This is a genomic window from Streptomyces sp. NPDC001100 (assembly GCF_053598575.1).
Window position 1 is genome coordinate 363,329 of record NZ_JBSFKO010000002.1, and the last position, 54,914, is coordinate 418,242.

The window sequence follows — 54,914 nt, forward strand, 5'->3', positions numbered from 1 at the left end:
AAGGCCCAGTTGCTGCTGGACACGCGGGGGGCCACGCCGACCGGGGCCGCACACCGGCTCTGAGCACGAAAACGACTGGTCACACGGCCACGTCAACCTGCTAATCTCCCCTCACTCGTCGCACAGCTGTCTCATATCCGTGCGCGCGCATCTCCGCTTCACCTTTCTCGTCTTCGTATCCCGTGGGGGGATTTCTGTCATGAGCCAGTCAGCCATGCCACCGCAGCCACAGCCGCAGCCCGAGGCGCAGGCCCAGCCGCAGCAGCCCGCGCCGCCGCAGCCGGTCGACGGCAACCCGTACGCCCAGCAGTCCGGCGCGGTACCGCCGCCGCCCCCGGCTCCGTACGCCCCGCCCGTTCCCCCGAAGAACAACATCGCGCTCGGCCTGGTGACCGCCGTCGTCGCCGCGCTGGTCGCCGCCGGCATCTACGGCGTCGTCATCGGCACCACCAAGCACGAGATCGGCTGGGCGGCGGTCGGCGTCGGCTTCGTGATCGGCCTGGCTGCGGGCAAGCTCGGCGGGCGCAACCCCGTACTGCCCGTGGTCAGCGCCGTCCTGGCCCTGGGCGCGGTCTACCTCGGCCAGCTGGTCGGCGAGGCGATGATCGGCGCGGACGAGCTGGGCGTGAACTTCAGCAAGGTGTTCTTCGACCACTTCGACGTCGTCCAGGACGCCTGGAAGGCCGACGCCGACCCGCTCACCTTCGTCTTCTTCGCCATCGCCGCGTTCGCCGCGTTCTCGGGCGCCAAGAAGGCTGCACTCTGACACCGGCGCGCGGGTTGTGCAGGGGGCGCTTGGGGCGGGGTGTGCGTCGGGGGCTGGTGGCGTGCGACTCGCGGCGCCGGTACCGTACGGAAGCAGGTGGAGTCGACCGCAGCGGGCACTGCGGCAGGCTCGTGAAGGATGATGGAGTGCCCGTCCCTGGTCTTTGCAGGGACGGCCGCTCACCTTCCGCCAACGAGGTGGAGCCCACCGCAGCGGTCACTGCGGCAGGCTCCTGAAAAGTGAACGGAGTGTCCACCCCTAGTTCATATAGGGGTGGCCGCTCACTTTCCGCCGTGAATCCACAAGATCCACCTCCTCCGTTGCTTCACCATCCGAAGACGGATCCGGTCCCAGCGGGTGGGCTTGCGGTGACGACCCATGGGTGCGCCCCCTTCCACGACGCCACCCATTGACCTGGTAGGCGGCTCGTCGGAACTCGGGCCGGGCCCCGAGAGCCCGGGTCCGGAACGATGTCCCTGGAAGGGGGCGACCCAAAAGAACTGGGCCCGCCGATCAAGGACCGTAGCCGCCCGACACGGCCATACCGCGGGTAATCACCCCGAACGCAACCGTGCGCCCCCTAAGTCCCAACACGCGCCCCACCAGGCCCACTTGGGCACACGAAAGGGCCCGGACCACTCAGGTCCGGGCCCTTAAGAGCGTCGCATGCCTACCGCTTGTGCTGCGAGTCAGCCACCGTCACCTCGACGCGCTGGAACTCCTTCAGCTCGCTGTAACCGGTGGTCGCCATGGCCCGCCGCAGCGCCCCGAAGATGTTCATCGAGCCGTCGGGAATGTGGGACGGACCCGTGAGGATCTCCTCGATCGTGCCGACCGTGCCGAGGTCGACCTTCTTGCCGCGCGGGAGTTCCTCGTTGACCGCTTCCATGCCCCAGTGGTGGCCCTTGCCGGGGCCGTCCGTGGCACGGGCCAGCGGGGAGCCCATCATGACCGCGTCGGCGCCACAGGCGATCGCCTTGGGGAGGTCGCCGGACCAGCCGACACCGCCGTCGGCGATGACGTGGACGTACCGGCCGCCGGACTCGTCCATGTAGTCGCGGCGGGCCGCCGCCACGTCCGCGACCGCGGTCGCCATCGGGACCTGGATGCCCAGGACGTTGCGCGTGGTGTGCGCGGCACCGCCGCCGAAGCCGACGAGGACACCGGCCGCGCCGGTGCGCATCAGGTGCAGGGCCGCGGTGTAGGTGGCGCAGCCGCCGACGATGACCGGGACGTCGAGTTCGTAGATGAACTGCTTCAGGTTCAGCGGCTCGTGCGAACCCGAGACGTGCTCCGCCGAGACCGTCGTACCGCGGATGACGAAGATGTCCACGCCCGCGTCGACGACGGCCTTGGAGAACTGGGCCGTGCGCTGCGGGGAGAGCGCGGCGGCGGTGACCACGCCCGAGTCGCGCACCTCCTTGATGCGCTGCCCGATCAGCTCCTCCTTGATGGGAGCCGCGTAGATCTCCTGGAGGCGGCGGGTCGCGGCGTCCACGTCCAGGCCGGTGATCTCGTCGAGGAGCGGCTGCGGGTCCTCGTACCGGGTCCAGAGCCCTTCGAGGTTCAGTACGCCGAGGCCGCCGAGCTCGCCGATGCGGATCGCGGTGGCCGGGGAGACGACGGAGTCCATGGGGGCGGCCAGGAACGGCAGTTCGAAGCGGTAGGCGTCGATCTGCCAGGCGATCGAGACCTCCTTCGGGTCCCGCGTACGGCGGCTGGGGACGACGGCGATGTCGTCGAAGGCGTACGCCCGGCGGCCGCGCTTGCCGCGCCCGATCTCGATCTCAGTCACGTGTGTGGCCTTTCCTTCTGCGTCTCAGCGTCTTCCAGTATCGCCGACGGGCACGACAAGGGCGGCCCCGGATGCTCCGGAGCCGCCCTCGGGAAGCCTGGCGACTACTGGCCGACTACTTGCTGCGGCTGTAGTTCGGTGCCTCGACCGTCATCTGGATGTCGTGCGGGTGGCTCTCCTTGAGGCCCGCGGACGTGATCCGGACGAAGCGGCCCTTGGTCTCCATCTCCGCGATGGTGGCCGCGCCCACATAGCCCATGGTCTGGCGCAGACCGCCGACGAGCTGGTGCAGCACGTTGGCCAGCGGGCCGCGGTAGGGCACCTGGCCCTCGATGCCCTCGGGGACGAGCTTGTCGTCGGAGGCGACCTCGGCCTGGAAGTAGCGGTCCTTCGAGTACGACCGGCCCTGGCCGCGGGACTGCATCGCGCCGAGCGAGCCCATGCCGCGGTACGACTTGAACTGCTTGCCGTTGATGAACTGCAGCTCGCCCGGGGACTCCTCACAGCCCGCGAGGAGGCTGCCGAGCATCACCGTGTCGGCGCCGGCGGCGAGCGCCTTGCCGATGTCGCCGGAGTACTGCAGGCCGCCGTCGCCGATGAGCGGGACGCCGGCCGCGCGGGCCGCGAGGGAGGCCTCGTAGATCGCGGTGACCTGCGGGACACCGATGCCGGCGACGACGCGGGTGGTGCAGATCGAGCCGGGGCCGACGCCGACCTTGATGCCGTCGACACCGGCGTCGACCAGGGCCTGGGCGCCGTCGCGGGTCGCTACGTTGCCGCCGATCACGTCGACGCCGACGCTCGACTTGATCTTCGACATCCAGCTGAGGGCGTTGCTGTTGTGACCGTGCGAGGTGTCGACGACCAGGAAGTCGACGCCCGCCTCGGCAAGGGCCTGGGCGCGGTCCAGTGCCTCGGGGCTGGCGCCCACGGCGGCGCCGACGATGAGGCGGCCCTCGGCGTCCTTGGCGGCGTGCGGGTACTGCTCGGCCTTGACGAAGTCCTTGACCGTGATGAGGCCCTTGAGGATGCCCGCCTCGTCGACCAGGGGAAGCTTCTCGATCTTGTGGCGGCGCAGCAGCTGCATGGCGTCCGCGCCGGTGATCCCGACCTTGCCGGTGACCAGGGGCATCGGGGTCATGACCTCGCGCACCTGACGGGAGCGGTCGGTCTCGAAGGCCATGTCGCGGTTGGTGACGATGCCGAGCAGCTTCTTGTTGCCGTCGGTCACCGGGACGCCACTGATGCGGAACTTGGCGCACAGGGCGTCGGCCTCGGCGAGCGTGGCGTCCGGGTGCACGGTGATCGGGTCGGTGACCATGCCGGACTCGGAGCGCTTCACGAGGTCGACCTGGTTGACCTGGTCCTCGACGGACAGGTTGCGGTGCAGGACGCCGACGCCGCCCTGGCGGGCCATCGCGATGGCCATCCTGGACTCTGTCACCTTGTCCATCGCCGCGGAGAGCAGCGGGATGTTGACCCGGACGTTGCGCGAGATGCGGGACGAGGTGTCGACCGCGTTCGGGAGCACCTCGGATGCACCCGGCAGCAGCAGCACGTCGTCGTAGGTCAGCCCCAGTGTCGCGAATTTGGCGGGCACTCCGTCGACGTTGGCAGTCATGACACCTTCCCCAATGGCCTTGATCGGTGCGGATGTCCATGCTAACGGGAAGCAGGGTCCCCGAATTCCATGATTCGACGGCTACGTCCCACACCGGGCTTCGTATGTTCGTACGGCACCGGGCGCCCGGCTGTTCAAGAAAGGCGTTGCCCGTACCGGCGTTACTGCTCGGCCAGTGCCCGCAAACGGCTCAGCGCACGGTGCTGTGCGACCCGGACGGCACCGGGTGACATTCCCAACATCTGGCCGGTCTCCTCGGCCGTGAGGCCTACGGCGATGCGCAGCAGGAGCAGTTCGCGCTGGTTCTCCGGGAGGTTGGCCATGAGTTTCTTGGCCCATTCGGCGTCGCTGCTGAGCAGGGCGCGCTCCTCGGGTCCGAGGGAGTCGTCCGGCCGCTCGGGCATCTCGTCGGAGGGGACCGCCGTGGAACCCGGGTGGCGCATCGCGGCGCGCTGGAGGTCGGCGACCTTGTGCGCGGCGATGGCGAAGACGAAGGCCTCGAAGGGGCGGCCGGTGTCCTTGTAGCGGGGCAGTGCGAGGAGGACGGCCACGCAGACCTCCTGGGCGAGGTCCTCCACGAAGTGCCGCGCGTCGCCCGGGAGTCGGGACAGCCGGGTGCGGCAGTAGCGCAGGGCCAGTGGGTGTACGTGGGCGAGCAGGTCGTGGGTCGCCTGCTCGTCTCCGTCGACCGCGCGAAGGACGAGCCCACCAATCGCCCCTTGGGCACTGGCCCCCTCGTCGTCACGCATCGGTCCATGGTGCCTTGCGGCCGTGTGGTCCGTGGCACCGCGTCCGTTGTTGTGCACCGAAGCGTTATGAGCAGGTGCGCCGGAACTCATCTCCTGCGCCCTCCCCTCCCGCTCGACCGACTCGTCCCCGAGGAACTCCACACCTCAAGGATGCGGCATCCGCGGCGAAACGAGCAGCGGGCACCCGGCGGGCCCCGTCACCCTCCCCGCCCGCCCTCAGGCAGGCGGGGACTCCCGTACCCCCGCTACGACCCACCGACCTGGCCCTAACGGACCAGACCCCAGCGGAAACCGAGCGCCACGGCGTGCGCCCGGTCCGAGGCGCCGAGTTTCTTGAAGAGCCGCCGGGCGTGGGTCTTGACGGTGTCCTCGGAGAGGAAGAGCTCACGGCCGATCTCCGCGTTGGAGCGGCCGTGGCTCATGCCTTCGAGGACCTGGATCTCGCGTGCGGTGAGCGTCGGCGCGGCGCCCATCTCGGCGGACCGCAGCCGGCGCGGGGCCAGTCGCCAGGTCGGGTCGGCGAGGGCCTGGGTGACCGTGGCCCGCAGTTCGGCGCGTGAGGCGTCCTTGTGCAGATAGCCGCGGGCGCCGGCCGCGACCGCGAGGGCCACGCCGTCCAGGTCTTCGGCGACGGTGAGCATGATGATGCGGGCGCCCGGGTCGGCGGAGAGCAGCCGCCGCACGGTCTCGACACCGCCGAGTCCGGGCATGCGGACGTCCATCAGAATGAGGTCCGAGCGGTCGGCGCCCCAGCGGCGGAGGACTTCCTCCCCGTTGGCCGCGGTCGTCACGCGCTCGACACCGGGTACGGTCGCGACCGCCCGGCGGAGCGCCTCTCGGGCAAGCGGGGAGTCGTCACAGACGAGGACGGATGTCATGGCCGCCCTCCGCAGCTGATGCGCGTCACCTTGAGCCTCCAGGCTGGTACGAAATCGTCACCTGTGCGGTCGACCGTCTCGGACGCCTGCCCGAGCACTTGTGTTTGCAACCGCCTCGCACTCTCAACGACGGTCACTCGAAAGAGTTACGGGGCCGTGTGTCGTCTTCGGCACTCTACGTGAGGGTGCGGACACGGTGGAGGCGTGCGCGGCCGACCCTCAAGCTTTCATCACAACCGGTGCCCCATTCAGCCCCATTTCTTCCCTTTTGCTGGTGTCTGAGGCTAGATTCGCAATGAGTCATATTTTCATCTCCTTAGATCGTAGTTGTACGGTCGTGGACACCGTATCCGCCCATAACGGCTGCAAGGGGTCACGCAATGGCAGATTTCTCCCGCCTTCCCGGACCGAACGCGGACCTGTGGGACTGGCAGCTCCTGGCTGCCTGCCGAGGGGTCGACAGCTCGCTCTTCTTTCATCCCGAGGGCGAGCGCGGTGCGGCACGAAGCGCTCGTGAGAACTCGGCCAAAGAGGTCTGCATGAGGTGCCCGGTCCGCGCGCAGTGCGCGGCGCACGCGCTGGCGGTGCGCGAGCCGTACGGCGTCTGGGGCGGCCTCACCGAGGACGAGCGCGAAGAACTCATGGGGCGTGCCCGTAACCGGCTGGTGTCGGCCTCGACCGCCGGGGACATGGCTTCGAACAACTGAAGGAACGTTTCTCCAGTACACCTTCCGACAGCACTCACCCAGGGGCACGCGCACGCGTGCCCCTACTTTTCGCGGGCCGCCCGCTCCAGCCGGTCCAGCGTCGCCGCCACCGCGGGCACCTGCGCCAGGTCGGGCAGGGTCAGCGCGACGATCTCCCGCCGCACCGCCGGTTCCAGGGTCACCGTCCGCGCGCCCCGGGGCCGTACGGACTCGATGGCGAGCTGGGGCAGTACGGCGACGCCCAGGCCCGCGCTCACCAGGCCGACGACCGCCGGATAGTCGTCGGTCGCGAAGTCGATGCGCGGGGTGAAGCCGGCGGCCTCGCAGGCCGCGACCAGCTGGCCGCGGCAGCGCGGGCAGCCGGCGATCCAGGGTTCTCCGGCGAGTTCGCCGATGGCGACGGACCCCGCGCGCGCGAGCCGGTGCCGTTCCGGGACCAGGGCGACCAGGCGGTCGCGGAGCAGGGGGCGTACCACCAGGTCGGACCAGTCCTCGGCGCCCGCCGCGGTCTCGTAGCGGAAGGCGAGTGCGATGTCGCAGTCGCCCTCGCGGAGCAGTTCGACGGAGTTCGGCGGTTCGGCCTCCTCCAGGAAGACGCGGGTGCCGGGGTGGGCGGCGCGCAGGGCGGCGAGGGCGGTGGGGACGAGGGTCGAGCTGCCGCTGGGGAAGGAGACCAGGCGGACCCGGCCGGCGCGCAGGCCCGCGATCGCGGCGACCTCCTCCTCGGCCGCCGTCAGACCGGCGAGGATGCCGGCCGCGTGCCGGACCAGGGCCTCGCCCGCCTGGGTCAGCCGCATCTCGCGGCCGGTGCGGATGAGGAGCGGGGTGCCGACGGAGGTCTCCAGAGCCTTCATCTGCTGGCTTACGGCGGGCTGGGTGCAGCCCAGTTCGCGCCCGGCCGCCGAGAAGGAGCCGGTGGCGGCGACGGCGCGCAGCACTCGGAGATGTCGGGCCTCGATCACGCACCGAGCATAAGCGGACCTTGGGGGTACGGGTGAATAATGCGGCGCGTCTTTGGGGCGCTCTCGCCTACCGTGACGTCATGAAGCTTCTCTCGCTGAATCTGGGCCGGGCCACGGCCGTGCCGTACACGGACCAGCCGGACGGCGTGACGGGGATCGACAAGCGGCCGACCGACGGGCCCGTCCGGGTGAGCGCGCCCGGCCCGAAGGGGATCGCGGGGAGCGGTCTCGCCGGGGACACGGTGTGTCATCTGCGCCACCACGGCGGCGACGACCAGGCGGTGTACGCGGTCGCGCGCGAGGATCTCGACGACTGGGAGCGGGAGTTGGGGCGCCCGCTCGGCAACGGTTCCTTCGGGGAGAACCTGACGACCCTGGGGATCGACGTGTCCGGCGCGCGGATCGGGGAGCGCTGGCGGATCGGTCCCGAGGTGGTCCTGGAGGTCACCTGCGGGCGGATTCCGTGCCTGGTCTTCCAGGCCCATCTGGGCGAGAAGCGGTGGGTGAGGCGGTTCACCCAGAAGGGCGCGCCGGGGGCCTATCTGCGGGTGATCGAGCCCGGTGAGATCCGGGCTGGGGACGCGATCGAGGTCGTGCACCGGCCCGGCCACGAGGTGACGGTGGCCCTGCAGTTCCGGGCCGTGACGACCGAGCGTGCGCTGCTGCCACGGCTGCTCCCGGCGGGCGAGGCACTGCATCCGGAGGCTCTCGCGGAGGCCCGGAAATATGTCGCGGAGCACGCGGGCTGACCTGCCGTCACGGCCTGTACGACGCCTGGTTCGACGTCTTGTTCGACACGTGTTCGTCACGGATCGGGAGGGCCTGTGCAGAGATCGGACCGGCTCGCTCCGGGTCACTAATCTTGCGCCATGACAACGGCATTGATTACGGGATCGACCGCGGGGATCGGTGCCGCGTTCGCGCGGCGGCTCGCGGCGGACGGACACAACCTCGTGCTGGTGGCGCGGAACACCGAGCGGCTCGGTGAGCAGGCGACCGAACTGCACGACCGGCACGGCATCGAGGCGGAGGTGCTGACCGCCGACCTCGCCACGGACGAGGGCATCGAGACGGTGGCCGCCCGCCTCTCCGACCGCAAGAACCCGGTCGACCTGCTGGTCAACAACGCGGGCTTCGGCAACAAGGGCCGCTACCTCGACGTACCGATGGCGGACGAGCTGAGGATGCTCAAGGTGCACTGCGAGGCGGTGCTGCGGCTGACCGGCGCGGCGGCCGAGGCGATGCGGGAGCGCGGGCGCGGCGGGGTCGTCAACGTGGCGTCGGTGGCGGCCTTCGTGCCGCGCGGGACGTACGGCGCGTCGAAGGCGTGGGTGGTGCAGTTCACGCAGGGCGCGGCCAAGGACCTGGCCGGGACCGGCGTACGGCTGATGGCGCTGGCGCCCGGCTTCGTGCGGACCGAGTTCCACGAGCGGGCCGGGATGGGCACGGACAACATCCCGAACTGGATGTGGCTGGACGCGGACAAGCTGGTCGCGGCGGCCCTCGCGGATCTGGCGCGCGGCAAGTCCCTGTCGATCCCCGACCCGCGCTATAAGGCGCTGATGGGCCTGGTGAAGATCACTCCGCAGGCGGTGCTGGGCGGGATCTCCTCGAAGACCGGGCGGAAGTACGGGCCGCAGTGACGGCAGCCGCCCGGGCGACTGTGACAACGGCACGAAGGCCCGGCTCCCCCAGAGGGGTGCCGGGCCTTCGACGTACACGTACTACGGGTTCACCGACTCGCGTCAGTGGGAGTGGCCGTGGCTGTGACCACCGGCGGCCGGCTCCTCCTCTTCCTTCTTCTCGACGACCAGGGTCTCGGTCGTGAGGAGGAGGGAGGCGATGGAGGCGGCGTTCTCCAGGGCGGAGCGGGTGACCTTGACCGGGTCGATGACGCCGGCCTTGACCAGGTCGCCGTACTCGCCGGTCGCGGCGTTGAAGCCCTGGCCGGGCTCCAGGTCGGCGACCTTGGAGGTGATGACGTAGCCCTCCAGGCCGGCGTTCTCGGCGATCCAGCGCAGCGGCTCGACGACCGCGCGGCGCACGACCGCGACACCGGTGGCCTCGTCGCCGGTCTTGCCGAGGTTGCCCTCAAGGACCTTGGCGGCGTGGACCAGAGCGGAGCCACCACCGGAGACGATGCCCTCCTCGACCGCGGCGCGGGTCGCGGAGATGGCGTCCTCCAGACGGTGCTTCTTCTCCTTCAGCTCCACCTCGGTGGCGGCACCGACCTTGATCACGCACACGCCGCCGGCCAGCTTCGCGAGGCGCTCCTGGAGCTTCTCGCGGTCCCAGTCGGAGTCGGTGTTCTCGATCTCGGCCTTGATCTGGTTGACGCGGCCCGTGACCTCGGAGGAGTCACCGGCACCGTCGACGACGGTGGTGTCGTCCTTGGTGACCGTCACGCGACGGGCGGAGCCGAGCACGTCCAGGCCGACCTGGTCGAGCTTGAGGCCGACCTCCTCGGCGATGACCTGACCGCCGGTGAGGGTGGCGAGGTCGCCGAGCATCGCCTTGCGGCGGTCGCCGAAGCCGGGGGCCTTGACCGCGACCGCGTTGAACGTGCCGCGGATCTTGTTCACGACCAGGGTCGACAGGGCCTCGCCCTCGACGTCCTCGGCGATGATCAGCAGCGGCTTGGAGGCGTTGGCCTGGATGACCTTCTCCAGCAGCGGCAGCAGGTCCTGGATGGAGCTGATCTTGCCCTGGTGGATGAGGATGTACGGGTCCTCGAGGACCGCTTCCATCCGCTCCTGGTCCGTCACGAAGTACGGCGACAGGTAGCCCTTGTCGAAGGCCATGCCCTCGGTGAAGTCCAGCTCCAGACCGAAGGTGTTGGACTCCTCGACGGTGATGACACCGTCCTTGCCGACCTTGTCCATCGCCTCGGCGATGAGCTCGCCGACCTGGCTGTCCTGCGCGGACAGACCGGCGACGGCCGCGATGTCGGCCTTGTCGTCGATGGGCCGCGCGGTGGCGAGCAGCTCGTCGGAGACGGCCTTGACGGCGGCGTCGATGCCCTTCTTCAGGGCGGCCGGGGAGGCACCCGCGGCAACGTTGCGCAGGCCCTCGCGGACGAGCGCCTGGGCGAGCACGGTGGCGGTGGTGGTGCCGTCACCCGCGATGTCGTTGGTCTTGGTCGCCACCTCCTTCACCAGCTGGGCACCGAGGTTCTCGTACGGGTCGTCGAGCTCGACCTCGCGGGCGATGGTGACACCGTCGTTGGTGATGGTGGGGGCGCCGAACTTCTTGTCGATGACGACGTTGCGGCCCTTGGGGCCGATCGTCACCTTCACCGTGTCGGCAAGCTTGTTGACGCCGCGCTCAAGGGCGCGACGGGCGTCCTCGTCGAACTTCAGGATCTTCGCCATGGGAGCGGTTCAGCCCTCTCGGAAAACGTGGGTGAAACGAACGACGCCCCTGACGCCCGGCTTCATAAGGTCGCGGGGGCCAGGGGCGTAGCTCACATACTGAATGTGAAGCGAATTACTTCTCGATGATCGCGAGCACGTCGCGGGCCGAGAGGACGAGGTACTCCTCGCCGCTGTACTTCACTTCGGTGCCGCCGTACTTGCTGTACAGCACGATGTCGCCGGTCTTCACGTCGAGCGGAAGACGCTCGCCGTTCTCGAAGCGGCCCGGGCCCACGGCCAGGACGACGCCCTCCTGGGGCTTCTCCTTGGCCGTGTCCGGGATGACCAGGCCAGAGGCCGTGGTCTGCTCGGCGTCGAGCGGCTGGACCACAATGCGGTCCTCAAGCGGCTTGATGGCAACCTTGGAGCTGGTGGTCGTCACGATCCGACCTCCCCCTTCGGAGATCTCACGGGGTTAACTGTCTGAGGTGGCGACCAGGTGGATCCGTCGTCGCGGGTGCCGGACCTGCCCGTCGCTATTGGCACTCTCCAGGGGGGAGTGCCAGACCTGAGACTATGACTGCGATTAGCACTCGGTCAAGCGGAGTGCCAATGCCCGCGGCGCTTGGGCGGAATTTGGGTGACCGTCGGCTGTGGTTGCCGTCTCTGGGGGCTGCGCCCCCGGACCCCCGCTATCGGCCTGGACGGCCTCGTCCTCAAACGGCGGACGGGCTGATGGTGCCGACCGGTGCTGGAGTAGCGACCTGTGTTGGAGGGACGGCCGGCGCTGACGGATTTCCACAGCCGTTCCGGCTAATCCGCCGTACACCCCCAATAGCCGATCTCCGCCGGCTCGCCGTCGCGATAGAGGGTCGTGCATCGGCCGGCCCCACGGCCCGGGAAGGACGCGGCGCCGCCGCGGAGCGCCGCGATCCAGCGCTCGCGGGTGGGTCTGCCCTCCGGCGCCCAGTCGCGCACCTCGTCCTCGGTCAGGGGTCGCATCATGGCGACCTCGTCCCCGGACGCCGCGTCGACGAGGTCGTGGAAGTCGAGTACGGAGGAGGTGCCGCCGGTCAGGATGTACTCCGCCCAGCCCTCGTCCTCGCACAGATCGAGGATGTCCCGCCCCGGGAACCCGTGGTCGTCCTCGGCCAGTTTCTGTTCCTGTGCCTGCCGGAACGCCGACTCAAGGTCCTTCTGGTACGGCCCCGTCGAGGTCCACTGGTCGCCACCCATCGCAAGGCCCTTTCCCCTCACCGCTGTTCGTCGTGCGCGGCAGGTTATCCGGGGCCTCTGACACTCCCGCCCGGCGCGTCAGAGGTAGTCCTCCAGTCGGCCCACCGTCAGGCCCCGCTCCTGGATCCCCCGGAGCAGTCGGGCCGTCGTGTCGGTCGGGGTGATGCGGACGATGTCGCCGGGGGTGAGGCGGTGGGCGCCTCGGGCGTAGGTGAGGGTTCCGGTGGTCGTGGAGGCGCGCCAGAGGACCAGGGCGGAGATGCCGCAGTCGGCGGCGGCCCGGCGGGTGGTGGTGTCGTACGTGCCGTCGGGGGGCCGGAGCAGCCGGGGCCGGGGACGGGCCAAGTGGCCGCAGATCTCGGTGCGTTGGGTGGAGTAGGGCAGGCCGGTGAAGTGGGCGGGCCCCGGCGGTGTGCGGAACTCCGTTACGGGGAGGCGCAGTTCGCGGACCAGGTCGGTGAACCTCGGGTCCCGGCGGGTGCTCGCCTCGTGGTCGTAGGTCAGGAAGACGACCCTGTCGCGGGTGCGGACGTGGTCCACGACGGGCGGGAGGCCGGGGCCCGCCGAGCGGGCGGGGGGTCCGGGGGACGGTTTCGGGGCGGGGGCCAGGGGGGCCGTCAGACCCCAGTGGCGGTACGGCTGTTCGCGGGACGGGCCGTGCGGGTGGACGCGCTGGGCGGCCTTCTTGCCGAGCCGTTCGATGGGGTCGACGGACTGGGCGCAGCCGGTGAGGAGGGTGGCCGCCAGGGCGACGGCCACCGGTACCGGGACCCTCACAGGTAGTCCTCCAGGCGGGCCACCGCGTAGCCCTCGGCCGTGACCTTGCCGAGGAAGCGGCGCATGTCGTCGACCATGGTGCCCTTCCAGTCCGCGCGGCCCCGGAAGTGGGTCAGGACGATGTCCCCGGGGTGCAGGTCCCGGTCGTCCTCGCGGTACTCCCAGTGGTCGACGTAGACCTCCTCGTCCCAGATCGGGGCGTACTTGATGCCGCAGGACTTGGCGGCGACGAGGGTGTCGTGGTTGTAGTTCCCGTACGGCGGCCGGAAGACCGTCGGGGCCTTGCCGAACTGCTTCTTCATGATGTCCTGCATGCCGCAGATCTCACGCTTCTGCTCGGCGTAGGACAGACCGGGCAGGTACGGGTGCGTGAGGGTGTGGTTGTTGAGCGTGTGGCCCTCGGCCTGCATCTTCTTGAAGTAGCCGTAGTCGTCCTTGACCAGGTAGTTGCTGAGGAAGGCCGTGTACGGGATCTTCAGGTCGCTCATCATCCGCAGGAACGCGGGGTCCTTGTTCTCGCCGTCGTCGATGGTGAGGAAGACGATCTTCTGCCTGGTGGGGATCGTCGTGAAGACCGGCGGGAGGTTCAACTCCTCCTGGTCGTCCACCTCGAAGCCCTTGCGCGCGGTGATCTCCGGCTTGTGCGCGGGCGCCGGCGGCGCCTGGAGCGGCACCTTCGCCAGTCCCCAGCGCTTCGCGGCGGCGACCCGGGCTGCGTAGGCGGCGCGGAGCCTGGAGGCGTAGGAGTCGAGCGCGCGGGCCGGGGGCGCGTGCAGGGGCTGCGCGCCGTGCGCCACAGGGGCGGCTTTGCCGGCGCCGGGCTGGGTGCAGCCGGAGACGAGGGCGGCGAGCGCGAGGGCGGCGAGCGCGCCACGGACGCCCGCTCTCCGACGCCGAGTCGCCTGGTTTCCGTACGCCCGATTGATGTCATTTTGTACGACTACTCGCATGACGTCGGATCTTTTCAGGCCCCGGCCCCCGATCCCGTGCCGACACCGCCAACACACCGCCACCGGAGGCACACCGTCCACCGACTGGCCCACAATGACCCGGTGAACGACCCCCATGCCCCGGTGCACGACCCCGTACTCGCCTTCGCCGCCCTGCTCACCCCGGAGGGCCGGGCCCTCCTCGACGAGGTCCGCGGCACCGACCCGGCCAAGGAACTCGCCGTCGCGACCCGGCTGCGCCGCGAGTATCCCGCCGACCTCGTCTCGGCGGCCCTCGGCCAGGCCCGGCTGCGGCAGCGGGCGGCGGTGGCGAAGTTCGCGCCCGAGGACGCCGACCGGATGTTCTTCACCCCGAACGGCTTCGAACAGTCCACCCGCACGACGGTCGCCGCCTATCGCGCGGGGCGCCTGCGCGAACTGGGCGTGACCTCCGTCGCCGACCTGTGCTGCGGGATCGGCGGCGACGCGATCGCGCTGGCGCGGGCGGGGGTGCGCGTGCTGGCCGTGGACCGCGATCCGCTGACGGCCGCCGTGGCGCGCGCCAACGCGCAGGCGCTCGGCCTGGCCGACCTGATCGAGGTGCGCGAGGCGGATGTCACGGACGTCGACACGACCGCGTACGACGCCGTGTTCGTCGACCCCGCACGCCGGGGCGGCCGGGGCCGCATCTTCGACCCCGAGGCGTACTCGCCCCCGTTGTCCTGGGCCGTCGGCGCCGCTACGGCGGCCCCGCTCGCCGCGCTGAAGATCGCGCCCGGGGTGCCGCACGAGGCGATCCCGGCGACGGCCGAGGCGGAGTGGATCTCGGACGACGGGGACGTGAAGGAGGCGGTGCTGTGGTTCGGGGCGGGGGTGCGGCCGGGTGCCGTAAGGGCAACTCTCCTCCCCGGACCGCGAGTTCTGCACGGCCGCGGACTGCCCGACCCCGAAGTCCGTTCCGTGGGACGGTACTTGTACGAACCCGACGGCGCCGTCATCCGCGCCCACCTCGTCGCCGAGGTCGCGGAGGAGGTCGGGGGCGGGCTCGTCGACGAGACCATCGCGTACGTCACGGCGGATGAGCTACGGCCCACCCCGTACGCCTCCGCCTACGAGATCACCGATCAACTCCCCTTCGGCGTCAAGAAGTTGAAGGCGCTGCTGCGGGAGCGGGAGGTGGGCGTGCTCACCGTGAAGAAGCGGGGTTCGGCCGTCGAGCCGGAGGAGTTGCGGCGCAAGGTGAAGCCTCAGGGGCCCAACTCGGCGACGGTGTTCCTGACTCGGGTGGCGGGGGCGCCGGCGATGTTGATCGGGCGGCCGGTCTAGGACTCCTCTTCCGCCCGGCGCAGCAGGAGTTGGCGTTCGCGCTCGTTGCGCGCCAGGGAGGCCGCCCGTACGAACTCCGCCTTCGCCTCCGTCGTACGGCCCAGGCGGAGGAGCAGGTCGCCGCGGACGCTCGGCAGCAAGTGGTAGTCGCGCAGGGCGGGTTCGGCGGCGAGGGTGTCGACGATCTCCAGGGCCGGGGCCGGGCCGTCCGCCATCGAGACGGCTACGGCTCGGTTCAACTCGACCACGGGAGAAGGGGATCGGGTGGCGAGGAAGCCGTAGAGGGTCGCGATCGTCGGCCAGTCGGTCTCCTCGTAGGTGTACGCGTGGGCGTGGCAGGCGGCGATGGCGGCCTGGAGGGCGTAGGGGCCGGGGGCGCCGGTGGACACGGTGTCGGCGCGGCCGAGGGCGGTGATGCCTCGGGCGATGAGCAGGCGGTTCCAGCGGCGGCGGTTCTGGTCCCTGAGGAGGACGGGGTCGCCGTTCGGGGCGGTGCGGGCGGCCGAGCGGGAGGCCTGGAACTCCAACAGGGCGGCCAGGGCGTGTACTTCGGGTTCCTTCGGCATCAGGCCGGAGAGGAGGCGGGCGAGGCGGAGCGCGTCCTCGCACAGTGCCGGGCGCAGCCAGTCGTCGCCCGCCGTCGCCGCGTAGCCCTCGTTGAAGATGAGGTAGATGACGTCGAGGACGGAGCCGAGGCGGGCCTCGCGGTCGGGGCCGTAGGGGACCTCGAAGGCGACGTTCTTGGTGGCCAGGGTGCGTTTGGCGCGGACGATGCGCTGGGCGATCGTCGGCTCGGGGACGAGGAAGGCGCGGGCGATCTCGGGGGTGGTCAGGCCGCCGAGGAGGCGCAGGGTGAGGGCGGTGCGGGCCTCCGGGGACAGGACCGGGTGGCAGGTGGTGAAGACCAGGCGGAGGAGGTCGTCGTCGATGTCGTCGGGGGCGGCGGGTTCCTCGGGCGGGGCCGTCGTCTCCAGAGTGCGGCCGATCTCCTGGAGCTTGCGGGCGTAGTTCTCCCGGCGCCGGACCAGGTCGACGGCGCGGTGCCTGGCGGTGGCCATGAGCCAGGCGCCCGGGTTGTCGGGCACACCGTCCCTCGGCCACTGCTCAAGGGCGGCGACCAGCGCGTCCTGCGCGAGCTCCTCGGCGATGCCGACGTCGCGGACGGTGCGGGCGACGGCGGCGATGATGCGGGGCGACTCGATACGGAAGACGGTCTCGATAGTGCTGTGCGGGTCCGTGGTGTTGCCGGGCGGGGTTGCGGTGGGCTGTGATTCCGGGGGCACAACCCACCATGCAACACCCCCGGCGGCCTCGGGCCAAGGAAGGCCGGACAAAGGAGGGCCGGGAGAGGCCACGGACGAGCGAGGAACGCTCAGCCCTCCGCGATCTCCCGCACCTCGCACGTCACCGTCCAGAACTCCTCGTGCACCTTCAGGAACCGCTTCGTCCACTCCAGCGCCTCGGCCATGTCCTTGCACTGCATGATCGCGTAGCCGCCGACGACCTCCTTGGACTCGGTGAACGGGCCATCGGTGACGGAGATCTTCCCGCCCTCCCAGTGAACCCGCGCACCCTGCGTGGTCGGGGTGAGACCGGCGGTGTCGAGCATCACCCCGGCCTTGGTGATCTCCTCGATCAACTCGCCCATCCGCTGCATCAGTTCGGCGCTCGGGCCCTCGGCGGGGGCGGTCTTCTCGTCGATCTGCACGAGGGAGAGATAGCGGGGCATGGTGACTCCTCGGGACTGTTGCGGTGACCGGGTCCTTCCCGGCCTCTCAACCATGCGTCGAACGAGGGGCGGCCGGATCGACACACTCGCCGGAATTCCCCGAAGAATCTTTCCGGCCCTCCGTCTTCGCAGGTCAGCGAGGGGTCCCGGACAGTGCGGTGAGACAGCGGATGCGCGAGCGGGCAACGAGGTCGCAGTGACGAACCGCCGTCCCCACACCCACTGTCCGGTCTTCCCGGTCTTCTGTACGGTCGAAGAGCCGGGGCGTCGTACGAGGGGAGCCGGCGATGGTCTCCGACACAGCGGGTGGGGCACTGGCCGAGCTGAATCTGCGGCTACGGCTTTCCGTCAAGGAGGCGGCCGGCCACAGGAACGAACCCGAGGTTCTGAAGGAGAAGGTCAGCCGAGTCGTCGAGAACCTCCTACAGCTCACCGCCGCGGCGAGGGGCGAAGCGCTCCTGACATCTCCTGTGGATGACCTGCTCCTCCACAGGGAGCGGCCGGACGGCGAGATCGTGGCTTCGGCAACGGACCCCGCCGCGTACGACGAGGCTCGGGGCCGGCTCCTCGAAGAGGCCGAGGGCCTGGTGAAGGATCTGCGTCGCCGCTACTACAGCAAGAAGACGATCAGGAAGGCTTTCGGCGGGGAGACGCAGGAGAGCACGGTTCACCGCTCCGAGAAGGCCTTTGCTCTCGGGTTCGAGATCGCCTCCTACGTCACCTTGCGGGATGCCGAGGCAGTGGGGCGCAAGGGAGCCTCCTTGGCAACGCTCCACAGCAGCAAGGAAATCCGGGCGGCTGTCAAGATCGGTCAGTATCTGCTGGGTCCGTCGCCTCTCACCGTGGCCAACGACCTCACCACGATGCTCGGTGACGCTGTACGGAACATCAACGCGGACAACCTGAAGAAGCGGGTGGACCGAGTCTTCGAGGCCGTCCGGGCCGTCAGGTCCCTGGAGTCCCCCCACCGGGGCCGAGGCATCTCGTCACCCAAACAGAGCAGGCGGCGTACCTTCGTCCCCCGTTCCTCCGTCCCACCGGCCCGAACTGTCGTCGAACCGCCGCCTCCACAACCCGATCCTCCCTCGCCCAAGTCACCACGACCAACGAAGCGCCCTTCGACCCAGCGCCTCCCCGGCATCGGCTGAGCCGGACAGAGCACGAACCCGCCTCACCCCAACGACGCCCACAACTCGCTCGCCGCAGGCTCCTTGGCAACCACCCGGTTCGGGTCGGACGGGGCCGTGACCACCGGCATGGTGATCGTCTTGACCGCGTCGGCCGACAGGCCCTTCAGGCTCTGGCCGAGGCTGATCAGTTCGCTGAGGGAGTCGAGGCCGGTGTCGGTGGTGAGGCTGTCGGTGATCGCGTCGGTGACCTCGTAGAGCTTGGTGGGGTCGGTGAGGAGGTCGTGGGAGGAGATCTGGGTCAACAGGGCCTTCACCAGCATCTGTTGGAGGCCTATTCGGCCGAGGTCGCTGCCGTCGCCTATGCCGTGCCGGGTGCGGGCGAGGGCCAGCGCCTGCTTGCCGTTGAGGTGGTGGGTGCCCTTCTTCAGGTGCAGGTGGCTGTCGTCGTCGTCGATGTCCTCCGTGGTCGTCACGGTGACTCCGCCGAGCGCGTTGACCAGTTTCGCGAAGCCCGCGAAGTCGATCTCTATGTAGTGGTCCATGCGGACGTCCGTGATCGACTCGACCGTCTTGACCGCGCAGACCGGGCCGCCCACCGAGTACGCGGTGTTGAACATCGCGTTGTACGCCACGGAGGTCGAGCCCCCCGACTTCAGCGGGCAGGACGGGCGGGTGACGAGGGTGTCGCGCGGGATGCTGACGATCGTGGCCTTCTTCCGGCCCGCGTCGATGTGCACGACCATCGCCGTGTCGGAGCGGGCGCCGGAGCTGTCGCCGCCGCCGAGCGCCTGGTTCTCCTTGCCGCTGCGCGAGTCCGAGCCGAGGACCAGGATGTTCACCGAGCCGGTCGGCACGGGCTCGGCGGACGCGGAGGCGGACGCCGAGGGTGTGGTCACCGCCTTCGCGGGGCGGTTGGCGCCGAGCGCGCTGTCGATGTCGACGCTCTTGATGTTGTTGTTGAGGTGCCAATAGGCCCAGCCCGCCGTGGCCACGCCAAGGACGAGGGCGCCCGCCAGAGTGAGGCCGGCGATCTTCAGCACCCTCGACCGCCGGCCCACTCGTCTGTCCCCGTCGGCGTTCTCGTTGTCCGTCACGGGGAGGAACGTAAGTCCGAATTATTAGGAGAAAGTTAGGGGAACGGTCGCGGGACGATTTTCTACGGAAAATCTCACGGTTCTCAGTCCCGCTTCACGCCACACTTCACTCCCCCGCCTCCCTCATCCCAAGGTCACCACCGGTACCGGGTTGCTTCCGCTCCAGGACGCGTTGAACCCGAACGTCACCGAGCCGCCGTCCGGGACCGTCCCGTTGTAGCTCGCGTTCGCGCAGGTCACGGCCGCCCCCGACTGGGTGCACGTGGCGTTCCAGGCCTGCGTGAGCTGCTGGCCCGCGCCGTACGTCCAGCTCGCGGTCCAGGACGACAGGGCGGCGCCGGTGCAGGCGATCGTCACCTGCCCGGTGAATCCGGTGTTCCACTGGCTGGTCACGCCGTACGTCGCCGAGCACGCCCCGGTCGGCGGGGGCGTGCTCGTACCGCCGAGTGCCTCCGCGATGCCGTAGTACGCCGGTTTCGGCGCGTAGTTCTCGTCGTACGGCGTCGCCGCCCCGTAGCCCGGGAAGGTGCCCGGCACCCAGGAGTCGGAGTCGGTGAAGCCCCAGACGGTGATGTTCACGCAGCGGGCGACGGCCGCGCACGCGGCGACCACGCTCTTGAAGTCGGCCTTCTGCTGGGCGAGTTTGGCGCTGTCGGCCGGGAGTGCCATGCGGACGTCGAGTTCGGTGATCGCCACGTCCACGCCCAGGTCGGCGAAGCGCTGGATGTTCTGCTGGAGGGTGGCCGGGACCTGACCGAGGATCAGGTGGGCCTGCAACCCCACCCCGTCGATCGGAACGACCGCGGTCTTAAGGGACTTGACCAGGTTGTAGAGGGCGGTGGACTTCGCGTTGACGCCTTCGACGTTGTAGTCGTTGATGTACAGCTTGGCCGCCGGGTCGGCCGCGTGGGCCCAAGTCAGCGCCTGGGCGATGTAGTTGGCGCCGAGGCCGTTGTACCAGAGCGTCGAGCGGTAGGTGCCGTCCTCGTTGAAGGGCTCGTTGACCACGTCCCAGGCGGCGATCTTCCCCTTGTAGCGGCCGACTTCGGTGCTGATGTGGTTCTGCAGCAGGCTGCTCAACTGGGCGGACGTCCACGTCCCGTTGGTCAGCCAGCTCGGGTTCTGGTTGTGCCAGACCAGGGTGTGACCGCGCACCTGCTGGTTGTGGGCCTGCGCGAAGGCGACGATCTGGTCGGCCTCGGTCCAGTTGAAGCTGCCCTGCGTGGGCTCTACGGTCCCCCACTTCATGGCGTTGCCGGGGGTGAGCGAACCGAACTGCGCGCCCGCGATGTCGCCGTAGCTGCCGGTGAGTTTGGAGCCGGTGACCGCGGTGCCGACGACTTTGCCCTTCGCGGCGGCGAGGTCGCGCAGCGGGGTGTCGGCGGCGTGCGCTGCGGGTGCCGTGAAGAGCAGGGCGGCGCCGGTGACCAGGGCCGCCAGGGACAAGCCGGTTCTCAGAGATCTCATGCGGGTGCCTCCGAAAGTTTCGGTTGTGCAACCGATTGGCTTCGGAGGAGTGTGGGGCGACCCATCCCACTCGTCAATACGTCACCTTCCGGCCACCGGCGTCACCCGGCGGCCGGCGGAGCCGTACTGCTGCGCACCACCAGGCTCGTCGCCAGCTCCACCCGTCGTGCCGCCGAGGACTCCGGCTCGCGCGCGAGGTCGAGCACCAGCTTCGCCGCCGCCTCGGCCATCTCGGTGAGGGGCTGCCGTACGGTCGTCAGCGGCGGGCCGACCCAGCGGGCGACCGGGAGGTCGTCGAAGCCGACCACGCTCAGGTCCTCCGGGATGCGCAGCCCCAGTTCGCGCGCGGCCTCGTACAGACCGAGCGCCTGGAGGTCGTTGCCGGCGAAGACGGCGGTCGGCCGGTCCGGGCGGCGCAGCAGTTCCAGCCCCAGCCGGTAGCCGGCCTCGTGATGGAAGTCGCCGGTGGTGATCAGCGAGCCGTCGACCGGCAGCCCGGCCGTCTCCAGCGCGGCCCGGTAGCCGTCCACGCGGGCGCGGCTGCACATCATCCGGGAGGGTCCGCTGATCGCGCCGATCCGGGTGTGGCCCAGCTCGACCAGGTGCCGGGTGGCGGCGAGCCCGCCCTGCCAGTTGGTCGCGCCGATCGACGGCACGTCGGCGCCCGGGTCGCCGGCCGGGTCCATCACCACGAACGGGATGGAACGGCTGGTCAGCAGCGCCCGCTGGGACTCGTCGAGCCCGGAGAGGACGAGGACCACGCCGTGCGGGCGGCGGGCGGCGACCTGGTCGGCCCAGGTGCGGCCGGGCGTCAGCCGCCCCGCGCTCTCGCTCAGCACCACGCTCAGCCCGGCGTCCCGCGCCACGTTCTCCACACCCCGGATGACCTCCAGCGCCCAGGCGCTCTCCAGCTCGTGGAAGACCAGGTCGATCAGCGGGGAGCGGGTCGCCTCGGCGCGGCGGCGCCGGTAGCCGTAGACGCGGAGCAGGTCCTCGACACGGGTGCGGGTCGCAGGGGCGACATCGGCACGGCCGTTGAGGACCTTCGAAACAGTCGGAGCCGAGACTCCGGCCTCGCGGGCGATCTCGGCGAGCGTCGCGGTCTGCGTCGGTCGACCTGTCCTCTGGGTTTCAGCGGATTCCGGGGCTGTCATGGCGGCGATCGTATCCCTGCGCGACCTCTTGACGAACCCCTTCTCTCGCCTTACGTTCCCGGAACATTCGTAGAACTGATCGAAACATTCGCACGAGAGGTGCTGTCCATGGAGCCCAACACGTCCAACGGCGGGCGTACGTTCAGCAGACGCTGGGTGCTCGGCGCCGGTGCCACCACCCTGCTCACCACCGGACTCACGGCCTGCGGCTCCAGTGACAGCACCGGCAGCGGCAGCACGGTCACCGCCTTCACCTACGGCGACGACGCGGCGAAGGTGCAGGTCAAGGCCGTCACCCGGTTCAACGCGTCGGCGGCGGCCAAGAAGGCCAAGGGGAAGATCAAACTGGAGAAGGTGCCCGGCACCGACTACCCGGCCAAGCTGCGCACCGCGATGGGCTCGCCGAACGCGCCCGACGTCTTCTTCAACTGGGGCGGCGGCTCCATCAAGGCGTACCAGGAAGCCAACCAGCTCGTCGACCTCACCGACACCATCAAGTCCGACCCGGTCCTCAAGAACGGCTTCCTGCCCTCGGTGCTCGCGGCCGGCGCGCTCAAGGGCAAGAACTACGGCATACCGATGCGCGGCATGCAGCCCGTGATCCTCTTCTACAACAAGTCGGTCTTCGCCGCGCAGAAGCTCCAACCACCCACCACCTGGACCGAGTTGCTCGACATCAACAAGAAGCTGAAGGCCGCGAACATCACGCCGTTCGCGCTCGGCGGCGCCGACATCTGGCCCGAGCTGATGTGGCTGGAGTACCTGGTAGACCGGATCGGCGGCCCAGACGTCTTCGACCGGATCAAGAACGGCGACGCCTCCGGCTGGGGCGACCCGGCCGTCCTCAAGGCCGCCGAGACGGTCAAGCAGCTCATCGACGACGGCGCCTTCGGCAAGGGCTTCAGCTCCGTGTCGTACGTCAACGGCGGGGCGCCCGCGGTCTTCGCCAAGGGCAAGGCGGCGATGCATCTGATGGGCTCGTGGGAGTACTCGACGCAGCTCGGCAAGTTCCCGGACTTCGCCAAGACGAACCTGGGGTGGGCCGCGTTCCCGAAGTACGAGGGCGGGGCGGGCGACATCCGCAACGTCGTCGGAAACCCCACCAACTACTGGTCGGTGAACGCCCGTACGGGCAACAAGGACGCGGCGATCGCGTTCCTGCGGGACTGCGCGTCGGAGGCGTACGCGAAGGACCTCGTCGCCAACGGGGACATCCCGACCACGTCCAACGCGGAGAAGCTGCTCGACTCCTCCCCCAACCCCGAGTTCGCCAAGTTCCAGTACCAACTGGTGCAGCAGGCACCCGCGTTCACGCTGAGCTGGGACCAGGCGGTGGATCCGGATGTGTCCACGCCGATGCTCACGGAGATCAACAAGCTGTTCGTGGGGAAGAGTTCGCCGGCGCAGTTCGTGTCCGCGCTCAAGGGGTTGAAGTGACGGAGCGCTCCGCTGGTGGGGCGGTTCGTCGACTGTCGGCCCGTCGTGGCTGGTCGCGCCCCGCGGCGGAGCCGCACATGGACACAGCCCCGCGACCCTACAGGGGCGCTTCACCTCACGGCATCTGGGCTGTGCCCGGGGTTTTGTTCTTCATGTTCTTCGCTGTCGCCCCCATGGCCCTCGCCGTCTATCTCTCCTTCACCACCTGGAACGGGCTCGGCGACCCGAAGCCCGTCGGGCTCGCCAACTGGCAGAAGTTGCTGCACGACGACCGGCTCACCCAGTCCCTCACCGTCACCGTCCTGTTGACGGTGACGAGCTGGGCGTTCCAGACGGTCGTGTCCCTGCTGCTGGGTGTCTGGGCGGCAGGACGCCAGCGCAACCGGGCGATCCTTTCCGCGATCTTCTTCGTACCGTTCCTGCTGTCGTCCACGGCCATCGCGCTGCTCTTCTACGCTTTGCTCGACCCGAACTTCGGTGTCATCCACCAGGACACGCTCGGCTCGACCAGTGGTGCGTTCCTCGCGATCGTGTTCGTCGGGGGCTGGCAGTTCATCCCCTTCCACACGCTGATCTACCAGGGCGGGGCCCGCCAGATACCCGAAGTCCTCTATCAGGCGGCGGCAATTGACGGCGCCGGACGCTACCGCCAGTTCTTCTCGATCACGCTGCCCCAGCTCCGCAACACCGCGACGACCTCCAGCGTGCTGATGATCGTCGGCTCGCTCACCTACTTCGAGACCGTCCTGATCCTCACCCAGGGCGGCCCCGGCACGGACACGGCGATCCTGCCGTACCTGATGTACGAGGCCGGCTTCAAGAGCTACGACTTCGGCTACGCGAGCGCGATCGCGACCTTCCTGGTCGTGACCGCCACCGCGCTGTCCCTCGTCCTGGTCCGGCTCACCGGTTTCGGCGCCATGCGCAGTACCCGCGAAGGGATGTGACGGAGTGTCACACGACACCTTGCCGCGTCCGGCGAAGACGGAGGAGAGGCCCGTGGAGGAGCCGCGGCCCCGACGGCGCCGGCACTGGAGCAGGCGCCCCAACCCCCTCGCCGGACTTGGTTCCCTCATCTGGCTCGCGGTCGTCATCGTCCCCATCTACGCGATGATCTCGGCCTCGCTGACCCGCCAGGACAAGGCCCTGGGCAACAACGCCCTGAAGCCGCCCACCGATCCGACCCTCGCCAACTACAACACCGTCCTGCACAACGGCTTCGGCCACTTCCTCGCCAACACGGCACTGGTGGCGGCAGCGGTCGTAGGAATCGTGCTCGTGCTGTGCGTGCCGCTCGCCTACGTCGCCGTACGCACCCGCACGGTCTGGTCGGGCGCGGCCTTCCGCCTGTTCCTGCTGGGAGTCGCCATCCCGGCCCAGGCGGTGGTGGTCCCCCTGTACCTGATGATCGCCAAACTCAACCTCTACGACAGCCTGTTGGCGGTCATCCTCCCCACCGCCGCCTTCGCGATGCCGGTCTCCGTGCTGATCCTGACCGGCACCCTGCGGGACATCTCGGAGGACCTGTACGAGGCGATGGCGCTCGACGGCGCCTCGGCGACCCGGGTGCTGTTCCAGCTGGTCGTCCCGCTGACCAAGGGCGGGATCAGCACCGTCGTCATCTACACGGCGCTCCAGGCCTGGAACGGCTTCCTCTTCCCGCTGATCTTCACCCAGTCCGACGGGCCCCGGGTCCTCACCCTCGGACTCTTCAACTACGTCAGCCAGTTCGGCGTGAACATCCCCGCGCTGCTCGCCTCGGTCGTTCTCTCCGGCATCCCGATCTTCGCCGTCTACCTGGTGGCCCGGCGTGCCCTGGTCGGCGGTCTGATGGGGGTGGGCGGCAAGTGAATCTCCCCAACTCACCTTTCCCGACAGGAGTTTCATGACCACCGCCCCCTGGCGCGACCCCGCCCTGCCGGCCGCCGCCCGCGTCGACGACCTGCTCGCCCGGATGACCCTGGAGGAGAAGACCGCCCAGCTGTACGGGGTGTGGGTGGGCGCCGACACGGACGGCGACGGAGTCGCCCCGCTCCAGCGGGAGATGACCTCCGACTACGACTGGGACGAGCTGATCACGCACGGCCTGGGACAGCTCACCCGTTCCTTCGGTACGGCGCCGGTGGACCCGGAGTTGGGCGCGCAGGCGCTCGCCCGCGCGCAGCGCCGGATCGCGGCGGCCGGACGGTTCGGCATTCCGGCCGTCGCCCACGAGGAGTGCCTCGCCGGGTTCACCGCCTGGGGTGCGACCGCGTACCCGGTGCCGCTGGCCTGGGGCGCGAGCTTCGATCCGGCGCTGGTCGAGGAGATGGCCCGGCACATCGGCGCGGACCTGCGCGCGGCCGGCGTCCACCAGGGACTCGCCCCGGTCCTGGACGTCGTACGGGATCCGCGGTGGGGGCGGGTGGAGGAGACGATCGGGGAGGACCCGTATCTGGTGGGGACCATCGGTGCCGCCTATGTGCGGGGACTTGAGTCGGCCGGGGTGGTCGCGACGCTGAAGCACTTCGCGGGGTACGCGGCCTCGGTGGGGGCGCGGAATCTGGCGCCGGTGCGGGCCGGGGTGCGGGAGTTCGCGGACGTGGTGCTGCCGCCGTTCGAGATGGCGCTGCGGGAGGGCGGCGCGCGGTCGGTGATGGCGGCGTACAACGAGACGGACGGCGTACCGGCGTCGGCGGACCCGGCGCTGCTCACCCAACTCCTGCGGGAGGACTGGCAGTTCACGGGGACGGTGGTCGCCGACTACTTCGGCATCGGTTTCCTGGAGACGCTGCACCGGGTGGCGGGCAGCCCGGCCGAGGCGGCTCACGCGGCGCTGGCGGCGGGGATCGACGTGGAGCTGCCGACGCTGAAGTGCTACGGGAAGCCGTTGGTGGAGGCGGTGCGGGCGGGGGACGTACCGGAGTCGCTGATCGAGCGGGCGGCGCGCCGAGTGCTGCTGCAGAAGTGCGAGTTGGGGCTGCTGGACGAGGACTGGGCGCCGGAGCCGACCGGCCGGATCGACCTCGACTCGGCGGCGAACCGTGCGCTCGCCCGTCAACTGGCGGAGAAGTCGGTGGTGTTGCTGGACAACCCGGACGGCGTACTGCCCCTCCCGCCGGACGCCAGGATCGCGGTGGTGGGACCCAGGGCGGCGGACGCGCTGGCGATGCTCGGCTGCTACTCCTTCCCGTCCCACGTGGGCGTCCACCACCCCGAGGTGCCGATGGGCATCGACATCCCCACCGTCCTGGAGTCGCTGCGGGCCGAACTCCCGGACGCCAAGGTGACGTTCACGGAAGGGTGTGACGTGTCCGGCCCGGACACGACCGGCTTCGAGGAGGCGGTCGCGCGGACGTCCGAGGCCGATGTGTGCGTGGCGGTGCTGGGCGACCGCGCGGGCCTGTTCGGACGCGGCACGTCGGGCGAGGGCTGCGATGTGGCGGACCTCCAACTGCCGGGAGTACAGGCCGACTTGCTCGACGCGCTGGTGTCGACGGGCGTCCCGGTGGTGCTGGTGCTGCTGACCGGTCGCCCCTATGCGCTGGGCCGTTGGCACGGCCGGCTGGGCGCGGTGGTCCAGGCGTTCTTCCCGGGCGAGGAGGGCGGCCCTGCGGTGACGGGCGTCCTCTCGGGCCGCGTGAACCCGTCCGGCCGCCTCCCGGTGAGCGTCCCGCACGTGCCGGGCGGCCAGCCGTGGACGTACCTCCAGCCCCCGCTTGGCCTGGCCGGCGAGGTCAGCAGCCTCGACCCGACCCCGCTGTACGCCTTCGGCCACGGCCGCTCGTACACGACGTTCGCGTGGGAGCCCGCCGAGTCAGGGGAGTTGGAGATCGACACGGACGGCTCCCACGACCTGACGGTCACCGTCCGCAACACCGGCGACCGGGCCGGAGCGGAGGTCGTCCAGCTGTACCTCCACGATCCGGTGGCCTCGGTGACCCGCCCGGACGTCCGCCTGATCGCTTACCAGCGGCTGGAGTTGGAGCCTGGCGAGGCGACCCGGGTCACCTTCCACTTCCACGCGGACCTGTCGGCGTTCACCGACCGGTCGGGGCGCCGGGTGGTTGAACCGGGGGCGCTGGAGCTGAGGTTGGCCGCCTCCAGCGCGGAAGTACGGCATACGGCACGAGTGACGCTGACGGGACCGCGACGCGTACTGGGCACGGACCGGAGGCTGTTGTGCGGGACAGAGGTTCAGACCTTGATCACGTGAACTCCGGCACCGCACAGGTCCCGGAGGTCCTCGGGGTCGGAGGTCAGCACGGTGACGGGTGCGGGCGACGCCAGAGCGGTCGCGGCGACGATCGCGGCGAGCGCGTACGTGTGACCGTGCAGACCGGCCGCAGCGAGAAGCTTGCTCGCCCGGCGGGCGATCGCCTCGCTGGGCGGGACGACGTTGACACGCGAGACGGCGTGGTCGAACCGGGTCTGGTGAATTCTGGGTTCGCGGGCCTCGACGATGGTCACCGAGCTGACGACCACGCGGATGTCCTCGGCCTCGGCCGCGACGAGCCACTCCGTGAGTTCGGAAGTGCGGCGGACGAGCTTGGACAGGCCCTCGTAGTCGAGGACGAGCGTGCCGCTCACGCGGCGTCGGCCGAACCCGCCGAGCCACCGCGCAGGAGGGCTCGCTTGCCCTCGACCCCGCCCTGGTCCACCGGACCGTGCGCGGCTTCCGCGTCCTCGATCAGTTCACGCAGCCGGTCCCGCTCCAGTTGGCGCTGGATGAGTGCTTCCACGGAGGCGGACATGCCCCGCTTGCCGGTGCGCGCCTTGAGGGCGGCGATGGTGCCCTCGTGGAGCGACACCGACACCGGACGGACGGGGCCTTCGCCGGGCAGGGGAGAATCAGCCATGACCCCATTTCAACAAGACTCTTGTTATTCGCCCACCGACTCGAACCGCCACCGATGCACCGCCCGCATGACCAACTCCCCCTCCGGCTCCGGGAGTTCGGGCAGCTCGGTGTCGTAGTCCGCGTCCCACCAGGTGATCACGAGGACACGGTCCTGGGGGGCGCGGAGGAACTCCCGGCGCAGGGGCTCGGCGGGAAGCCGCTGGGCCCGGGCCCAGGACAGGAGCTCCTCGCCCCGTCCCTCGGCCGCCCGTGCCTCCCACATCAACGCGACCGTCACGAGTACAGGTTCTCCTTGCTGACCTCGTGCACATGGTCGTGCGAGTGGCCGGGGACGTGCGTCTCCGTGACCGGCAGCGAGGAGTCCGCCGAGAGGTCCCAGTCCGAGGGGGCCCGGTTGCGGGCCACCATTTCCGCGCCCAGTGCGGCGACCATCGCGCCGTTGTCCGTGCACAGCTTGGGGCGCGGCACGCGGAGGCGGATACCGGCCGCCTCGCAGCGCTCCGCCGCCAGGGCCCGCAGGCGGGAGTTCGCGGCGACTCCGCCGCCGATCATCAGGTGGTCGACGCCCTCGTCCTTGCAGGCCCGTACTGCCTTGCGGGTGAGGACGTCGACGACGGCCTCCTGGAAGGACGCCGACACATCGCGCACCGGCACGTCCTCGCCGGCCGCCCGCTTCGCCTCGATCCAGCGGGCCACGGACGTCTTCAGCCCGGAGAAGGAGAAGTCGTACGCCGGGTCGCGCGGCCCGGTCAGTCCGCGCGGGAACGCGATCGCCGCGGGGTCACCTTCCTTCGCGTACCGGTCGATGACCGGGCCGCCCGGGAAGCCGAGGTTCAGCACGCGGGCGATCTTGTCGAAGGCCTCGCCGGCCGCGTCGTCGATCGTCGCGCCGAGCGGTCGTACGTCCGAGGTGATGTCGGAGGAGAGGAGGAGGGAGGAGTGGCCGCCGGACACCAGCAGGGCCATCGTCGGTTCCGGGAGGGCGCCGTGTTCGAGCTGGTCGACGCAGATGTGGGAGGCGAGGTGGTTCACGCCGTAGAGCGGCTTGCCCAGCGCGTAGGCGTACGCCTTCGCCGCCGAGACGCCCACCAGCAGCGCGCCCGCGAGGCCGGGGCCCGCCGTGACCGCGATGCCGTCGAGGTCGCCCGCGCTGACGCCCGCGTCCTTCAGGGCGCGCTGGATCGTGGGGACCATCGCCTCCAGGTGGGCGCGGGAGGCCACCTCCGGTACGACGCCGCCGAAGCGGGCGTGTTCGTCGACGCTGGACGCGACCGCGTCCGCGAGCAGGGTGTGGCCGCGGACGATGCCGACGCCGGTCTCGTCGCAGGAGGTCTCGATGCCGAGGACGAGGGGTTCGTCAGTCATTGAACTCGGTTCCTTGTACGGAAGTCGGCCCCGCGGCGGAGCCGCTGTCGGGATCTGTGGTCAGGCGCATCACCAGGGCGTCGACGTTGCCCGGCTGGTAGTAGCCGCGCCGGAAGCCGATGGGCGCGAAGCCGAAGCGCTCGTAGAGCTTCTGCGCGCGGACGTTGTCGACGCGGCATTCGAGCATGACCTCGGCGCACTCGAACTCGCTCGCCGCGCTGAGGAGTTCGGTCAGGAGAGTGGCGCCGAGGCCGGTGCCCCAGTGGTCGCGGGCCACGGCGATGGTCTGGATGTCGGCCCCCGCGGCGGAGCCGCCGTCAGTGGCGGTGCCGGTGATGGCGAGGCCCGCGTAGCCGACGACCCGGACACCGCCCTCGTACTGTTCACCGGTCACCTCGGCCACCAGGTACCGGCGTGTCGCCTCGGCGCCCCGCGCGTGGGCCAGTTCGGACCAGAACATGCCCCGGGACCAGGCGTCCTCGGGGAAGAGGTCCTTCTCCAGCTCCAGCACGGGGTCGATGTCCCACCAGCGCATCTCGCGCAGCCGAGGACTCGTGGATTCGGTCACTTGGGGGTGACCACCTTGTAGTTCTTGGGGACCTGGGCGTCGGGGCGGCGCAGGTAGAGCGGCCGGGGTGCGGGGAGTTCGAGGCCGGCCGCCAGTCGCTCGGCGGCCAGGGAGGCGAGGGCGGCGGCGGACACGTGCTCGGGCTCGTGGGCGGACGGGAAGGTGTCCGGGTAGAGCAGCGCGCCCGCGCCGACGGCGGGCAGCCCGGCCACCTGGTCGGCGATGTCGGCGGGCCGGTCCACGGCCGGGTCGGTGACCCGGGTGCGGGAGTCGGCGTAGCGGGCCCAGTAGACCTCCTTGCGGCGCGCGTCGGTGGCCGCGACGAAGGGGCCGTCGAGGTCGGCGGCGTAGGCGAGGCCGTCCAGCGTGCACACACCGTGCACGGGCACGCCGAGCGCGAGCCCGAACGTGTCGGCGGTCATCAGGCCGACGCGCAGCCCGGTGTAGGGGCCGGGGCCGATGCCCACGACGATTCCGGTGACGGCGTCGAGCCTGAGCCCCGCGTCGGCGAGCACACGGTCGACGGCCGGGAGCAGCAGCTCACCGTGGCGGCGCGCGTCCACCTGACTCGACGAGGCGATGACGGCCTCGCCGTCGTGCAGGGCGACGGTGACTGCGGGGGTGGCGGTATCCAGAGCGAGCAAGAGCACGCAAACAGCCTACGGCTCCGGCGCCCCGGGCACGGCCGCCCCGGTCGGCCCGGCCCGACTGCTACCGTCACCTACAGTCACCGCACTTACTGGACATACAAGACATGGAGGTGGGCGCCGATGGCCGGCAGCAGCTCGGGAATCGTGGCCGGGCTCACCGTGGCGGCCGTCGCCACGGTCGGTTTCCTCGCCTATCAGGCCTCGGCGAGCGTCCCGGCCGGGCTGGGCAGTACGGCCCGTGCGAGCGCCCCGCCGGCGGTGGCCACCTCGAAGGCGCTCCGCGACAGGAAGAACCCCGCCGCGCTGCCCACGGGCTCCGGCAGGGGCGAGCGGGTCGTGTACTCGCTGGACGACGACCGGGTGTGGCTGGTCGCCGAGAACAACAAGGTCAACCGGACGTTCAAGGTCACCCCCGGGACGGTGGACCCGACCCTTGGCTCCTACTGGGTCACGTCCCGCTCGAACGCGGTCACCGGCACCGACGGCACCCCCATCCAGCACGTCGTCCGCTTCGCCGGCACGGGCGGGATCGCGATCGGCTTCAGCTCTGCGGTCAACGGCGCGACCCAGCAACCCGACCCCACGGTGAGGTCCGGCGGCATCCGCGAGTCGGTCGAGGACGGCACGGCGATGTGGGAGTTCGCGACGATCGGGCAGTCGGTGGTGGTGATCCGCTAGGCGCTGGGACCCGCTGATGGGGGTAGCGCCCCGCAGGGGCGCACCCCAGGGGCGCGGGGAACTGCGCGACCAGCCCCCACTGCCCCGCAGCCGAACGACTACGCGGCTTTACGCGACTCAACCGGCGGAGCCTCACGCGGTGGGGTCGAGACCGCCTTCGCCGCCTCACCCGCCGCCAGCAGCTCCCGCATGGACACCCCGGCGAACACGTACGGCTGCGGGCGGTCCTGGTTCTCTGAAGCCGACGAAGCCGACATGGACGCCTCCTGTGGACCTGGGGCAGACGTAGTTAGGTAGACCTAACTACGCACTGGATACCATGTGACCACGCGCGAGACCCGAAACGCAACATCTTGCCGACACCCTGTCGGAACCCACACGGCCCGCACCGATCGTTCAGGCGCCGAGCACGCCCAGTTCAACCGCGGCCCAGCGCTCGCCGAGCCCGGTGACGGTGACGTGCCGTACCTCGTCGGTCGTGTCTCCGACGGCGCGGTGGATGACGACGGACAGCCGGTCGTCCGTCAGCTCCTCGACCTTGCCCTCGCCCCACTCGACGACGATCACCGACTCCGGCAGCGAGACGTCGAGGTCCAGGTCCTCCATGTCGTCGAGGCCGCCGCTCAGGCGGTACGCGTCGACGTGGACCAGCGGCGGCCCGTCGCCGAGCGAGGGGTGCACGCGGGCGATGACGAACGTCGGCGAGGTGACCGCGCCGCGCACGCCGAGCCCCTCCCCCAGCCCCCGGGTCAGTGTCGTCTTGCCGGCGCCGAGCTCCCCGGTCAGCATCACGAGGTCGCCCGCGCGCAGCAGTTTGGCCAGGCGGCGTCCCAACTCCCCCATCTGCTGAGGGGAGTTGACGGTGATCGAGACGGACAGGGGCTCAGCCGCGTCGTGCGGTGCTGCTGGTGCTTCCATAGCCACTTACGGTAGCCCCTGCGGGCACGGCACCCGCGCGGGTGAGCAGGTCGGCGAGGCGGTCGGTGACCACTTCCGGGTGCTCCAGCATGACCAGGTGCCCGGCGTCCGGCACGAGCACCAGTTCGGCGTCCGGCAGCAGGTCGGCGATGGCCTCGCTGTGCTCACTGGGCGTGACGAGATCGCCGATCCCGGCCAGCACCAGCACCGGCATGTCCTTGAAGTGGGGGAGGGCCGCCGTCTTGTCGTGGTCGGTGAAGGCCGGGTAGAACTCGGCGACCACGTCGATGGGCGTGCCCTCGATCATCCGCTCGGCGAACCGCGCGACCGCCGGGTCGACGTCCCTGGACGCGAACGAGTACCGCTTGATGATCCCGGCGAACAGATCGGCGGTGGCCCGCCGTCCCCGCTCCACCAGCGCCGCCTGCTGACCGAGCGCCTTCAGCACCCCGGGCAGCACCCGCCGCACCGCGTTGACGCCGGCGACGGGCAGCCCGAAGTTGACCTCGCCGAGCCGCCCGGAGGACGTACCGACGAAGGCGGTGGCCACGACCCGGTCGCGGATCAGCTCCGGGTACTGGTCGGCCAGTGCCATCACCGTCATGCCGCCCATGGAGTGCCCGACGAGCACGATCGGCCCCTCGGGCACGGCCGCGTCGAGCACGGCCTTCAGGTCGCGGCCCAACTGGTCGATGCTGAGCGGCATGTCGTCTTCCAGCTGCGCGACACCGCGCGCGGAACGGCCGTGGCTGCGCTGGTCCCAGTGCACCGTCCGTACGACCCCGCGCAGGGCCGCCCGCTGGAAGTGCCAGGAGTCCTGGTTGAGGCAGTAGCCGTGGCTGAAGACGACGGTGACCGGGGCCGGTGCCTTGCGCCCGAAGAGCCGGCGGCGCTTCGGGGTGACGGCGACCTCGGGCCCGATGTCGTCGACCTCGTAGTACAGCTCGGTGCCGTCGTCCGCGTGGGCCGTGCCGGGGGTGCCGCGCAGCGAGCCGTACGGTCCCGTGGAGTCGAGCGCGAGCCGCGCCCGCTCGCGCATGCCGCGCCCTACCGTCATCCGCTCTATGGCGACACCCGCCGCGGCGCCCGCGGCGATCACGCCTATCGCGGCGCCCGCGATACCGGTCACCTTGCGCCAGTTGCCGGCCACCCCCGTGGCGGCGGAGGCGAGTTCGGCGACCGCCTCCGCACTGCTCTCGCTCACGTCCCGCTCCTCTTCCCGTCCCGGCCCTGCGCTGCGTCGTCCGACTCATACCCGGGGACGACCCGATCGACGACGAGGGCGACCGCGTCCTCCTCGGGGACGTCCTCATTGACGTAGACGCGGGGAACGCGCGTTCCGATGCGGGTGACGATCTCGTAGGCGATGGTGCCGGCCGCCTGTGCCCAGTCCTCGGCGGTGGGCTCGCCGCGGTCGCCGGGTCCGAAGAGGATCGCCTCCGCCCCGGGCTCCGGCTCGTCCCCTCCGAGGTCCACGACGAACTGGTCCATGGCAACCCGCCCCGCGACCGTGCGCCACTTGCCGCCGACCAGTACCGGGCCGGTGCCGGAGGCATGCCGGGGGATGCCGTCCGCGTAGCCGACGGGGATGAGGCCGAGGGTCGTCGTGCCCGGAGTGACGTAGTGATGGCCGTAGCTGACGCCGTGGCCGCCCGGCACCTGCTTCACCAGGGCGACGGACGCCTTCAGGGTCATCACCGGCCGCAGTCCGAAGTCGGCGGACGTGCCCACCTCCGGGCTGGGCGAGATGCCGTAGACGGCGATGCCGGTGCGGACGAGGTCGAAGTGGGAGTCGGGGCGGGTGAGGGTGGCGGGCGAGTTGGCGATGTGGCGGACCTCGGGCCGTACGCCCTGTGCCTCGGCGTACGCGACCATCTCGCGGAAGAGGGCGAGTTGGGCGTCGACGGAGGGGTGCCCGGGTTCGTCGGCGCAGGCGAAGTGGGACCAGAGGCCCGTGATGCGGAGGAGCCCCTCGGCCTCCGCGCGCAGGGCCTCACCGACGAGTTCGGCCCAGTCGGCGCCGGGCTGGCAGCCGTTGCGGCCGAGTCCGGTGTCGGCCTTGAGCTGCACGCGCGCGGGGAGACCGGCTTCGCGGGCGGCCGCCACGACCTCCCGCAGCGCCCACATGTCGCTGAGCGACATGTCGAGGTCGGCCTCGACGGCTTCGCGCCACGGCCCGCCGGGCGTCCAGAGCCAGCACATGATCCGCACCCCGGCCGGCAGCCCGGCGCGGGCCCGCAGGTCGAGGGCCTCCTCGGGGGTGGCCGTACCGAGCCAGGTCGCTCCCGCCCCGACGGCCGCGCGGGCGCAGGGCACGGCGCCGTGGCCGTACGCGTCGGACTTCACGACGGCCATCAGGGCGGCCCCCGGCGCGAGGGCGCGCAGGGTCCGCACATTGGCCCGCAGGGAACCGAGGTCGATCTCGGCGCGGGCGCGCAGGGGCGCGGTCGGCGCAGGTGCTGTCTCGTTCATGACGCCCCCAGTGTCTCAGAGGGGACCGACAAGCCCGCAGGCCCGCCTAGTTTCCGGGGCGATGTCCCCACACGTAGACGCGGTCGCCCTTCTTGAGGACACCCCACAGCTTGCGGGCGTCGGCCAGGCGCAGGTTGACGCAGCCCCAGGAGCCGGTGGTGGTGTAGATGCTGCCGTAGACGGCGTGGAAGGCGATGCCGCCGTCGAAGAACTGGGCATACGGCATGGGGCTGTTGTAGAGCGTCGACCAGTGGTTCTTGTGCTTCCAGTAGATCTTGTGCCAGCCGCCCCGGGTGACGTGCCCGGTGCGTCCGCTGCGCATCGGCACCGGTCCGAAGACGACCTTCTTGCCCTTCTGCACCCAGGTGAGCTGCCGGTCGAGATCGACACAGGCGACGCGGTAGGAGCGGACGGGGCACTTCCGGGCCGCGTTCGGGTTCTTCTTGGCGGCGAGGAGCTGCATGCGCGCCCAGGTCACGGGTCCGGCGAAGCCGATCGCGGGCTTGATGCCCTGCTTCTTCTGGAAGGCCTTGATGGCCTTGCAGTCGGCTGCCGACTGCCTGCCGTCGACCTTGAGCTTCAACCACCGCTCCACGCCCCGCTGGTAGGGCCCGGTCTGCTTGCTGCAGGAGACCTTCGCCACGGCGTCCCCGATCGGCACGTACTCGACGAGCGCGTACGTCCCCGCCGCCGCGTCCCTGGGCTCGACCCGGTCCTCCTCCGCGGTCGGCGTGTACACCTTCGGTGCGAGGGCCTGGTCGGGCGTGTCGATCTGCCAGGGCTGATACGGCCCCGGGGGCACGCCCGGCACGAGTTCGGTCTCGCCGGGCCCGGGTGCCGGCACCGGGCCGTCGGCCCAGGCGGTACCGGTCCCTACAGGAAGGACGATCACCGCGGTGAGCAGCACCGCGATGCTTCTGTGCGCGATTCGTGTACTGATCATGCGATCAGAGAAACGCGGCACCCCGGCGGTGAGCGGGTGCCGCGCGGAGGGGTCACCCTTATTGGCGAGCGTTCGGTGTACCGGCCCGGCCGGCGTTCTCAGTCACGCACGTCCCGCCACGCCGTCCGCACCGCCTCCGCCACGTCGTGCGCCCCCACCGGCGCCCCGTCCGCCGCCAGCCGCCCCGCAAGACCGTGCAGATACGCCCCCACGCCGCCCGCGTCGAACGCCGGCAGCCCCGCCGCCAGCAGCGAGCCCGCGAGCCCCGACAGCACGTCCCCGCTGCCCGCCGTGGCCAGCCAGCCGGTGCCCGTCGGATTGACCCGCACCGCCCCGCCCCCGGAGTCGGCGACCAACGTCGTCGAGCCCTTGAGGAGCACCGTCGCCCCGTACCGCCGCGCCAGCTCCCGCACCGACGTGAGCCGGGCCGCCTCGACCTCCGCGCGCGGGACCCCGAGGAGCGCGGCGGCCTCCCCCGCGTGGGGGGTCATCAGCGTCGGTGCCGTACGTGCCCGTACCGCGTCCGGGTCGGCCAGCCGCAGCCCGTCCGCGTCGATGAGCACCGGGACGTCGGCCGCCACCACCTCCGCCACGGTCGCCGCGTCGTCGCCCGCCCCCGGCCCGACGACCCACGCCTGCACCCGCCCCGCCTTGCTCGGCCCGCGGTCCGACACCAGGGTCTCCGGGTACCTCGCGATGACCGCGTCGGCGGCCGGACCGACGTACCGTACGGCCCCCGCCCCGCCCCGCAGCGCCCCGGCGACGGCGAGCACGGCCGCGCCCGGGTAGCGCCCGGACCCGGCGGCGATGCCCACGACCCCACGCCGGTACTTGTCGCTCTCGGCGTCCGGCACGGGCAGCAGGGCCGCCACGTCCGCGTGCTGGAGGGCCTCCAGCTCGGGTTCGGGGGGCAGTTCGGCGCCGAGGCCGATGTCGACGAGCCGTACGGAACCGGCGTACTCACGCGCGGGGTCGATCAGCAGCCCCGGCTTGTGGGTGCCGAAGGTGACGGTGAGGTCGGCCCGGACCGCCGCGCCCCGCACCTCGCCGGTGTCTGCCTCGACGCCGCTCGGGAGATCCACGGCGACGACGACACCCCGGGAGTCCCCGGCGAGGGTCGCGAGCCGCGCGGCGTCCGGCCGCAGTCCGCCCCGGCCGCCGATCCCGACGATGCCGTCGAGGACGAGATCGGCGCGCAGGAGCGGTTCGTCGGCGGCGTCCGGCGAGACGGTACGACCGCCCGCGCGGAGCAGTGCCGCGAGTCCGCGCGCGTGGGTGCGGTCGGGCGCGAGCAGCACCGCCGTGACGGCCGCCCCGCGCCGGGCCAGCCGCGCCCCGGCGTAGAGCGCGTCGCCGCCGTTGTCCCCGCTGCCGACCAGCAGCGCGACCCGGCTGCCGTAGACCCGGCCCGTCAACTGGGCGCAGGCGACGGCCAGTCCGGCCGCGGCGCGCTGCATCAGCGCACCCTCGGGAAGCCTTGCCATCAGCCGCCGTTCGGCGGCCCTTACCGTCTCCACGCTGTACGCAGTACGCATGCGGTCGAGTCTGCCCCGGGAGGGGCACGGCGCGCACCCGGGCGGACCGGGCTGCCCATCGCCTCTCCCCGTCACCCTTCCGCGATCACCACCGCCGAGGCCACCCCCGCGTCGTGGCTCAGCGACACGTGCCAGGAGCGGACGCCCAGTTCGGCCGCCCGCGCGGCGACCGTGCCCGTCACCCGCAGCCGGGGCCGCCCGCTGTCCTCGACGTAGACCTCGGCGTCCGTCCAGAGCAGCCCGGCCGGTGCCCCCAGCGCCTTCGCCAGGGCCTCCTTCGCGGCGAAGCGGGCGGCGAGGGAGGCGGTACCCCGGCGCTCCCCGCTGGGCAGCAGCAACTCGCTGTCCAGGAAGAGGCGTCGGGCCATCCCGGGCGTACGCGCCAGCGACGCCGCGAACCGGTCGATCTCGGCCACGTCGATACCAACCCCGATGATGCTCATGCCGAGCACCCTACGGCGGCGTCCGCACAGGACACGGTCGGCACCCGTCCTGCCCTTGTGGGCAGGTGGAGCGGTTGTCCGGAGCGGGTTCGTTGCCCCGGAGTACCTCGCGGGGGCGTCCGGTCAGCCTGTAGACAACGAGGATCGCGACTCCAGGCCAGAGGTGAGGACGTGCACGCCCGAGACGAAACCCGCGCGCGGGACGCCCTATCCCGGCGTGCCCCGCTGAGCGGACCCGCAGCAGACACCGCCACCCGGCCCGCGCACGCGTTGCTGTCGCTCCAGGCGAGGGCGGGCAACGCCAACGTCGCGCGGATGCTCGGCCAGGAGGGGCGCCCCGCACCGGCCGTGCAGCGGGCGCCGGTGGTCCAGCGGAGCAAGCTGCTGAACGGGCACATCTCGTTCACCAACGTGTCCCTCAAGTTCCCGGAATCGCAGGACAAGGCCACCCGGGTGCTGGAACTCCTGTCCGTCAACACGGCGATCAAGTCCTTCCTCAACGGCCGGACCTGCCACATCACGCTGGAGAAGCGGACGTCACAGGCCCCGGCGGACGTGGTCGACAAGGGGGCCGACGGCGTCTTCGTGACGATGGCGGCCTACTACCTGGAGAACTACGACATCGGCTACATCGTGGGCATGCTCTGCCACGAGTTCGGCATCCACCCGATGGCGGCCGCCGCCCCCACCATGCGCGACGAGGAGGACGCCTTCCGGAGCGTGCCCCTCCCTGTGCCGGGCCTTGAGAACAAGCCGCATCCCGACGGATTCGCGTCGATGAACACCGACGCCGCCAAGCAGGCCGACCATGTGCTCGGCGTCATCCCCGGGAGCCCGCGGTACACGATCTACCGCGACCTCACCCTGGAGATGGCCGACCTGCTGCTGCGGGACGCCCGCAACAAGAAGCCGGGCGCCGGGGAAAAGGACGTCACCGACCTCATCGACTGCTTCCTCATGGACGTGGCCTCGATCGCCGCGACGAACGACAACCGCCTGCGCGGAATGCCCGTCCTGGGCAACCGCGAGGGCCCGGCGATCCGCCAGGACATCGCGGCCGTGTACAACGCCTACAAGTCCCGCCTCGCCGACGACCTCTCGGAGGAACGGCAGCCCATCAAGCCCCTGTTCCCCCCGGAGAAGACCCCGGAGGCCGTCAAGGCCGATTTCAACACCCTTCTGGGACGCATCACCAAGGGCGCGTTCCGGGCGTGGAGCATCGACAACAGCGACTAGACGGGCGGCTGGGCGAGCGGCCGGGCAACTTGGCGACTGGACGACTGAACAGGTCAGGCGGCGTCGAGAGCCGCGGTGATCTTGCGGATCATCTCGTTCATGGCGGGCCCGGGTCCGCCCTTGAGGCTCCGAACGGCCTCCTCCACGGCGACGAGCACGGTGGCGCGGAAGTTGTCGGCCTCGGCCGGGTCCTTCTGCCGCCGGAGCAGCGCCATGGTCGCGGTCAGGGCCGGCAGCACCCGGTCGGCGAGCTCGGCCGCGGACCTGCCGTCCAGGCCCTCGATCTTCGACTTCTCGGCGAGGACGTGGCCGACCTGCCCGGTCGCGGAGGACAGTGCGATGCTGCCCCGGGTGGCGATCCGGTGCGGGGAGCCGGTGGCACCGGCGGCGACCAGCAGCGAGACGGCGCCGTACGCGGCGGTCCGCAGGGTGGCCTTGTCCTGGTCGGTGAGGGTGATTTCGACGGTCATGGTGGTGTGCTCCTCGGAGTCGCCGGAGTGGCCGGAGTCGGTGGGCCTTCCTTGTGGAGCAGAGCCTGCGCCCGGCCGGTTTCACCGCGGCCTCAGCACGCTTTCAACCCCGGTGTCGGATGTCTGCCGGGGCTGTCGGTCCGGTGTCGGGTGCTTGTCGGCACGGGCTTGGAACCTCTCCATCGCCGCACATTCCATGACGATCGGAGAGACCGTGTCCGCCACTCCCGCCAAGCCTTCCTTCGCCCTCCCCGTCCCCGTCCCCGTCGCCACCGGCATCGCGCCACCCGATCTCGCCGAGAGCACGCTGCTGGACGTCGACCCGGACGCGCAACCCACGCGACCGCCTCGGCCCCGCCGTTCCTGTTCCTGCACGGCAGCGAGGACATGCTCGTCCCACCCTCGCAGACGCAGCATGTGCACCGGGCGCTGCGCGCCGCCGGGGCCTACAGCACCCGCTACGTCCTGAAGGGCGCCAACCACGGAGACGTCGCGTTCCTCGGCGTCCCGAGCACCGGGCTGCCCTGGACCTCGGCCGCCACGATGGGCGTGATCACCGGGTTCCCGCACCGCCGGCTCGACCGGATCGGCGCGACGGGGCGATGAGGTCCCGTCGTCGTCAGACGGTCCGTGTTCCCCGCCGCCACACCCCGCTGACCAGCGGCACGCCCGGCCGGTAGGCCAGGTGCACATGGCTGGGCGCGTCCAGCAGGATCAGATCGGCGCGGGCGCCGGGTGCGATCCGCCCCACGTCGTCCCGGCGCAGGGCAGCCGCACCGCCCGCCGTGGCCGACCACACCGCCTCGTCCGGAGTCATCCCCATGTCCCGCACCGCCAGGGCGACGCAGAAGGGCACGGAGGACGTGAAGGACGAGCCCGGGTTGCAGTCGGTGGACAGCGCGACGGTGACCCCGGCGTCCAGGAGCCGGCGCGCGTCCGGCCACTGGGCCCGCGTCGAGAACTCGGCGCCGGGCAGCAGGGTCGCGACGGTACGGCCGCTCGCCAGCGCGTCCACGTCCGCGTCGGTCAGATGCGTGCAGTGGTCCGCGCTGGCCGCGTCCAGTTCCACGGCGAGCTGGACGCCGGGGCCGTAGGAGAGCTGGTTGGCGTGGATGCGCGGGTGCAGGCCCTTCGCCCTGCCGGCGCTCAGGATCGCGCGCGCCTGGTCTCCGTCGAAGGCGCCCTTCTCGCAGAAGACGTCGATCCAACGGGCGTACGGGGCACAGGCGTCGAGCATCTCGCCGGTCACCAGTGCCACGTACGCGGCGGGGTCGTCGGCGTAGTCGGGGGAGACGATGTGCGCGCCGAGGTACGTCACCTCGTCGGTGTGGGCGGCGGCGATGCGCAGGGCGCGGGCCTCGTCGCCGACCGTCAGGCCGTAGCCGGACTTCGTCTCGAAGGTGGTGGTGCCCTGGCGGAGGGCCTCGTCGAGGTAGCGGGTGAGGTTCGCTTCCAGTTCCGCGTCGCTCGCGGCGCGCGTCGCCGCGACCGTCGTACGGATGCCGCCCGCGCTGTAGGCCCGCCCGGACATCCGGGCGTTGAACTCCTGGGTGCGGTCGCCGGCGAAGACGAGGTGCGAGTGGGAGTCCACGAAGCCCGGCAGGACCGCCCTCCCACCGGCGTCGACCCGATTGTCAGTGGCGGGTGCTTTGCTTGTTTCACCGGTCCACGCGATGCGGTCGCCGTCGATGACGACGGCCGCGTCCTGGATCAGACCGAGGGGGGTTCCGTCACCGAGGGAGGGGTCGTTGGTGACCAGCGTGGCGATGTTGGTGATGACGGTGCTGCTGCTCATCGTGTCCTCGTGGGTGCGGAGTTCGGCGTTCGTGTCTATGCGCGCAGGGCTTCGACTGCCTGCGCGAGCGCTTGCGGCACATCCGGTACGAGCGCGTGCACTCCGTCGCGTACGACGTGCCGGCCGCCCACGACGGTGTGCCGTACGTCAGCTGCCGTCGCGGCGAATACGGCCGTCTCGGCGCCGAGCCTGGGCACCGGCCCCGCTGTCCTGACCGAGTCGAGCGCGACGGTCGTGAAGTCGGCGAGGGCGCCTGCCGTGATGCTGCCCGCCTCGTCCCAGCCGAGGGCGGCGTGGCCGTCGGCGGAGGCCGCGCGGAGCAGGGCCTCCGCCGTCCAGTGACCCCGGGTGCGGGTGCGCAGGCGCTCGTTCAGCTCCATCGCGCGGGCCTCTTCGAGCAGGTCGATGACCGCATGGCTGTCGGAGCCGAGGGAGAGCGGCGAGCCGGCCCGCTGGAGGGCCACGGCGGGGCCGATGCCGTCGGCGAGGTCGCGTTCGGTCGTCGGGCACATGCAGGTGCCCGTGCCGGTCGAGCCGAGCAGCGCGATGTCCTCCTCCGTGAGGTGCGTGTTGTGGACACCCGTGGTGCGCGGGCCCAACACGCCGTGTTCGGCGAGGAGTTGGGTCGGCGTGCAGTCGTGGGCGGCGCGGCAGTCGTCGTTCTCGGCGGTCTGCTCGGACAGGTGCACATGGAGCGGGGCCCGCCGCTCCCCGGCCCAGCGGGCCACGGTCGCCAACTCCCGCGCGGGCACGGCCCGTACGGAATGGACGGCGGCACCGATCCTCGCGTGATCCCGTTCCTTGAGAAGTGAACAGCGTTCCGCCCAGGCGTCCGCGCTCTTGTCGGAGAAGCGGAGCTGGTGGTGGTTGGGGGGCTGTCCGAAGCCGGAGGAGAAGTAGGCGGTGTCGAGGAGGGTGATGCGGATACCGGCTTCGGAGGCGGCGGCGACGAGCGCCTCGCCCATGGCGTTGGGGTCGGCGTAGGGGGTGCCGCCGTGGGCGTGGTGCACGTAGTGGAACTCGCCGACCGCCGTGATCCCGGCCAGCGCCATCTCGGCGTACACCGCGCGGGCCAGTGCGTGGTAGGTGTCCGGGGTCAGCTGGTCGGCGAAGGAGTACATGACCTCGCGCCAGGTCCAGAACGTCCCGGAGCCGACCTGGACGGTGCCGCGCAGGGCACGGTGGAAGGCGTGGCTGTGGGCGTTGGCGAGCCCGGGGAGGGTGAGTCCGCGCAGGATCTCGGCGCCGGGGGGTGGCCCCTCGACGCCCGTGCGGACGGCCGCGATCCGGCCGTCCGTCACCTCCAGGGCGACGCCCGGCTCGACGTGGGTGTCGAGCCAGGCGTGTTCCAGCCAGTACGTCCGCGCGGTGGGGTGCGTGGTGGGGAGCGTCACCTGCAGGCCAGCCCTTCCAGTACGTCGGCGAGTGCGGTCACCCCGGCCACGCAGTCGTCCTCGGCGGCGAACTCGGCCGGGGAGTGCGAGACGCCCGTGGGGTTGCGCACGAACAGCATGGCGGTCGGGATGCTCCCGGAGAGGATTCCGGCGTCGTGTCCGGCGCCGGTGCCCAGGACGGGGACCTTGAGGTGCGTGTCCTCGCCGTCGGTCTTCCCCAGGACGCGGGCGAGTTCGTCGCGCAGGGCGTGGTCGAACTCGACGACCGGGGTGAAGGACTCCCGCACGACGTCGAGGTCGACGCCGTGGGCCTCCGCGTACTCGCGGGCCGCCTTCTCGACGCCGGTTACCACCGTGTCCAGGGTGTCCTGGTCGGCGGCGCGGGAGTCGAGCCAGCCGCGCACCATGGAGGGGATCGCGTTGACGCCGTTCGGCTCGACGGCGATCTTCCCGAACGTGGCGACGGCACCGGCGAGTCGGGCCTCGCGGCGGGCGGCGAGCACGGTCTCGGCGTAGGACAGCATGGGGTCACGCCGGTCCACCAGCCGCGTCGTACCGGCGTGGTTGGCCTCGCCGCGGAAGTCGAACCGCCACCGCCCGTGCGGCCAGATGGCGCTGGCGATGCCGACCCGGTCGCCGGACAGGTCCAGCGCGCGACCCTGTTCGACGTGGAGTTCGACGAACGCGCCGATGCGGGCGAGCCGTTCGGGGTCGGGCCCGATGGCGTCCGCGTCGTAGCCCGCCGCCGCCATGGCCTGCGGCAGTGTGACCCCGTCGCCGTCGGTCAGCCGGTGTGCCCCTTCGACGGTGAGCTGTCCGGCGGTCAGCCGGGACCCGACACAGGCGAGCCCGAAGCGGGCGCCCTCCTCGTCCCCGAAGTTGACGATGGCGAGCGGCCTGGTGAACTGCGCTCCCCTGCCCCGCAGTTCGTCGAGCGCGGCGAAGGACGACACGACACCGAGGGGTCCGTCGAACGCACCGCCGTCCGGCACCGAGTCGAGGTGCGACCCGGTGACGACGGCGTCCCCGGCGGCCGGATCGCCCAGCCAGGCCCACTGGTTGCCGTTGCGGTCGAGTTCGTAGGTCAGCCCACGGGACTCGGCCTGTGCCTTGAACCAGTCCCGGCATTCTGCGTCGGCACCGGTCCAGGCGTAGCGGCGGTAGCCGCCGGAGGCGGAGTCGCGGCCGATCGGCAGCAGCTCCGCCCACATGCTGTGGAAGGTCACGCCTCTCCACCCTCGCGCATCGGCACCCGCACGCCCCGCTCGTCGGCGACCCGCTCCGCGATGTCGTAGCCGGCGTCGACGTGCCGGATGACTCCCATGCCGGGGTCGTTGGTCAGCACCCGGCGGATCTTCTCACCGGCGAGCTTCGTGCCGTCGGCGACGGAGACCTGGCCCGCGTGGATGGAGCGGCCCATGCCGACCCCACCCCCGTGGTGGATGGACACCCAGGACGCACCGGAGGCGACGTTCACCATCGCGTTCAGCAGCGGCCAGTCGGCGATCGCGTCGGAGCCGTCGAGCATGGCCTCGGTCTCGCGGTAGGGGGAGGCGACGGAGCCGCAGTCGAGGTGGTCGCGGCCGATGGCCAGGGGCGCCGCCAACTCGCCGCTCGCGACCATGTCGTTGAAGCGCTCGCCGGCCTTGTCGCGCTCGCCGTAGCCGAGCCAGCAGATGCGGGCGGGCAGGCCCTGGAAGTGGACGCGTTCGCCGGCCAGCTTGATCCAGCGGTGCAGGGACTCGTTCTCCGGGAAGAGGTCGAGGATCGCCTTGTCGGTCTTGTGGATGTCGGAGGCCTCGCCGGACAGGGCGGCCCAGCGGAAGGGGCCCTTGCCCTCGGAGAACAGGGGGCGGATGTAGGCGGGGACGAAGCCGGGGAAGGCGAACGCCCGCTCGTAACCGGCGAGTTGGGCCTCGCCGCGGATCGAGTTGCCGTAGTCGAAGACCTCGGCGCCGGCGTCCATGAAGCCGACCATCGCCTCGACGTGCTTGGCCATGGACTCGCGGGCGCGGACGGTGAAGCCCGCCGGGTCCTTGGCGGCGGCGTCGGCCATGTCCTCGAAGGCGATGCCGATCGGCAGGTAGGCGAGCGGGTCGTGGGCCGAGGTCTGGTCGGTCACGATGTCGATGGGGGCGCCCTCGGCGAGCATCTGCGGGAGCAGTTCGGCGGCGTTGCCGAGGAGGCCGATGGAGAGCGGGCGGCGGGCGTCGCGGGCCTCGACGGCGAGCTGGAGGGCGTGCGCGAGGGAGTCGGCGCGGACGTCGAGGTAGCGGTGCTCGATGCGGCGTTCGATGGCGCGCGGGTCGACGTCGATGCAGATGGCGACGCCGTCGTTCATGGTGACGGCCAGCGGCTGGGCGCCGCCCATGCCGCCGAGTCCCGCGGTGAGGGTGATGGTTCCGGCGAGGGTGCCGTTGAACTTCTTCGCGGCGACGGCGGCGAAGGTCTCGTAGGTGCCCTGGAGGATGCCCTGGGTGCCGATGTAGATCCAGGAACCGGCGGTCATCTGGCCGTACATGGTGAGGCCGAGGGCCTCAAGGCGGCGGAACTCCTCCCAGTTGGCCCAGTCGCCGACGAGGTTGGAGTTGGCGATGAGGACGCGCGGCGCCCACTCGTGGGTCTGCATGACGCCGACGGGGCGGCCGGACTGAACGAGCATCGTCTCGTCCTGCTTGAGGGTGCGCAGGGTGCGGACCATGGCGTCGAAGGAGCGCCAGTCGCGGGCGGCCTTGCCGGTGCCGCCGTAGACGACGAGCTTGTCGGGGTGTTCGGCGACCTCGGGGTCCAGGTTGTTCTGCAGCATCCGCAGGGCGGCTTCCTGCTGCCATCCCAGGGCGCTCAGTTCCGTACCGCGGGGTGCTCGTACGGGGCGGGGTCCTGACATGGTCTGCCTCCTAGCGGACTGCTCTCAGCGGATCTGTGTACGCATCTTTACTGCGGATATTCACATCCTGTCGTTCTGAATAGAACTAGTCAATACATGGCGGCGTCGTTGTGGGCAGGCTCTGGATGTTTGGCTGGATGTGACGACCACGGGCAACGACACGACGGGGGACGCAGTGAACGACGAAATCCAGGGTCACACGGGCGGCACCGGCCCCGTCGGCGAATCCGGCGTCGAGCGGGCCGGGCGCCGGGACCAGGCGGTGCGGGCGGCCGTCGAACAGGGGCTGCTGGGGCCGGACTCCCCCATCGTCGCGCTGCTGGACGTGACCGGGATCCGGGAGTCGGTGGCGGCGCTGCGGGCGGCGTTCGACGAGGTGACGGCGTCGGGGACACCCGTACTGCACGCGTTCGCCGTCAAGGCGAGCCCCCTCGTGCCGGTGCTGCGGCTGCTGCGCGAGGAGGGCCTCGGCGCGGAGGTCGCGAGCCCGGGCGAGCTGGCGCTGGCGCGGGCGGCGGGCGTACGGCCGGAGCGGACCGTGCTCGACGCGCCCGCGAAGACGGCCGCGGAGCTGCGGGAGGCGCTGGCACTGGGGATCGCGGTGAACGTCGACAACCCGCAGGAGCTGGAGCGGATCGACGGGCTGATGCGGTCGGCGAGCAGTCGTTCGCCGCTCGGGATCCGGGTCAATCCGCAGATCGGCGCCGGGTCGATCGCAGCGCTCTCCACCGCCACGGCGACCTCGAAGTTCGGGGTCGCGCTGCGGGACGAGGGGGCGCGCGAGTGGGTGGTGCGGGCGTTCGCCGAGCGGCCGTGGCTGACCCGGCTGCACGCGCACACCGGGTCGCAGGGCATCCCGCTGGAGCTGTTGGCGCGGGGCGTCGCGGAGACGTACGCGCTGGCGGAGGAGATCAACGCGCGGCTCGGGCGGCCGCAGATCGACACGCTCGACATCGGCGGCGGGCTGGGGGTCGACTTCGGTTCGGACGCGACGATTCCGACGTACGCGCAGTACGCGCGGCTGCTGAAGGAGACGGTGCCGGGGCTGTTCGACGGGCGGTACGGGCTGGTGACCGAGTTCGGGCGGTCGATGCTGGCCAAGCAGGGGACGGTGGTGGCCCGGGTCGAGTACGCCAAGAGCGCCGGCGGGCGGCCGATCGCGGTCACGCACGCGGGGGTGCAGGTGGCGACGCGGACGGTGTACGCGCCGCAGTCGTGGCCGCTGCGGATCGCCGCCTACGACGGGAAGGGGCGCCCCAAGTCGGGGCCCGCGGTGGTGCAGGACGTCGCCGGTCCGGCCTGCTTCGCGGGCGATCTGCTGGCCGAGGGGCAGGCGCTGCCGTTGCTTGAGCAGGGCGACCACGCGGCGGCGCTGGACACCGGGGCGTACTACTTCGCGGCCCACTACGCCTACAACTCCCTTGCCAGGCCGGGCATTTACGGCTTCGTGCCGGACGGTTCGGGGGGTGTGGCGTTCGCGACCGTGCGGCGGCCGCAGACGACGGCGGAGCTCGTGGCCGAATCCGGAGGGGCGCACGCCGCCGCGCTCACCACCCTGCGCGAATCCGGGCGCCGTTGACACACGCCGGTGGGCGCACGGTTCAACTGGCTCACGCAACTGGTGTGAAAACGGGGTCAGTTGACCCACCTTAGTCACTCCAGGCATGTCCCACTGGAAAATGCCAGATCCCTCACCCCTCGGCCACACGGTGCGTAGCTTCGTCGTCACTCAGCCGAACCGCAGGCGGGAGGGGAGCCACGGTGCCCGGAATCGACGAGTGCTTACTGGAGGCCATGCGACTGCCCGGTGCCCGGGGCGCCGCGCTGGTCGACTGGACCAGCGGGCTGGCCCTGGGCGTCGTGGGAGAGTCGCCCGGGGGTGACCAGGAGGCCAGTGCGGCCGAGGCCGCGGAGCTGGCGCGGCTGGCGGCCGAACACCGGGCGTTCGCGTCCGACGCGGAGGACGGAGAGGAGGCCGACGATCCTCCGCTGGAGGATCTGATCGTCAGCAACCGGGACAGCTACCACGTGCTGCGGTTCGTGCGGACGTCGTTCGACAGCAGTGTGTTCCTGCATCTGTGGCTGGCCCGCGCGGAGGGCAATCTCGCACTGGCCCGGATCCGGCTCGGCGAGATGGCGGGACGGCTGGTGCTGGGATGACCGCGCTCAGGACCACGCCGACCACCCCGCCGCCCCGGCTGCCGGTGCGGGACAAGGCCGCCGCCGTCGACCGGGCCTGGGGCGGGGTGTCACCGATGCTGACCAGGCTCGCGGCGGAGAAGGCCACCGGTGTCCTCGTCCGCGAGCGCGGCAGTCTGCACCTCGTCGCGGGCCATGTGGTGCACGCCGAGAGCCCGTCCGCCCCCGGTCTCGACCTGCTCCTCACGGCCCACGGCACGCTGCGCGCCGAGGCCTGGGAGGCCGCCGCCAACGCGACGGACGACCGGCACGCCACCACCCGGCTGCTGCTCGACGGCGGCCTGCTGAGTGCGGGCGCGCTGGAACTGTGCCAGCTCGGGGCACTGTACGACGCGGCGTACTTCGTGCTCGCGCCGAGCAGCACCCCGGGGCGTTTCCGGTACGGGATCACGCATCCGCTGGGCTCCGTGCGGCCGGTTCCGGTGGCCGCCCTGGAGCGCGAGACGCTGCGCCGCCGCGAGCTGCTGCACCGCGTCTGGCCGGACGCGGCGACGGACGGCGCGCCGCTGGTGCGGGCCGAACCCGTCGCGCCCCCGCCGATCACACCCCGGCAGGCCGCCGTACTGGCGCGGGTGGACGGGGTGCGGACGGCGCCGGAGATCGCGCGGCTGCTGGGCCGGCGGGCCTACCCCACGCTGCTGGACGTCCGGCGGCTGGTGTCGGCGGGGCTCGTCTCGCCCCGGCCGCCCGCACCGCCCGCCGTCCTGCCCCCGCCCGACGTCACCGACCCCGACATCACATTGCTGAAGAGGCTCAGGGATGCGCTGGAGGCCCTTTGAGTGGCAGCGAGCACGCGCCGAGAGGAGAGAGCCGATGGCCTCCGAGGCCGAAGTCCTGGACGAGCTGCGCCGGTTGAGAGCCAGGGTGCCGCAGCTGACGGGGGCGCTGGCGGCGGGCGTCGACGGTCTCGTGCTGGCGCAGGACACCCCGGGCATCGAGCCGGAGCGGGTCGCGGCGCTCACCGTGACGGCGCTGGGCGTGGCCATGCGGATGGCGGACGCGACCGGCCAGGGCGACTTCCGCGAGCTGCTGGTGCGCGGGGTCTACGGCTATGTCGCGACCTACGCGGCGGGCCGGGGCGCCGTGCTGACCGTGCTCGCCCAGGACCGCGTCAACGTCGGCCGGCTGCTGCTGGAGGGCCGCCGCACGGGGGCCCGGATCGGGGAACTGGTCGACGCCGAGGCGGCGGCGACGGCCGAGGCCGCCGAGGCCGCCGAGCGGGCCGACACGGCGCCCGCCAAGACACCCGCCAAAGCCACCACCGCACGACCGAGAACGGCGCGCGCACCACGCACCACCGCAACGACCAACGCGCGCACCACCACGGAAAGTTGAACGGACCCAAGGGAGCACTGTCATGGCCAACACCGAAACCTCGCTCAAAGAGGCGCTGACCTCCATCGAGGGCGCGACCGGAGTCGCGCTCGTCGACTACACCAGCGGTATGGCGCTCGGCACGATGGGCGGCAGCAAGACCTTCGACCTCGGCGTCGCCGCGGCCGGCAACACCGACGTGGTGCGCGCCAAGATGCGCACCATGGAGCACCTCGGCCTGAAGGGCGAGATCGAGGACATCCTGATCACCCTGTCGAGCCAGTACCACCTGATCCGGCTGATCAAGGGCCGCGGCGGCAACGGTCTGTTCCTGTACCTGGTGCTGGACGCCAACCGCAGCAACCTGGCGATGGCCCGTCACCAGCTGAAGAGGATCGAGGCGGACCTGGAGGTCTAGAACCGGCTCCGGAGCCCGGCTACGCGTACACGTCGCCGCGGCGGCGCGCCCCGCCCGGGGTGGCGTCGCCCGCGGCGATGCCGGTGGAGCGGTAGCCCTTGACGGATTTCCCGGCGGGGGCGCCGCCCCGCTTGTCCAGCCAGTCCACGCGGATCCACAGCAGGACGTCGTCGGCCCGTTCCCGGCGCCCCAGCCAGGCGGCCTTCAGCCGCAGTCCCGTGCCGGCCCCGGCGAGCAGCATGCCGCCCGCCGCCGGCACCGCGAACCCGCTGCCGAGCGCGAGCGCGAAGGCGAGCACGATCCACCAGCGGTGCGCGCGGCGCCAGTTGCGTACGGACACCGCGCGGTCCTGGAGCACATCGTGCTTGCCGGCCCGGGCGGCGCCACGGGCGAGGGCGGTGTAGCGCCTGCGGCGCGCGTACGTCACGACGGCCGCCGTGACGATGAACAGCGCGGCGCCCGCCATCACCCCGATCCGGCGCCCGGTGATGCCCGACGGCAGCACTCCGACACCCGCCGCGAGCACCCCGAACCACCACAGCGGGGCGGCTCCGGCCCGTACGACGACGGCCACTCGGGCCAGCCCCTGGACTCTGCGATCTCCGCGTGCCACGTCCTGCCTCCTGGTCGTCCCGGCACAGTTGCGTCGGGCCGCGAGACTAGTGAGCGAACGTGAGACGAGTCTGAGAACGCACCAGAAGCGCACCACGTGGGGCACGGCGTCTCATTCCACGAACAGCCCCCGTGCCGCCGCCCGCGCGTCGAACTCCTCCAGCCGGGCCTGCGCGTCCGGCAGGTCGTCGCACATCGCCTCCAGGAGGACCCGGCCCAGCAGCATCGGCGCGCACGCGGTGTCGAAGGCGAGTCCGGTGCCGACAGCGGCCGGGATCAGCAGGTCGGACACCTTGGCGACGGGCGCGAACGCCGAGTCCGCGACGGTGACGACGGTCAGACCCGCCTCGCGCGCGTACGCCAGCGTGTCCACGACCTCGCGCGGATGCCGGGGCAGCGCGAAGCACAGCAGGGCGGTGGCCCCGGCCCGGACGGCCGCGTCGATCCGGTCGTGGATCATCGTGCCGCCCTCGTTGAGCAGCCGTACGTCCGGATGGACCTTGGCGGCGAAGTACGCGAAGCCGTAGGCCTGGGAGGCCGCCGCGCGCAGTCCGAGCACCGGCAGCGGGCGGGAGGCGGCGAGGAGGCGGCCGGCCTTGGCGACCGGGCGGGGGTCGGCCAGTATCTCGGCGAGGTGCTTGAGGTTCTCGATCTCGGCCTCCACGGCCTGCTGGTACTCGTTGTACGACGCCGTGTCCGGGGCCGACTCGGCGGGCGCGACCTCGCGGAGGTGTTTGCGCAGCGCCGGGTAGCCGTCGAAGCCGAGGGCGACCGCGAAGCGGGTCACGGAGGGCTGACTGACCCCGGCGAGTTCGGCGAGTTCCACGCTGGACAGGAACGGCACCTCGGCGGCGCGCCGCACCATGCTGTGCGCGATGCGCCGCTGGGTCGGCGTGAGCCGGTGCCCCTCGAAGAGCGTCTGCAGCCGTGCGGCCGGACTGTCGGTCACACCCGTACTCCTGTCCAAGGTTCCCTCCAGGCTCCCGTCCACCGTCTCTTCCAGGCTCCCATCCACGGGCATCACGCGTTCCCCCTCCAGATCTCGGTGAACCGGTCCAGCAGCCCAGCCGCCGCCGTCACGTCGTCCGTGAGCGGCCGGTCCGCCGGGTCGTCGTCGAGCACCGACTCGGCGAGCTCCAGCGCGCGGCCGACCGGGAGTTCCGGCTCGGGCCGCAGGTCGCGCTGGCGCAACGCCCGTACGGCGGCGACGAGTTCGCAGCCGACGACGAGACGGTACGCGCGGCAGGCGCGCAGTGTCTGACGGGCGGCGAGCGAGGCGAAGCTGGCCTGTTCCTCGACGCCCCGGGAGAGTACAGCGTGCCCGAGCGAGGCGGGAGCCGAGAACGCGCGCAGATCGCCGAGGGCGGCTGCGGCGGCGTACTCCAGGATCATCACGCCGGACGAGGCGGGTTCGCTGTCGGCGAGGAAGGGCTTGAGGCGGGTGAACGCGGGCTCGTTCAGGGAGGAGAGCCGGGACGTCGACAGCCGGGCCACCTGGGTCAGCGCGAGCCTGAAGTGGTCCAGGGCGAGGGCGAGTTGGGCCTGGTAGAAGCCGCCGTGGTGGTAGGCGGTCATGTCCTCGGCGGAGATGAAGGGGTTCTCGGCGGCCGCGTTGATCTCGATCGCGAGGACCTCCTCCAAGGCGTCCGCCGCGTCGTGCGCGGGCCCGTGGATCTGCGGCAGACACCGGAAGCCGTACGGGTCCTGGATCCGCCCGAGGGGAGGGGTGGGCCGGTCCGCCGCACCGATCAACTCCCGCATCCGGCGGGCGACTTCGGTCGAGCCCCGGTGCGGCCGGGCCGCGTGCACGGGTGCGGCGAACGGCTCGTGCGACCCGTCGACGGCGAGCAGTGACAGCGCCCCGACGACCTGGGTGGCCCCGATGAGCCCGCGCAGCTCGTGCAGCGCGAGCGCGGCCTGCCCCAGGGTCAGGGCGTTGCTGCTGATGAGCGCCAACGCGTCGTTGTTGTCGAGGGGTTGGGGCTCGGGAACACCGGAGAGACCGTTCTCGGCACCCCGCCAGGGCCGCTCCCCCGCCAACGCCAGCCCGACCTGGGCCAGCGCGGCGATGTCCCCGGTCCCCACCGAGCCGAACTCGTTGACGACCGGATGCACCCCGCTCTCCAGCGCCTCGCACAGCGCGGTCACGACCGTCGGCCGCAGTCCCGCGCCGCCCGCGAGCAGCTGGTTGGCGCGGACGGCGAGCATCGCCCGCACCTCCCGCGCCGGAAGCTCCTCGCCGATCGCTCCCGCGTGGCTGCGCAGCAGCCTGAGCCCGTGCTCGGCGGCGGCCTCGGTGGGCACGTCCTCGTTCCGGTTGGCGCCGACGCCGGTAGAGCGGCCGTAGACGCGGCCGGTCGCGGCGATCTGGCGGGCCGCGTCCCAGGACTCGGTCGCGCGCTTCATCGCGTCGGTGCCGGGGACCGGCCGGGCGTCCCCGTCGGCGAGCCGGACGACATCGGCGACCCCGAAGCCGACCCCGTCGAGGACGACGAGGTCGGAGCTCCCGGACACCATGGCATCGGCGGCGTCCACGATCCGAGACGACATAAAGTCACAAACTCCCCTCAATCAGGACACTCGATCTTGCCTGCCGGGCATCCGTTACCTCGGATTAACGCGGAGACATTGACAAACTATTCAGACACCAAGAACTCTGCATGATGTTATACAGCCGGGCAAGGGACAACTCATGATCCAGTTCGACGCGGTCCACAAGCGCTTCCCCAACGGCACGACAGCAGTTCACGACCTCTCCCTCGAGATGCCGGAAGGCGGGGTCACCGTACTGGTCGGATCCTCCGGTTGCGGCAAGACGACCACCCTTCGGATGATCAACCGGATGATCGACCCGACCTCGGGCGTCATCAAGGTCGGCGGCAAGGACGTCACCCAGCAGGACGCCGCCGAACTGCGCCGCTCCATCGGATACGTCATCCAGCAGTCGGGGCTCTTCCCGCACCGCACGGTCCTCGACAACATCGCCACCGTGCCGCTGCTGCTGGGCCACGGCCGGAAGAAGGCACGCGCCCGTGCCGCCGAACTCCTGGAGACCGTCGGTCTCGCCGCCGACGCCGGCAAGCGGTACCCGCACCAGCTCTCCGGCGGCCAGCAGCAGCGCGTCGGCGTGGCCCGCGCACTCGCCGCCGACCCGCCGGTACTGCTGATGGACGAGCCCTTCGGCGCCGTCGACCCGGTGGTCCGCACCCAGCTCCAGGACGAACTCCTGCGCCTGCAGAAGGAGTTGAACAAGACCATCGTCTTCGTCACGCACGACATCGACGAGGCCGTACGGCTCGGCGACCGCATCGCGATCTTCCGCACCGGCGGCCACCTCGTCCAGTGCGCGGCCCCCGCCGAACTCCTCGCCCGCCCGGCCGACGACTTCGTGGCCGACTTCCTCGGCGCCGAACGCGGCCTCAAGCTGCTCTCCCTGAAGACCCTCGCCGAGGTCCCGCAGGGCCCGGCCCCCGAGGGCGGCACCTGGACGCTCGTCCTCGACGAGGCGCGCAAGCCCCTGCACTGGGCAGCGGAGGACGCCGAGATCCCCGTACGGCCGCTGACGGACGACGACTCCCTGCTCGCGGCCCTCAACGAGTCCGTGGCCTCGCCCAACGGCCTGATAGCCCGCGTCGACGCGGACGGCGTCCTGACCGGTGTCTCGTCCCGCGACGACATCCACGCCCACGCGGGCCAGGCGCACGCCGACGCACGGATCGCGGCATGAGCGTCGACTGGTCGTGGATAGGCGACCACACCGACGACCTGACCAGCCTCACGTTCTCGCACCTCCAGGCCGCGATGACCGCCGTCTTCTTCGGCCTGCTGATCTCGCTCCCGCTGGCCGTGGTCGCCCACCGCGTCCGCCCGCTCCGGGGCTTCCTGCTGGGCCTCTCGAACGTCCTCTTCACGATCCCGTCGATCGCGATCTTCGTGCTCCTGCTCCCGATCAGCGGCCTGACCCGCACCACGACCGTGATCGGCCTGACGGTCTACACGCTGGTCGTGCTGCTGCGGAACACGGTCGAGGGCCTCGACTCCGTCCCGGCGAAGACGAAGGAGGCCGCGAAGGCGATGGGCACGCGCCCCCTGCGCACGCTCCTCACCGTCGAACTCCCCCTCGCGCTCCCGGTCATCATGGCCGGCGTCCGCATCGCCACGGTCATGTCGATCTCCCTCGTCTCCGTGGCGACCTACATCGGCGACGGCGGCCTCGGCCAGCTCTTCACCGACGGCTTCCAGCGCGACTTCCCGACGCCGGTGATCGTGGGCGTGGTCCTCACCCTGCTGCTCGCGGTGGTCGCGGACGCGGCCCTGGTCGGCCTCCAGTACGTACTCACCCCGTGGAAGAGGCGGCGAGCCTGATGTACGAACTCTTCAAGAACCTCGCCAAGTGGCTGACCAGCGGCTCCCAGTGGGCCGGTTCGGACGGCATCGCGCACCGCCTCGCCGAGCACCTCCAGTACTCGCTGCTGGCGACCCTCATCGCGGCCGTGATCGGCCTCCCGCTCGGTCTGCTGATCGGGCACACCGGCAAGGGCGCCTTCCTCGCGATCAACCTCGCCTCCTTCGGCCGCGCCCTGCCGACCGTCGGCCTGGTCGTCCTCGTCTTCCTCGCCAGCGGTCTGTCGATGTGGCCGGTGTACATCGCGCTGGTCGCCCTCGCGGTCCCGTCGATCGTGACGAACACCTACGCCGGGATGACCGCCGTAGACCCGGACGTGAAGGACGCGGCCCGCGGGCAGGGCATGCGCGGCCACCAGGTCCTGTTCCAGGTCGAGTTGCCCCTCGCGCTCCCCCTGATCATGACCGGCCTGCGGCTCGCCCTCATCCAGGTGGTGGCCACGGCCACGATCGCCGCCTACGTCTCCTTCGGGGGCCTCGGCCGCTACGTCTTCGACGGACTCGCCCAGCGCGACCTCGTGCAGGTGCTCGGCGGGGCGGTGCTCGTCGCCGTCGTAGCCATCGCCCTCGACCTGGGCCTGTCCTCCCTCCAGCGCTTCCTCTTCCGCCACCGCACGGCGGCGCTTCGCTGACTGTGCCGTCTGTCGTCTGCGGCTTCGTCGT

The 54,914-nt window shown here is 71.1% G+C and carries 57 protein-coding genes (1 of these 57 cut by a window edge); 22 read left to right on the forward strand and 35 right to left on the reverse strand.

Annotated features, from left to right (window positions below):
* Both ACWDEW_RS03875 and ACWDEW_RS03880 read left to right on the forward strand, forming a co-directional pair.
* Nucleotides 1-63 carry the 3' portion of a nucleotide sugar dehydrogenase gene (locus ACWDEW_RS03875; RefSeq protein ID WP_450509286.1) on the forward strand. It extends 1,146 nt beyond the left edge of the window, so only the last 63 of its 1,209 coding nucleotides appear in the window; its start codon lies beyond the left edge, outside the window; its stop codon occupies nt 61-63.
* Between the two features lie 136 nt (nt 64-199).
* On the forward strand, nt 200-766 hold the full coding sequence (locus ACWDEW_RS03880) for a hypothetical protein (protein WP_450509287.1): 567 nt from the start codon (nt 200-202) through the stop codon (nt 764-766).
* 670 nt (nt 767-1,436) lie between these two features.
* Here the strand turns inward: ACWDEW_RS03880 and ACWDEW_RS03885 are convergent.
* The 4 genes from ACWDEW_RS03885 to ACWDEW_RS03900 form a co-directional block, all read right to left on the reverse strand.
* Nucleotides 1,437-2,561: a GuaB3 family IMP dehydrogenase-related protein gene (locus ACWDEW_RS03885; protein ID WP_381248914.1), complete on the reverse strand. Its 1,125-nt coding sequence runs from the start codon at nt 2,559-2,561 to the stop codon at nt 1,437-1,439.
* Between the two features lie 115 nt (nt 2,562-2,676).
* A complete protein-coding gene (guaB, locus tag ACWDEW_RS03890) occupies nt 2,677-4,182 on the reverse strand; it encodes an IMP dehydrogenase (protein ID WP_362974842.1) in 1,506 nt (501 codons plus the stop codon).
* 161 nt (nt 4,183-4,343) lie between these two features.
* On the reverse strand, nt 4,344-4,931 hold the full coding sequence (locus tag ACWDEW_RS03895; RefSeq protein ID WP_200715865.1) for a sigma-70 family RNA polymerase sigma factor: 588 nt from the start codon (nt 4,929-4,931) through the stop codon (nt 4,344-4,346).
* 266 nt (nt 4,932-5,197) lie between these two features.
* Nucleotides 5,198-5,809: a response regulator transcription factor gene (locus ACWDEW_RS03900; RefSeq protein WP_003948568.1), complete on the reverse strand. Its 612-nt coding sequence runs from the start codon at nt 5,807-5,809 to the stop codon at nt 5,198-5,200.
* A 380-nt stretch (nt 5,810-6,189) separates the two neighbouring features.
* Between ACWDEW_RS03900 and ACWDEW_RS03905 the strand changes: the two genes are divergently transcribed.
* Complete coding sequence (locus ACWDEW_RS03905; protein ID WP_019066760.1) at nt 6,190-6,516, forward strand: WhiB family transcriptional regulator; 327 nt, start codon at nt 6,190-6,192, stop codon at nt 6,514-6,516.
* A 62-nt stretch (nt 6,517-6,578) separates the two neighbouring features.
* Here the strand turns inward: ACWDEW_RS03905 and ACWDEW_RS03910 are convergent, their stop codons facing one another.
* Entirely contained in the window at nt 6,579-7,478 is a 900-nt protein-coding gene (locus ACWDEW_RS03910) for a LysR family transcriptional regulator (protein ID WP_450509291.1), read from the reverse strand.
* 80 nt (nt 7,479-7,558) lie between these two features.
* On the opposite strand from ACWDEW_RS03910, the gene ACWDEW_RS03915 reads away from it, so the two are divergent.
* Nucleotides 7,559-8,227 (forward strand): MOSC domain-containing protein, encoded by a 669-nt coding sequence (locus tag ACWDEW_RS03915; protein WP_450509293.1) that lies wholly within the window; start codon nt 7,559-7,561, stop codon nt 8,225-8,227.
* A gap of 120 nt (nt 8,228-8,347) precedes the next feature.
* Nucleotides 8,348-9,121, forward strand: a complete 774-nt coding sequence (locus tag ACWDEW_RS03920; RefSeq protein WP_450509295.1) for an SDR family NAD(P)-dependent oxidoreductase — start codon at nt 8,348-8,350, stop codon at nt 9,119-9,121.
* Nucleotides 9,122-9,223: 102 nt separating this feature from the next.
* Here ACWDEW_RS03920 and groL read toward each other — a convergent pair whose 3' ends face one another.
* The 5 genes from groL to ACWDEW_RS03945 form a co-directional block, all read right to left on the reverse strand.
* On the reverse strand, nt 9,224-10,849 hold the full coding sequence (gene groL, locus ACWDEW_RS03925; protein WP_450509297.1) for a chaperonin GroEL: 1,626 nt from the start codon (nt 10,847-10,849) through the stop codon (nt 9,224-9,226).
* Between the two features lie 115 nt (nt 10,850-10,964).
* Complete coding sequence (gene groES, locus ACWDEW_RS03930) at nt 10,965-11,273, reverse strand: co-chaperone GroES (RefSeq protein WP_019066754.1); 309 nt, start codon at nt 11,271-11,273, stop codon at nt 10,965-10,967.
* Between the two features lie 371 nt (nt 11,274-11,644).
* A complete protein-coding gene (locus ACWDEW_RS03935) occupies nt 11,645-12,067 on the reverse strand; it encodes a hypothetical protein (RefSeq protein ID WP_450509299.1) in 423 nt (140 codons plus the stop codon).
* Nucleotides 12,068-12,145: 78 nt separating this feature from the next.
* Nucleotides 12,146-12,844, reverse strand: a complete 699-nt coding sequence (locus tag ACWDEW_RS03940) for a hypothetical protein (RefSeq protein ID WP_450509301.1) — start codon at nt 12,842-12,844, stop codon at nt 12,146-12,148.
* A complete protein-coding gene (locus ACWDEW_RS03945; protein WP_450509303.1) occupies nt 12,841-13,794 on the reverse strand; it encodes a polysaccharide deacetylase family protein in 954 nt (317 codons plus the stop codon). Before ACWDEW_RS03945 ends, ACWDEW_RS03940 begins: the two co-directional genes overlap by 4 nt.
* A gap of 102 nt (nt 13,795-13,896) precedes the next feature.
* On the opposite strand from ACWDEW_RS03945, the gene ACWDEW_RS03950 reads away from it, so the two are divergent.
* On the forward strand, nt 13,897-15,099 hold the full coding sequence (locus ACWDEW_RS03950) for a class I SAM-dependent methyltransferase (RefSeq protein ID WP_450509305.1): 1,203 nt from the start codon (nt 13,897-13,899) through the stop codon (nt 15,097-15,099).
* Here the strand turns inward: ACWDEW_RS03950 and ACWDEW_RS03955 are convergent.
* Together ACWDEW_RS03955 and ACWDEW_RS03960 are read right to left on the reverse strand one after the other, a co-directional pair.
* On the reverse strand, nt 15,096-16,382 hold the full coding sequence (locus tag ACWDEW_RS03955; RefSeq protein ID WP_450509306.1) for an RNA polymerase sigma factor: 1,287 nt from the start codon (nt 16,380-16,382) through the stop codon (nt 15,096-15,098). The genes ACWDEW_RS03950 and ACWDEW_RS03955 overlap by 4 nt on opposite strands.
* A gap of 89 nt (nt 16,383-16,471) precedes the next feature.
* The gene (locus ACWDEW_RS03960; protein WP_450509308.1) at nt 16,472-16,828 is read right to left on the reverse strand and encodes a YciI family protein; all 357 of its coding nucleotides are present in this window, start codon (nt 16,826-16,828) and stop codon (nt 16,472-16,474) included.
* Nucleotides 16,829-17,115: 287 nt separating this feature from the next.
* Here ACWDEW_RS03960 and ACWDEW_RS03965 point away from each other — a divergent pair, with 287 nt between their 5' ends.
* Nucleotides 17,116-17,976 (forward strand): hypothetical protein, encoded by an 861-nt coding sequence (locus tag ACWDEW_RS03965; protein WP_450509310.1) that lies wholly within the window; start codon nt 17,116-17,118, stop codon nt 17,974-17,976.
* A 23-nt stretch (nt 17,977-17,999) separates the two neighbouring features.
* On the opposite strand, the gene ACWDEW_RS03970 is transcribed toward ACWDEW_RS03965, so the two are convergent.
* The 3 genes from ACWDEW_RS03970 to ACWDEW_RS03980 form a co-directional block, all read right to left on the reverse strand.
* On the reverse strand, nt 18,000-19,052 hold the full coding sequence (locus tag ACWDEW_RS03970) for an LCP family protein (protein ID WP_450509312.1): 1,053 nt from the start codon (nt 19,050-19,052) through the stop codon (nt 18,000-18,002).
* 123 nt (nt 19,053-19,175) lie between these two features.
* Nucleotides 19,176-20,519 (reverse strand): endo-1,4-beta-xylanase, encoded by a 1,344-nt coding sequence (locus tag ACWDEW_RS03975; protein WP_450509314.1) that lies wholly within the window; start codon nt 20,517-20,519, stop codon nt 19,176-19,178.
* Nucleotides 20,520-20,620: 101 nt separating this feature from the next.
* Nucleotides 20,621-21,673, reverse strand: coding sequence for a LacI family DNA-binding transcriptional regulator (locus ACWDEW_RS03980; RefSeq protein WP_450509316.1), 1,053 nt, complete (start codon nt 21,671-21,673; stop codon nt 20,621-20,623).
* A 108-nt stretch (nt 21,674-21,781) separates the two neighbouring features.
* Between ACWDEW_RS03980 and ACWDEW_RS03985 the strand changes: the two genes are divergently transcribed.
* The 4 genes from ACWDEW_RS03985 (at nt 21,782) to ACWDEW_RS04000 (ending at nt 27,305) form a co-directional block, all read left to right on the forward strand.
* Nucleotides 21,782-23,110 (forward strand): ABC transporter substrate-binding protein, encoded by a 1,329-nt coding sequence (locus ACWDEW_RS03985; protein ID WP_450509317.1) that lies wholly within the window; start codon nt 21,782-21,784, stop codon nt 23,108-23,110.
* A gap of 77 nt (nt 23,111-23,187) precedes the next feature.
* A complete protein-coding gene (locus ACWDEW_RS03990) occupies nt 23,188-24,057 on the forward strand; it encodes a carbohydrate ABC transporter permease (RefSeq protein WP_450509318.1) in 870 nt (289 codons plus the stop codon).
* Nucleotides 24,058-24,061: 4 nt separating this feature from the next.
* Nucleotides 24,062-24,961, forward strand: coding sequence for a carbohydrate ABC transporter permease (locus ACWDEW_RS03995; RefSeq protein WP_450509320.1), 900 nt, complete (start codon nt 24,062-24,064; stop codon nt 24,959-24,961).
* A gap of 34 nt (nt 24,962-24,995) precedes the next feature.
* Nucleotides 24,996-27,305 (forward strand): beta-xylosidase/alpha-l-arabinosidase, encoded by a 2,310-nt coding sequence (locus ACWDEW_RS04000; RefSeq protein ID WP_450509322.1) that lies wholly within the window; start codon nt 24,996-24,998, stop codon nt 27,303-27,305.
* Here ACWDEW_RS04000 and ACWDEW_RS04005 read toward each other — a convergent pair.
* From ACWDEW_RS04005 to tsaB, 6 genes are read right to left on the reverse strand one after another with little or no spacing between them, the layout of a single operon-like run.
* A complete protein-coding gene (locus tag ACWDEW_RS04005) occupies nt 27,287-27,679 on the reverse strand; it encodes a type II toxin-antitoxin system VapC family toxin (RefSeq protein WP_450509324.1) in 393 nt (130 codons plus the stop codon). The two genes, ACWDEW_RS04000 and ACWDEW_RS04005, sit on opposite strands and share 19 nt — an antisense overlap.
* Nucleotides 27,676-27,948 (reverse strand): hypothetical protein, encoded by a 273-nt coding sequence (locus ACWDEW_RS04010; RefSeq protein WP_450509326.1) that lies wholly within the window; start codon nt 27,946-27,948, stop codon nt 27,676-27,678. The genes ACWDEW_RS04005 and ACWDEW_RS04010 overlap by 4 nt, the downstream gene beginning before the upstream one ends.
* Before the next feature lie 24 nt (nt 27,949-27,972).
* Nucleotides 27,973-28,227, reverse strand: coding sequence for a hypothetical protein (locus tag ACWDEW_RS04015; protein ID WP_450509328.1), 255 nt, complete (start codon nt 28,225-28,227; stop codon nt 27,973-27,975).
* Nucleotides 28,224-29,315, reverse strand: coding sequence for a tRNA (adenosine(37)-N6)-threonylcarbamoyltransferase complex transferase subunit TsaD (tsaD, locus tag ACWDEW_RS04020; protein ID WP_450509330.1), 1,092 nt, complete (start codon nt 29,313-29,315; stop codon nt 28,224-28,226). Before tsaD ends, ACWDEW_RS04015 begins: the two co-directional genes overlap by 4 nt.
* Nucleotides 29,308-29,850, reverse strand: coding sequence for a ribosomal protein S18-alanine N-acetyltransferase (gene rimI, locus ACWDEW_RS04025; RefSeq protein WP_450509498.1), 543 nt, complete (start codon nt 29,848-29,850; stop codon nt 29,308-29,310). The genes tsaD and rimI overlap by 8 nt, the downstream gene beginning before the upstream one ends.
* 29 nt (nt 29,851-29,879) lie before the next feature.
* Nucleotides 29,880-30,533 carry a tRNA (adenosine(37)-N6)-threonylcarbamoyltransferase complex dimerization subunit type 1 TsaB gene (gene tsaB, locus ACWDEW_RS04030; RefSeq protein WP_450509332.1) on the reverse strand — a complete coding sequence of 218 codons (654 nt, stop codon included), beginning with the start codon at nt 30,531-30,533 and terminating at the stop codon, nt 29,880-29,882.
* 120 nt (nt 30,534-30,653) lie between these two features.
* Between tsaB and ACWDEW_RS04035 the strand changes: the two genes are divergently transcribed.
* The gene (locus tag ACWDEW_RS04035) at nt 30,654-31,211 is read left to right on the forward strand and encodes a hypothetical protein (protein WP_450509334.1); all 558 of its coding nucleotides are present in this window, start codon (nt 30,654-30,656) and stop codon (nt 31,209-31,211) included.
* A 396-nt stretch (nt 31,212-31,607) separates the two neighbouring features.
* On the opposite strand, the gene tsaE is transcribed toward ACWDEW_RS04035, so the two are convergent.
* From tsaE to ACWDEW_RS04065, 6 genes are all read right to left on the reverse strand, one after another.
* Complete coding sequence (gene tsaE / locus ACWDEW_RS04040; protein ID WP_450509336.1) at nt 31,608-32,129, reverse strand: tRNA (adenosine(37)-N6)-threonylcarbamoyltransferase complex ATPase subunit type 1 TsaE; 522 nt, start codon at nt 32,127-32,129, stop codon at nt 31,608-31,610.
* On the reverse strand, nt 32,095-33,333 hold the full coding sequence (locus ACWDEW_RS04045) for an alpha/beta fold hydrolase (protein WP_450509338.1): 1,239 nt from the start codon (nt 33,331-33,333) through the stop codon (nt 32,095-32,097). Before ACWDEW_RS04045 ends, tsaE begins: the two co-directional genes overlap by 35 nt.
* Nucleotides 33,330-34,601: an alanine racemase gene (gene alr, locus ACWDEW_RS04050; protein ID WP_450509339.1), complete on the reverse strand. Its 1,272-nt coding sequence runs from the start codon at nt 34,599-34,601 to the stop codon at nt 33,330-33,332. The genes ACWDEW_RS04045 and alr overlap by 4 nt, the downstream gene beginning before the upstream one ends.
* Before the next feature lie 46 nt (nt 34,602-34,647).
* The gene (locus ACWDEW_RS04055) at nt 34,648-35,544 is read right to left on the reverse strand and encodes a L,D-transpeptidase family protein (protein ID WP_450509341.1); all 897 of its coding nucleotides are present in this window, start codon (nt 35,542-35,544) and stop codon (nt 34,648-34,650) included.
* Nucleotides 35,545-35,642: 98 nt separating this feature from the next.
* Nucleotides 35,643-37,079 carry an NAD(P)H-hydrate dehydratase gene (locus ACWDEW_RS04060; RefSeq protein ID WP_450509343.1) on the reverse strand — a complete coding sequence of 479 codons (1,437 nt, stop codon included), beginning with the start codon at nt 37,077-37,079 and terminating at the stop codon, nt 35,643-35,645.
* Between the two features lie 71 nt (nt 37,080-37,150).
* Nucleotides 37,151-37,522: a holo-ACP synthase gene (locus ACWDEW_RS04065; RefSeq protein ID WP_427920511.1), complete on the reverse strand. Its 372-nt coding sequence runs from the start codon at nt 37,520-37,522 to the stop codon at nt 37,151-37,153.
* Between the two features lie 171 nt (nt 37,523-37,693).
* Here ACWDEW_RS04065 and ACWDEW_RS04070 point away from each other — a divergent pair, with 171 nt between their 5' ends.
* Complete coding sequence (locus tag ACWDEW_RS04070) at nt 37,694-38,758, forward strand: hypothetical protein (RefSeq protein WP_450509345.1); 1,065 nt, start codon at nt 37,694-37,696, stop codon at nt 38,756-38,758.
* A 53-nt stretch (nt 38,759-38,811) separates the two neighbouring features.
* Here the strand turns inward: ACWDEW_RS04070 and ACWDEW_RS04075 are convergent, their stop codons facing one another.
* Nucleotides 38,812-39,228 (reverse strand): hypothetical protein, encoded by a 417-nt coding sequence (locus ACWDEW_RS04075; protein ID WP_450509347.1) that lies wholly within the window; start codon nt 39,226-39,228, stop codon nt 38,812-38,814.
* A gap of 387 nt (nt 39,229-39,615) precedes the next feature.
* Between ACWDEW_RS04075 and ACWDEW_RS04080 the strand changes: the two genes are divergently transcribed.
* A complete protein-coding gene (locus ACWDEW_RS04080) occupies nt 39,616-39,834 on the forward strand; it encodes a hypothetical protein (RefSeq protein ID WP_450509349.1) in 219 nt (72 codons plus the stop codon).
* Between the two features lie 13 nt (nt 39,835-39,847).
* Here the strand turns inward: ACWDEW_RS04080 and hutI are convergent, their stop codons facing one another.
* From hutI to hutU, 4 genes are read right to left on the reverse strand one after another with little or no spacing between them, the layout of a single operon-like run.
* On the reverse strand, nt 39,848-41,023 hold the full coding sequence (gene hutI / locus ACWDEW_RS04085; RefSeq protein ID WP_450509351.1) for an imidazolonepropionase: 1,176 nt from the start codon (nt 41,021-41,023) through the stop codon (nt 39,848-39,850).
* A 35-nt stretch (nt 41,024-41,058) separates the two neighbouring features.
* The gene (locus tag ACWDEW_RS04090) at nt 41,059-42,417 is read right to left on the reverse strand and encodes a formimidoylglutamate deiminase (protein ID WP_450509353.1); all 1,359 of its coding nucleotides are present in this window, start codon (nt 42,415-42,417) and stop codon (nt 41,059-41,061) included.
* Nucleotides 42,414-43,643, reverse strand: a complete 1,230-nt coding sequence (locus ACWDEW_RS04095) for an allantoate amidohydrolase (protein WP_450509354.1) — start codon at nt 43,641-43,643, stop codon at nt 42,414-42,416. Before ACWDEW_RS04095 ends, ACWDEW_RS04090 begins: the two co-directional genes overlap by 4 nt.
* Nucleotides 43,640-45,304: a urocanate hydratase gene (gene hutU, locus ACWDEW_RS04100; RefSeq protein ID WP_450509356.1), complete on the reverse strand. Its 1,665-nt coding sequence runs from the start codon at nt 45,302-45,304 to the stop codon at nt 43,640-43,642. The genes ACWDEW_RS04095 and hutU overlap by 4 nt, the downstream gene beginning before the upstream one ends.
* A gap of 175 nt (nt 45,305-45,479) precedes the next feature.
* Here hutU and ACWDEW_RS04105 point away from each other — a divergent pair, with 175 nt between their 5' ends.
* From ACWDEW_RS04105 to ACWDEW_RS04125, 5 genes are all read left to right on the forward strand, one after another.
* Nucleotides 45,480-46,883: a diaminopimelate decarboxylase gene (locus ACWDEW_RS04105; protein ID WP_450509358.1), complete on the forward strand. Its 1,404-nt coding sequence runs from the start codon at nt 45,480-45,482 to the stop codon at nt 46,881-46,883.
* Between the two features lie 182 nt (nt 46,884-47,065).
* Nucleotides 47,066-47,464, forward strand: a complete 399-nt coding sequence (locus ACWDEW_RS04110; protein ID WP_362974760.1) for a hypothetical protein — start codon at nt 47,066-47,068, stop codon at nt 47,462-47,464.
* Nucleotides 47,461-48,282: a transcriptional regulator gene (locus tag ACWDEW_RS04115; protein WP_450509360.1), complete on the forward strand. Its 822-nt coding sequence runs from the start codon at nt 47,461-47,463 to the stop codon at nt 48,280-48,282. Before ACWDEW_RS04110 ends, ACWDEW_RS04115 begins: the two co-directional genes overlap by 4 nt.
* A gap of 34 nt (nt 48,283-48,316) precedes the next feature.
* The gene (locus tag ACWDEW_RS04120) at nt 48,317-48,838 is read left to right on the forward strand and encodes a roadblock/LC7 domain-containing protein (protein ID WP_450509362.1); all 522 of its coding nucleotides are present in this window, start codon (nt 48,317-48,319) and stop codon (nt 48,836-48,838) included.
* 22 nt (nt 48,839-48,860) lie between these two features.
* Complete coding sequence (locus ACWDEW_RS04125; protein ID WP_450509364.1) at nt 48,861-49,235, forward strand: hypothetical protein; 375 nt, start codon at nt 48,861-48,863, stop codon at nt 49,233-49,235.
* Nucleotides 49,236-49,254: 19 nt separating this feature from the next.
* Here the strand turns inward: ACWDEW_RS04125 and ACWDEW_RS04130 are convergent, their stop codons facing one another.
* From ACWDEW_RS04130 to ACWDEW_RS04140, 3 genes are all read right to left on the reverse strand, one after another.
* Nucleotides 49,255-49,848, reverse strand: a complete 594-nt coding sequence (locus ACWDEW_RS04130; protein WP_450509366.1) for a hypothetical protein — start codon at nt 49,846-49,848, stop codon at nt 49,255-49,257.
* Between the two features lie 111 nt (nt 49,849-49,959).
* The gene (locus ACWDEW_RS04135) at nt 49,960-50,868 is read right to left on the reverse strand and encodes a MurR/RpiR family transcriptional regulator (RefSeq protein WP_450509368.1); all 909 of its coding nucleotides are present in this window, start codon (nt 50,866-50,868) and stop codon (nt 49,960-49,962) included.
* On the reverse strand, nt 50,868-52,397 hold the full coding sequence (locus ACWDEW_RS04140) for an aromatic amino acid ammonia-lyase (protein ID WP_450509370.1): 1,530 nt from the start codon (nt 52,395-52,397) through the stop codon (nt 50,868-50,870). The genes ACWDEW_RS04135 and ACWDEW_RS04140 overlap by 1 nt, the downstream gene beginning before the upstream one ends.
* A gap of 142 nt (nt 52,398-52,539) precedes the next feature.
* On the opposite strand from ACWDEW_RS04140, the gene ACWDEW_RS04145 reads away from it, so the two are divergent.
* The 3 genes from ACWDEW_RS04145 to ACWDEW_RS04155 are packed head-to-tail and all read left to right on the forward strand — an operon-like array spanning nt 52,540 to nt 54,883.
* A complete protein-coding gene (locus tag ACWDEW_RS04145; protein ID WP_450509372.1) occupies nt 52,540-53,574 on the forward strand; it encodes an ABC transporter ATP-binding protein in 1,035 nt (344 codons plus the stop codon).
* Entirely contained in the window at nt 53,571-54,212 is a 642-nt protein-coding gene (locus ACWDEW_RS04150) for an ABC transporter permease (RefSeq protein ID WP_019066704.1), read from the forward strand. The genes ACWDEW_RS04145 and ACWDEW_RS04150 overlap by 4 nt, the downstream gene beginning before the upstream one ends.
* Nucleotides 54,212-54,883, forward strand: coding sequence for an ABC transporter permease (locus ACWDEW_RS04155; protein WP_450509500.1), 672 nt, complete (start codon nt 54,212-54,214; stop codon nt 54,881-54,883). Before ACWDEW_RS04150 ends, ACWDEW_RS04155 begins: the two co-directional genes overlap by 1 nt.
* The last annotated feature ends 31 nt before the right edge of the window (nt 54,884-54,914 follow it).

Coding starts and splice junctions, on each gene's coding strand:
- ACWDEW_RS03880 (WP_450509287.1), top strand. CDS start 200: ATGAGCCAGTCAGCCATGCCACCGCAGCCACAGCCGCAGCCCGAGGCG.
- guaB (WP_362974842.1), bottom strand. CDS start 4,182: ATGACTGCCAACGTCGACGGAGTGCCCGCCAAATTCGCGACACTGGGG.
- ACWDEW_RS03895 (WP_200715865.1), bottom strand. CDS start 4,931: ATGCGTGACGACGAGGGGGCCAGTGCCCAAGGGGCGATTGGTGGGCTC.
- ACWDEW_RS03900 (WP_003948568.1), bottom strand. CDS start 5,809: ATGACATCCGTCCTCGTCTGTGACGACTCCCCGCTTGCCCGAGAGGCG.
- ACWDEW_RS03905 (WP_019066760.1), top strand. CDS start 6,190: ATGGCAGATTTCTCCCGCCTTCCCGGACCGAACGCGGACCTGTGGGAC.
- ACWDEW_RS03915 (WP_450509293.1), top strand. CDS start 7,559: ATGAAGCTTCTCTCGCTGAATCTGGGCCGGGCCACGGCCGTGCCGTAC.
- ACWDEW_RS03920 (WP_450509295.1), top strand. CDS start 8,348: ATGACAACGGCATTGATTACGGGATCGACCGCGGGGATCGGTGCCGCG.
- groL (WP_450509297.1), bottom strand. CDS start 10,849: ATGGCGAAGATCCTGAAGTTCGACGAGGACGCCCGTCGCGCCCTTGAG.
- ACWDEW_RS03935 (WP_450509299.1), bottom strand. CDS start 12,067: ATGGGTGGCGACCAGTGGACCTCGACGGGGCCGTACCAGAAGGACCTT.
- ACWDEW_RS03945 (WP_450509303.1), bottom strand. CDS start 13,794: ATGCGAGTAGTCGTACAAAATGACATCAATCGGGCGTACGGAAACCAG.
- ACWDEW_RS03960 (WP_450509308.1), bottom strand. CDS start 16,828: ATGCCCCGCTATCTCTCCCTCGTGCAGATCGACGAGAAGACCGCCCCC.
- ACWDEW_RS03965 (WP_450509310.1), top strand. CDS start 17,116: ATGGTCTCCGACACAGCGGGTGGGGCACTGGCCGAGCTGAATCTGCGG.
- ACWDEW_RS03975 (WP_450509314.1), bottom strand. CDS start 20,519: ATGAGATCTCTGAGAACCGGCTTGTCCCTGGCGGCCCTGGTCACCGGC.
- ACWDEW_RS03980 (WP_450509316.1), bottom strand. CDS start 21,673: ATGACAGCCCCGGAATCCGCTGAAACCCAGAGGACAGGTCGACCGACG.
- ACWDEW_RS03985 (WP_450509317.1), top strand. CDS start 21,782: ATGGAGCCCAACACGTCCAACGGCGGGCGTACGTTCAGCAGACGCTGG.
- ACWDEW_RS03990 (WP_450509318.1), top strand. CDS start 23,188: ATGGACACAGCCCCGCGACCCTACAGGGGCGCTTCACCTCACGGCATC.
- ACWDEW_RS04000 (WP_450509322.1), top strand. CDS start 24,996: ATGACCACCGCCCCCTGGCGCGACCCCGCCCTGCCGGCCGCCGCCCGC.
- ACWDEW_RS04010 (WP_450509326.1), bottom strand. CDS start 27,948: ATGGCTGATTCTCCCCTGCCCGGCGAAGGCCCCGTCCGTCCGGTGTCG.
- tsaD (WP_450509330.1), bottom strand. CDS start 29,315: ATGACTGACGAACCCCTCGTCCTCGGCATCGAGACCTCCTGCGACGAG.
- rimI (WP_450509498.1), bottom strand. CDS start 29,850: ATGCGCTGGTGGGACATCGACCCCGTGCTGGAGCTGGAGAAGGACCTC.
- ACWDEW_RS04035 (WP_450509334.1), top strand. CDS start 30,654: ATGGCCGGCAGCAGCTCGGGAATCGTGGCCGGGCTCACCGTGGCGGCC.
- tsaE (WP_450509336.1), bottom strand. CDS start 32,129: ATGGAAGCACCAGCAGCACCGCACGACGCGGCTGAGCCCCTGTCCGTC.
- alr (WP_450509339.1), bottom strand. CDS start 34,601: ATGAACGAGACAGCACCTGCGCCGACCGCGCCCCTGCGCGCCCGCGCC.
- ACWDEW_RS04055 (WP_450509341.1), bottom strand. CDS start 35,544: ATGATCAGTACACGAATCGCGCACAGAAGCATCGCGGTGCTGCTCACC.
- ACWDEW_RS04060 (WP_450509343.1), bottom strand. CDS start 37,079: ATGCGTACTGCGTACAGCGTGGAGACGGTAAGGGCCGCCGAACGGCGG.
- ACWDEW_RS04065 (WP_427920511.1), bottom strand. CDS start 37,522: ATGAGCATCATCGGGGTTGGTATCGACGTGGCCGAGATCGACCGGTTC.
- ACWDEW_RS04075 (WP_450509347.1), bottom strand. CDS start 39,228: ATGACCGTCGAAATCACCCTCACCGACCAGGACAAGGCCACCCTGCGG.
- ACWDEW_RS04080 (WP_450509349.1), top strand. CDS start 39,616: ATGCTCGTCCCACCCTCGCAGACGCAGCATGTGCACCGGGCGCTGCGC.
- hutI (WP_450509351.1), bottom strand. CDS start 41,023: ATGAGCAGCAGCACCGTCATCACCAACATCGCCACGCTGGTCACCAAC.
- hutU (WP_450509356.1), bottom strand. CDS start 45,304: ATGTCAGGACCCCGCCCCGTACGAGCACCCCGCGGTACGGAACTGAGC.
- ACWDEW_RS04115 (WP_450509360.1), top strand. CDS start 47,461: ATGACCGCGCTCAGGACCACGCCGACCACCCCGCCGCCCCGGCTGCCG.
- ACWDEW_RS04120 (WP_450509362.1), top strand. CDS start 48,317: ATGGCCTCCGAGGCCGAAGTCCTGGACGAGCTGCGCCGGTTGAGAGCC.
- ACWDEW_RS04125 (WP_450509364.1), top strand. CDS start 48,861: ATGGCCAACACCGAAACCTCGCTCAAAGAGGCGCTGACCTCCATCGAG.
- ACWDEW_RS04135 (WP_450509368.1), bottom strand. CDS start 50,868: ATGCCCGTGGATGGGAGCCTGGAAGAGACGGTGGACGGGAGCCTGGAG.
- ACWDEW_RS04140 (WP_450509370.1), bottom strand. CDS start 52,397: ATGTCGTCTCGGATCGTGGACGCCGCCGATGCCATGGTGTCCGGGAGC.
- ACWDEW_RS04145 (WP_450509372.1), top strand. CDS start 52,540: ATGATCCAGTTCGACGCGGTCCACAAGCGCTTCCCCAACGGCACGACA.
- ACWDEW_RS04150 (WP_019066704.1), top strand. CDS start 53,571: ATGAGCGTCGACTGGTCGTGGATAGGCGACCACACCGACGACCTGACC.
- ACWDEW_RS04155 (WP_450509500.1), top strand. CDS start 54,212: ATGTACGAACTCTTCAAGAACCTCGCCAAGTGGCTGACCAGCGGCTCC.